This is a genomic window from Pseudomonas sp. HY13-MNA-CIBAN-0226 (genome assembly GCF_040310305.1).
GTDB lineage: Bacteria > Pseudomonadota > Gammaproteobacteria > Pseudomonadales > Pseudomonadaceae > Aquipseudomonas > Aquipseudomonas gregormendelii.
On sequence record NZ_JBEOPS010000003.1, the window covers coordinates 115344 to 173014 of the forward strand.

A 57671-nucleotide genomic window follows, 5' to 3' on the forward strand; every position below is an offset into this window, starting at 1 on the left:
GGTGGTGTCATGGCGATTCCAGCCTTCGAGGCTGGTGGGTTTCGTCGCTACATAGCGTTCGTCGACGCTATTGGCCTGATCATTCATCCGGTCGGATCTCCGCATTCCGGTCACTTGCCACTCGGTCAGGACGCGTCGGAAAAAACCGACAGACATGTCCGGCCGAAACAGGGGCGCGATTCTCCGCGATAACTGAGCAGAAGCAAAGACTTAGCTGAGGAATGGTCGTGCGTGGCAGATCGTCGACTTGTCGTTATCAGCACAAAAGCTGTCGTTATCAGCTGGCTTATCTGTCGCTTTCAGATATGTCGCTGCGTAGCGATGCGCTGGAGTTAATTCGGCTCATCCCCAATCTATGATTTCAAGCCGATTGCACAGGCCGAACACACCAGAGCGCGCGCCGCCCAGTATCCTGGTGGCACACTGGATAGCCGGCGTGCCACCGACCTTGCTTCTTGCGTGAACCCGTCCAGAATCAAAGCACTACTGCGCAAATGACAACGATTGCCAGACTGTCAGGGAATCAGCATTTTTGACCCATTTGCGCTGTCCACCTAGTCGCCGATCACAGGAGTCGCGCAATGCCCGCAACCGTTCTGGTACTGGTCGAAACCATCAATGACTACCTGCCGATTCTCGAACACCAGGGCTTTCACCTGATTCTGGCACCGACCCCCAACGAACGGGCTGCTGCCATCGCCCGTCATGGTGACCGGATCGATGCGGTGCTGACCCGCGGGCCGCTTGGCTTGTACGCCGAAGAGATCAGCGCCCTGCCGGCCCTCAAGATCATCTGCGTGATCGGCGCCGGTTACGAACACGTCGACCTGCACGCTGCCGCTGACCGGGGCATCACCGTCACCAACGGTGCCGGGGTGAATGCGTCGTCGGTGGCCGACCATGCCATGGCAATGCTGCTGTCGCTGGTGCGCGACATTCCCCGCTGCGACGCCGCCGTGCGCCGGGGTGAGTGGCCGAAGATCATGCGCCCGTCGCTGGCGGGCAAACGCCTGGGTATCCTCGGCCTGGGTGCAGTCGGCATGGCCATCGCCAAGCGCGCGTCCAATGGCTTCGACATGACGATCTGCTACCACAACCGGCAGAACCGCAAGGATGTCCCCTACGATTTTTGCTCGACTCCGACCGAGCTGGCCCGGGCCTCGGACTTTCTGATCGTCGCAACGCCCGGTGGGGTGGGTACCCGGCACCTGATCAACCGCCAGGTGCTAGATGCCTTGGGGCCCAGCGGTTTTATCGTCAACATCGCCAGGGCCAGTGTGGTCGTGACTGCCGACCTCATCAGCGCGCTTGAGCAACGCAGGATCGCTGGCGCGGCGCTGGACGTATTCGACGCCGAGCCCCGGGTCCCCGATGCACTCAAGTCCCTGGCCAACGTGATCCTCACCCCGCACGTTGCCGGGCTGTCTCCGGAAGCGACCCAGGGTACCGTGGAGATGGTCGGGCGCAACCTGGTGGCATTCTTTTCCGGTGAACCGGTACTGACGCCCGTCAACCTGCCCAGCGATCTGAGCAGTGCGGTGCTCTGAGATAATTCAAACAGGTGTATCAAAAACAATGATTGGCCGGCAACACGCTCACCTATAAGGGATGTTCGTGGTTGTGGGTGCCAGGAGTGCGCATTAGATTAGCCAATAGTTTCAGGCCTCCAGAATAAGCAGAAGGGATAAGCATGGCGCTTACTGACCAATCCACACCTATTCGCAGCGGCGAAGAACTCGATGCCAGCCTGATCGATCCTTACCTCAAGGCCCACATTCCCGGATTGAGTGGCCTGCCCACCATCAGCCAGTTCCCCGGTGGCGCCTCCAACCTCACTTATCTGCTGGAATACCCTGGGCAGGAGTTCGTCCTGCGGCGCCCGCCGTTCGGTCACAAGGCCAAGTCCGCCCACGACATGGGGCGCGAGTTTCGCATCCTCAATCAACTGCGCGACGGTTTTCCCTATTGCCCCAAGGCCTACGTGCACTGCACCGACGAATCGGTGATAGGCGCCGAGTTCTATGTGATGGAGCGGGTCAAGGGCATTATCCTGCGCTCCGAGCTGCCTGCAGAGCTGGGGCTGGATTCAGCCAGGACCGAGGCCCTGTGCAAGAGCTTCATCGACAAGTTTGTCGAGCTGCACAGGGTCGACTACCAGGCCTGTGGCCTGGGCGACCTGGGCAAACCCGAAGGCTATGTGGCGCGGCAGATTCGCGGCTGGAGCGATCGCTATGAGAAGGCCCTGACCCCGGATGCACCGAAATGGGAAGCGGTGAAGGCCTGGCTCAACGACAAGATGCCCGCCGATCACCCTACCTCAAGCATCGTGCACAACGATTACCGCTTCGACAATGTGATTCTCGACCCCGGCAATCCGATGCAGATCATCGGCGTGCTCGATTGGGAGCTCACCACCCTCGGCGACCCACTGATGGACCTGGGCAACACCCTGGCCTATTGGATAGAAGCCGGCGACCCGCCGCCGGTGCAACTGATGCGCCGCCAGCCGAGCCATGCTCCAGGCATGCTCACTCGCCGTGAATTCGTCGACTACTATGCCGAGCGTGCCGGCCTGCAGATCGACAACTTCGATTTCTACTACACCTACGGCCTGTTCCGCCTGGCCGGGATCGTGCAGCAGATCTACTACCGCTTCTTCCATGGCCAGACCCAGGACAAACGCTTTGCGCAGTTCATTCACATGAACAAACTGCTGGAGCAGATGAGCCTGCAGGTCATTGCCAAATCCAGCCTCTGAATCCGCCCTGGCCCAATAACAAGACTCTTCATTAAGGGAATTCCATGTCCAAGACCCAGTTGTTCGACCTCGACGGCAAAATCGCCTTCGTCTCCGGCGCCAGCCGTGGCATTGGTGAAGCCATTGCCAAACTCCTGGCCCAACAAGGCGCCCATGTCATTGTTTCGAGTCGCAAACTCGAAGGCTGCCAGCACGTTGCCGACGCCATCATCGCTGCGGGTGGCAAAGCCACGGCGATCGCCTGTCACATTGGCGAAATGGAACAGATCAGCCAGGTCTTCGCCGGCATCAAGGAACAGTTCGGCCGTCTCGATATCCTGGTCAACAACGCCGCGACCAACCCGCAGTTCTGCAACGTGCTGGACACCGACCTCGGGGCGTTCCAGAAAACCGTGGACGTGAACATCCGCGGCTACTTCTTCATGTCCGTGGAAGCCGGCAAGCTGATGCGCGAGAACGGCGGTGGCAGCATCATCAACGTGGCATCGATCAACGGTATTTCCCCGGGAGTGTTCCAGGGCATCTACTCGGTGACCAAAGCTGCCGTGATCAACATGACCAAGGTGTTTGCCAAGGAATGCGCGCAGTTCGGCATCCGTTGCAACGCCCTGCTGCCTGGGCTGACGGACACCAAGTTTGCTTCGGCGCTGGTGAAAAACGATGCAATCCTCAAGACTGCACTGCAGCAGATCCCGCTCAAGCGAGTAGCAGACCCCAGTGAAATGGCCGGGGCGGTGCTTTATCTGGCGAGTGACGCGTCCAGCTACACCACGGGTGTGTCGCTGAATGTGGATGGCGGGTTCCTCTCCTGATCTGAGTTGACGCACACCCCTTAGGGGGTATGCGTTAAACCAATATCGATTGAAAAACCTATTGGGTGACGCACCGGGTCAGCTCGGTCACTCGCGTAACTTGCCCGCTCTCCCCACGCACGTCGCCCTGGACATCAGTGCTTTCGATCATTTCGCAGGTACGTTCCAGAGGTGGTGGTGCCGGTGGGGGTGGCGGCGGAGGCGGACTGGCGCAGCCGCCGAGGATCAGTGCGCAAAGGGCAAGCGACAGCGGCGAAAAAACGCGTTTCCCAAGACTTTTCATAGGCTGACCTGCGGTAAGTTATCGACACTTTCGGCAACCTGACGACAACATCGCGAAGCCGCGCGCTGGCTACAGAAAATAATACCTTCGCATTTCTTATAGCCTAGCCTGCCGCCAACGCCAGTAAATGGCCACTCTGGACTATAAAGGGCCTAATTGGCGCAAGTTGTTACTCTCGAGTTCGTAACGCAATTCTTCGACCAGCGCGGCGACCGCATCAGGTGTTCGCAGATTGACGACGCTCAACCCGCTGACCACCAGGTCGACCTGACCTGAAGTCGGATGATAGAGCTTCACCGTGAGCGAGCTGTCGCCCGTCAGGCTGCAGTCACAGGCCAGCGGAGGGAAGCTCTGCTCCAGTTGGGTACGCAATTGCACGAGAGAAATCATAGGGATTCACCTTGGCACTGGCGCAAAATGGATCGATATGTCGATGTTTTCGCTATCAATGTTGCTGTTCCTTGAGATGTACCGTTGGGGCACCACAGGTCTTTCCAGCACCTGTATCGCACCCTCTCAGATTACGAACAGGAAGAGTCGCCAGACACATCCAATTGCACCCCATCACCTAGTGCATTTGCACCCCTAGCGCTGCCCCTTGGTGCGCCATTCCCCCGAGAACAATCCACGCTCCCGTGCCCACACGATGGCCTCGCTGCGGCTGTGGACATCGAGTTTGGAATAGATGGTCGACACATGGTTACGCACCGTGTTGGGTGCCAGCTTCAATCGCGCCGCAATCTCCTTGTCGGCCAGGCCCTCACAGATCAACCCCAGCACATCGCGTTCGCGCGCCGTCAGCTCGGCTAATGACACGCTGGGCAGTTTCGGTGAATTGACGCTCTTCACGTTGGCGAGCTTTTCAATCAGCGTCCGGCTGAACCAGGAAGCGTCCTTCATCACTTCCTCGATCGCCGCCACCAGTTCCAGCTCGGTGCGCTTGCGTTCGGTGATGTCCATCATCACCAGCAGGTAAGACGGATGGTCCTGGATATTCACAGTGTCGGCCGAGATGGCGCAGTCGAGCAATTCAGCCGTTTTCTTGCGCAGGCCGACGTCGATGCGGTCCAGCCTTGCAGTTTTTTCCAGGGCGGCGAACAGACGAGTCTGGGCCCCCTTGTCATGAAAGAAACCGATCTCGGCAACCGTTTTGCCCAGCACTTCTTCACTCGGATAGGCAAAGGTATCGAGGAACGCTTCGTTGACATCCATCACCACCTGATCGGCAGCCCCGCACACCAGGATCGGCACCGGCGACAGGCGAAACGCCTTGGCAAATCGCTCCTCGCTCTGGCGCAACGCAACCTCGGCCTTGTGTCGGGGCTCAATGTCGACGAAGGAAAACAGCATGCAGTCTTCCTCGTTGAACGCCAATGGCTGGCCAGCCACTATCACCTGCTTGCTGCCGCCCTCGGGCAATGTCAGCTCGGCCTGCATTTGCGGAATGGTGGCGTGCTCGCGCAGGCGCTCGATGGCCAGCTCCCTGCGCTCGGCCCCTTCGAGAATGTCCAGCTCGTAGGTCGATGCACCGATCACCTGATCCCGGGTATAGCCGGTCATTTCCAGGAAACCGGCATTGACCTTGATATAGCGCAGATCGCTCAGGCGACAGATCACCGCCGGCGCGGGGTTGGCGTTGAAGGTCCTTTCGAAGCGCTGTTCGGCGCTGGCCCATTCGGTGACATCGTCCATGATCAGCACCAGCGACTCGGGATCGCCGCGACTGTTGGTCAGAACCCGGCTGCGCACGCTGTGCACCCAGGTACGCTCCTCATCATCGGTGCGGGTCACCTCGACCAGCACGTCACTGAAGGTCTCGCCACGGCCCACGCGGCTGATCGGATAATTGTCGAACACTACCGGGTGGTTGTTGCGATAACGCAGGGCGAAGCGCTTGGCGTATTCCTGGGCATTGGCACCCAGGTCACCCAGTTGCTCGACGCCATGCATGGACAGTGCAGCTTCGTTCGCCCAGATGATGGTCTGGTCTAGCTCCAGCAAAATCACCCCGTCGGACAGGCCAGCGATGATCTGCTGGAGATGGCGGCGATTGGTTTCGGTGCTCAGGACGTCCTGGCTCATTGGATCTCCACTGATATATCCGCACCAACCCGTGGTGCTCTGTGAAGATGTCGACCGCAACCATTTGCGTAAGTGCGAATAAGTCTTGTACACGGCCCTGTAGCCGATGCCGAATTTTGTGGGTGCAAGGCTGTGGGAGCGTCTACCGGGGCGCACCTTCGACGACCAACTCGCGCAACGTATCCAGGAACAGCTTGAGCACCGGCGATTCATCATCGGCGCGGTAGGTGGCGTACAGCGGCACCTCCGGCAATGCCGGGCTCAACCGACGGAACACCAGCCCGGCGGGCGCCAGCTGTTCGATCGAGGCTGGCAGCAAGGCCACACCGAATCCTGCGCGGACCAGGCTGAGCAAAGTCTGTACCTCGATCACCTGTTGGCGGATCTGCGGGGTGAATCCAGCCTTGATGCAACACTGGAAGAGAAAATCGGCAAACCTCGATTGCTTGAGTTCCAGTGCCACGAAAGGTTCTGCCGCGAGGTCGGCGGGCGCCAGCACTTCGCGTTGCGCCAATGGATGGTCCACCGGCATGACCACCCGGATCGGTTCATAAATCAGCAGTTCGTTACGCAGGCCCGGATCGTCGTAGCCGACCCGAAACACGCAGGCGTCAATACGCTTTTCCTTCAAGGCCTTGACCTGAGCCGCCGGAGTCATCTCGTGCAACCGCCAGTTGACCTGCGGATAGCGCTCGCGAAACAGGTGCAGGGCCCGCGGCAGCACGCCGACCATCACCGAGCTGATCATGCCAATCTCCAGCTCGCCCAACTGGCCGCGACCGGTCTGGCGGGTCAGGTCCAGCGCGCGGTTCAGTTGTTCGAACACCAGGGGCGCCTGCTCCTTGAGCATCTGCCCCGCCGCCGTCAGTTCGACCCGATGGTGGCTGCGCTCGAACAGCGGCGTACCAAGCTCTTCCTCAAGCAGGCGGATCTGCTGGCTCAGTGGTGGCTGACAGATGTGCAACCGCGACGCGGCCCGACCGAAATGCAGCTCTTCGGCCAAGGCCATGAAGTACCGCAACAAGCGCAGGTCCATGGCGGTTTACCCAAGGGTCAGTGGTGTCGAGCGCTGACGCACGCCCGTCAGGCTGAACAGCGCGTTGGCAATGGCCGGGGCCACCGACGGGCTGCCCAGCTCACCGACGCCCCCTGGTTTACCCGGTTCGCCGTCGAGCACCAGGATGTCTACCTGCGGCATGTCGGACATGCGCGGCACCCGGTAATCATGGAAGTTGCTCTGCACCACCTGTCCCTGCTTGATGTCCATGCGATCGAACAGGGCGTGACCAAGGCCCCACATCAGGCCGCCGTAGATTTGTTCCTCGACGCCGCCAGGCGACACGGCCAGGCCGCAATCCACCACGCACGTGAGCTTCTCCACGCGAATCACTCCGTCCTTTCTGGCCACCCGCGCCACCACGGCGATAAAGCTGGTGTAACCCTGATTGGTGGCAATCCCCAGGGCCGTGCCTTCCGGTAGCGGCTGGCCCCAACCCGCACGCTCGGCGGCACTTTTGAGCACCGCGACATGACGCGGCCGCTCGTGCATGTGGGCCAGTCGGAAGGCCAGGGGATCCTCTGCGGCGCCCTGCGCAAGCTCGTCCATGAAGCTTTCCACGGCGAACACGTTGGGGATGAAGCTCACCGAGCGATACCAGCCGCTCGGCACCTGGCTTTCGTGCTTGACCCAGACCAGGTCCAGGTTTGCCGGGCGATACGCAAAGTCCCACGCGGTGAGCGCTTCGGTGGTGCTGTAGTCCATGCGGTCAGGCCGTTCAAAATAGCCCGGCTCCCACTGCTCCGGCGAGGCCGGCGACACGGCTTCAAGGCGCAAGGCCGTCAGGCGGCCCTGGGCGTCAAGTGCGCCTTTGGCCTTGTGCAACGTGGCCGGGTGCATGAACAGCGAGCGCATTTCATCTTCACGGCTGTTCATCAGCTTCACCGGGACCTTGGCCTGTTGCGCCAGGTACGCCACTTCGAACAGCCAGTACTTGGCCTCCCGTGCGCCGAAACTGCCACCGGAGACCATCTCATTGATGGTGACGTTGTCCTTGGCGATACGGCACACCACGTGCGCCGCCTCCAATGCCGAAGACGGCACCTGTACGCCGCCCCAATAGGTGATGGCGTGGTCCTTGACCTGGGCGGTGATGCAGATCGGTTCCAGAGGGTTCTGGACTTTGTAGGGCATGCGGTAATCAGCTTCCAGCAGCCGCGCCGCGCCCGGCCATTGAGCATCGACATCACCCGCCTGCATCGCTGTGACCCGCAGCGCGGTTTTATCAGCCAGCGCCGCCGCCTGGGCTGTGGCCAGCTGATCGCTGTCGAACCCGGCGAGGTGCGACTCGCTCCATTGCACCACCAGCAGCGCCCGCCCCTGCTGCGCGGCCCAGTAAGTGTCGGCCAATACTGCGACACCTTCCTGATTGCCGCCGAGCACGTCGGGACGGCCCGGTACCGCGATCACCTTGCGCACACCCGGGACCTGCAATGCTGCTGTGCTATCCACCTTCAAGACTTTCGCCCCCACCACCGGGGTGCGCAGGATCACCGCCACCAACAGGTCGGGCAATTGCAAATCGATGCTGTACTTGAAACGTCCGCAGACCTTCGCCGCCGCATCGCGTTTATGGCGCAATTTGCCGATGTACTTGAACTGCGCGGGGTCCTTGAGCTTGACGGCTGTGGGCGCCGGCAAGTGCGCGGCCACACTCACCAGTTCGCCATAACCCAGGCTGCGCTGGCTGGTGCTGTGAACCACCCGGCCCTCCTCGGTGGTGCAGCTGTCAGGGCTGACCTGCCACTGCCTTGCCGCTGCCGCGATCAACAACGCCCGCGCGGTGGCGCCCGCCATGCGCAGGCGATCATATTCCAGCGACACACTGGTGCTGCCCCCGGTGGAGTAGACTTTCCACACCGGGTGGATATAGGTTTCGAAGAAGGGGTTTTCCGGCGAGATGACCTGCACGGTCAACGGGTTGACGTCCAGCTCCTCCGCCACGCACGCGGCCAGTGCGGTGTGGGTGCCGGTGCCGGAATCGTGTTTGTGCACCACCAGTTTGACCGTGCCATCGGGCCATACCCGCACCCAGGCATTCGGCTCAAAGGCAGTGGCAGGTGCCGGCGCTTTCGGGTCGCTGGCGCTGATGCCGGCGGGCAGGTAGAAGGCAACAGCCAAACCCGCAGCAACGGTGGCGCTGTGCTTGAGAAACTGCCGGCGTGGCAGCTCGATCCGGTTGCTCGTCATCACGCCTCCTTCGGCGCATTGGCTGCGCGCTTGATCGCCTTATTGATGCGCCCGTACGTGCCGCAGCGGCACAGGTTGCCGGACATCGCATCGCGGATCGACTCATCGGTGACCGCCGCCCCGGTGATGAGCAGCGCCGCCGCCGACATGATCTGGCCGGATTGACAGTAGCCGCATTGCGGGACATCTTCGGCAACCCAGGCCAGTTGCAGCGGATGCTGCCCGGTGGGCGACAAACCTTCGATGGTTGTGATGCGGTGCCCCGCCACCGCCGCCACCGGTAACTGGCAGGAACGCACTGCGACCCCGTCCAGGTGCACCGTGCAGGCTCCGCACAGCCCCATGCCGCAGCCGAACTTTGTGCCGGTGAGTTTCAAGTGGTCACGCAACACCCATAACAAGGGCATGGAGGGCGCAGTCTCTACCAGCTCGTGTCGTTCGCCGTTTACCGTGAATTCGATCATTGTCAGGCTCCAAAAGAGCGGCCCGTCTTTGTGCGGGCCTGGTGATCGAATAGTGGTAACCGCAGGCCAATCGGGCCAGCGACGATTTCTGCCACCCTGTGTAAGTAGGACTAACAGCATGTACAAACGATACCCGTCGGTACAGTCCATGAGCGCATTCATCCAGGCTGCGCGCAGCGGCAGTTTTTCCAGCGCTGCGCGCAAGCTCGACTTGACCCACAGCGCCATCAGCCAGCAGATCCGTGCCCTGGAAGACTTCATCGGCCAGCCGCTGTTCGTGCGCGAAGGCGGTGGCAGCAAGCTGACCGATGCCGGCCAGTTGTTCGCCAGCGTGCTCTCTGACGGCCTGGCACAAATCGACCGCGCGCTGTCCTCAGTGAAGAACCGCAGCGTGGCGCAGCGGCTGACGCTCGATGTCGACAGCGAACTGGCGCAGAGCTGGCTCAACCCACGCTTGCCCGAGCTTCTGGATTTACTGCCCGGGCATGAAGTCGTGATGCTGTCGGTGCCACGCTCGGATCGCACTTCGTTCGAGCGGGTGGACCTGGCATTGCGTTATGGCTATGGCGACTGGGAAGACTGCGAGATGACGCAGATCTGCGGTGACCGGGTCATGGCGGTGGCCTCCCCCGGACTGCTTGAGCGGCACGGTCTGCAGCTGCCGATGACGCCGGCGCAGGTGTTGCAATTGCCGTTGCTGGGCTACACGCGTCGGTCGTGGATTCCGTGGCTGGATGCCGCAGGATTAACCCCCACCGAGCCGGCCGCGCGGGTTATTTTCGATAATGCGGCGAACCTGATTGCGGCGGCTGAAGCGGGGGTCGGTGCGGGATTGGTGCGTGGGCTGTTGGCAGCAGATGCGTTGCGCGCGGGGCGCTTGGTTGAACTGAACACCGCGCAGATCCCGGCGCATTACAACCTGTATGCGGTGTGGCCGCCGGGGCAAGCCGAGCGCGTGGCGCCGGTGGTTGAGGTGATCAAGCAGCTGGCCTTGCGTACAGAATCCTGACGCCATCGCTGGCAAGCCAGCTCCCACAGGGATCAAAGTGTTGACCCAGTCTTTCTGACAACACAAAAACCTGTGGGAGCTGGCTTGCCAGCGATGAGGCCCGCCCAGTCAATACGAAACGATATCGAACGCATATCACCCCCCCGCCCAATTAATATTGTACGAACCCTGCCCCCCCTTCCAATACTCCTCCCCAAGCAGCCAGCGTCCCGAGCCGGATGCGACCAGGCGAGGGAATGCGCAGCCTGCTGCGCATAGAAATGGCCGATTGCCCGGACGTGGCTGCTAGCGAACCGCAAGGTTCCCTTTCCGCTATCAGGAGATCGACTTCAATGATCATCGATATCAGCTGCTATCCCACCGATCTGGTGGACCTCGCCTGGAGGCATGACGGTGACCCGTTCACCGGCGAGCGTCTGCTGGAGATGATGGATGGCCCGTACATGGTCAACGGCAAACCTCGCCGCATCGACAAAGCCTTCATCCAGCCCCCCCAGGGCAACACCATCTACACCTGGACCGACGGCGACCTGACAGGTCGCGAGTCCATCGACGCCTACATGGCCTACACCCTGAAGATGGTCCAGACCTACCCAGATCGTTTCATTGGCTGCTTTGTCTACAACCCGCGTTGCGGAGTGCAGAACGGCGTCGAGGCGATCGAACGCTACGTCAAGGAACACGGGTTCAAGATGGTGCAAATGCAGGCCAACATGCATGCCTATCGCCCGGACCGCGCCTTGGACTGGGTGCGTCCGGCCTTCGAGAAATGCGCCGAGCTCGGCATCCCGGTCAAGCTGCACACCGGTGATGGCCCCTACAGTATCCCGTCGGAATGGGTGCCGATGATCAAGGAGTTTCCCAACGTCGATTTCATCATGGCGCACTTCGGCGTGCAGACCGGTGGCGTCTACGTGTTCGAACCCATGCAATGGGCCATGGAACTGCCCAACGTCTACTGCGAATCAGGCTGGTGCCTGCAATCGCGGATCGTCGAATTCGCCAAGGTGCTGCCCACCCACAAAATCCTCTTCGGCACCGACACACCCCCCAACGAGCCGGGCATGTGGCTGCGCCTGCTGGAAGTGCTGTGCCACGAGCCGCCGCAGGGCCTGAACCTCGACGAGGACACCCTCGAAGACTACCTGGGCAACAACACCGCACGGATGATCGGCCTCGAGCCGACTGCCCCGCCGCGTTCCGTGTCCGAAGCCGAGGCGCAACTCAAGCGCCCCGTCACCACCCAACTGGCCAGGAGCTGAATCGATGATCATCGACACCCATCTGCACCCCACCAACCTGGTCGACGAGGCCTGGCGCCACACGGGCGAACCCTTCACCGGCGAGCGCATGCTCAAGCTGATGGACGGCCCCTACATGATCAACGGCAAACCTCGCCGCATCGACATGGGTTTCATCCAGCCGCCACCGGGCAACACCGGCTATCGCGACGGTAACCGCCGGGGCCGCGAAGGCGTGCGCGACTACATGTCGTACATTGCCGAACTATGTGTGAAGTACCCGGACCGCTTCATCGGCAACTTCAACTTCAACCCGCGCTGGGGACCGGAAAACGGCGCCGCGGAGCTGGAATTCCACATCAAGGAATACGGCTTCAAGATGCTGAAATTGCACGCCAACATGCACGGCTATCGCCCCGATCGCGCACTGGACTGGCTGCGCCCGGCGATGAAGGTCTGCGCCAAGTACAACATCGTGGTGCTGATCCACACCGGCGACGGCCCGTACACCATCCCGACGATGTTCTACCCGATCATCCGCGAGTTCCCGATGGTCAACTTCATCATCGGTCACTTCGGCATCCAGACCGGCGGCAACTATTCGTTCGAAGCGTTCTGGATGGCGATGGACACACCGAACGTGTACTGCGAATCCGGCTGGTGCTTCCAGTCGCGGATCGTCGAGTTCGCCAAGGACCTGCCGCGCAACAAGATCGTGTTCGGCACTGACTCGCCACCCAACGAACCGGGCATGTGGCTACGCGAACTCGAAGTGTTGTGCTCGCCTGCGCCGCAAGGCCTGGGCATCGATGAGGATCATCTGGAGGACTACCTGGGCAACAACATCGCCCGGCTGTGCGGCATCGAACCGACGCCGCCACCCAAGGACCTGATCGAGGCGGACATCCGCCTGACCACGACTTATTTGTAGATCGGCATCACACAGAACCCTGTGGGAGCCAGCCTGCTGGCGATGGCGGCAGCACACAGAACCCTGTGGGAGCCAGCCTGCTGGCGATGGCGGCAGCACAGTCAAAATCAATGTCGACTGGCCCACCGGTATCGCCAGCAGGCTAGCTCCCACAGGTTCTGCACCAATCCACAACATTGCGGTACAGCGACTTTACAGGCGCGAAGATGAACCGGCGTTCGATCGACCGGCGGGCCAACGGCTTGTCGATCGAACGTCGCCCTCAACCCTGCGCGCCTGCTTTTTTACGAGGTGAAACCATGACCGTTTCGACGCTTGGCGATACCCAGGATTTCCACGTTTTCATCGACGCCTATCGCCGGTTGTACCCGGACGATGTGCTGACCATCCACGAACCCCTGAGTGCCGACCAGGACGTCACCGCCCTGGTCGACGCCCTCGCCAGCCAGGGCCGCGATCCGCTGTTGATCTGCGAACAGGTCGGCAACCTCGGCGTGCCCGTAGCCACCAACCTGTTCGCCTCCCGCAGCCGGATCGCAAGGATCTTCGGCGTCACCGCGGCGCAACTGCACGAGACGTTCCAGGCGCGCGCCAACCAGCCCATCGCACCGCGCTACGTTGAAACCGGCCCGGTGCTGGACGAAATTTTCGAAGGCGAGGCCGTGGACCTGGCCTTGTTGCCGATGCTCAAGCACTTCGACAGCGACCGCGGCCCCTACATTACCAACGCGATCATCATTGCCGAGGATCCGCTGACCGGCATCGCCAACATGAGCTATCACCGCTCCATGCGCCATGCCCGGCAGACCCTCGCCACCAGCCTGCACTCACGGGGTCACCTGTGGCGCATGCTGCAAACCGCCCGGGAACGCGGGGAAGAATTGCGCGTGGCCATGGTCGTTGGCGCCCATCCGCTGTTCATGCTCGCCGCCGCCGCGCGGTTACCTTTCGGCAGTGATGAGCGGGCAGTCGCCGGCGGCCTGTTCGGCGCCCCGCTGGTGCTGGTCAAGACCCCACGCTACGGCATCGGCGTGCCGGCGTTCGCCGAATTCGTGCTCGAAGGTGCGATCGACCCGACGGCCTATGCCGAAGAAGGTCCGTTTGGCGAGTTCAGCGGTTATTCCTCGGACCGTTCGACCAACAACGTGCTGCGCGTCGACACCCTGATGCGCCGCAAGGATGCCTGGCTGGTGGACGTGGTCGGCGGTCGTTATGCCGAACACCTGACACTGGCGCGGCTACCCCGGGAAGCCGAAATGAGCGAAAAGCTCAAGGCGCGCTTTCCCGCCGTCACCGCCGTGCACTACCCCAACTCCGGTACGCATTTTCATTGCTACGTGGCCCTGGACCAGAGCCGCGACGGCGAAGCGCGGCAGATCATGCTGGCGCTGCTGGGCTGGGACCCTTACCTGAAATCGGTGATCGCGGTGGACAGCGACATCGACATCAATGACGACAGCCAGGTGCTCTGGGCCTTGGCCACGCACTTCCAGCCGCATCAGGACATCTTCGTCATCGACGGCTTGCCCGGCAGTCCCCTGGACCCTTCGTCCTCGGTCAACGGCACCACCTCGCGCATGGGCCTGGACGCCACCCGCGGCGCAGGGTTTGACGGCATCAAGGCACAACTCGACCAGGCCGCCCTGGAGCGCGCGCGCAGCCTGCTGCAGGGTTATCGGTCATGAATCGCCAGCGCCTGGTGGTCGGTATCAGCGGCGCGTCCGGGTTTATCTACGGCGTGCGCATCCTGGAGTTGCTGGCCAGGCTCGACATCGAAACGCACCTGGTCATCAGCCGGGCCGCGTTGCTGACCATGGCCCATGAAACCGGCTACAAACTGGCGGACGTGATCGCCCTGGCCAGTCACTACCACCGCGCAGACGACGTCGCGGCGGGCATCGCCAGTGGCTCGTTTCGTTGCCTGGGCATGGTGGTGGCGCCCTGTTCCATGCGCACCCTGGCGGAAATCGCCACCGGCACCTCCGCAGGCCTGATCGGCCGCGCGGCCGATGTGACCTTGAAGGAGCGCCGCACCCTGGTGCTGATGGCCCGGGAAACGCCGTTGACCCTGGCGCACCTGCGCAACATGACCGCCGTCACCGAAATGGGCGGGATCATCGCCCCACCCGTCCCGGCCTTTTACGCCCGCCCGCAAAGCCTTGCGCAAATGGTCGATCACAGCCTGGGTCGGGTCCTCGACCTGTTCGGCCTGGACGCCGGCACCGCGTTGCGCTGGGGCGAACCGGACCTTCATTCATTGAAAAGCAAAACCTGTGGGAGCGAGCCTGTTCGCGATGAGGCCGCAACAGCCAGCATCGGGATCGGCTGATCCAGCGCCATCGCGAGCAGGCTCGCTTACACACTGCAGTACCCCGACCCATTGGTTCCAAAGGAGCATCACATGAACAGCCCATTCAACGCCCCGACCCCGAACCGCAAGATCCCGGTGACCATCCTCACCGGCTTTCTCGGCGCCGGCAAAACCACCCTGCTGAACTACATCCTCAAGGAAAACCACGGACGCAAAATCGCGGTGATCGAGAACGAATTCGGTGAGGTCGGGATCGACGGCGACCTGGTCCTCAGTTCCGAGACCGAGGAAATCTACGAGATGGTCAACGGGTGTGTGTGCTGCACCGCCGAGGTCCGCGAAGACCTGGTGCGCATCGTTCGCGAACTGGTGGCGCGCCCGGTACGCCTCGACCACATCCTGATCGAAACCAGTGGCCTGGCCGATCCGTACCCGGTGGCACAGAGCTTTTTCATCAACGATCCCATCGCCGATGAAGTGGAACTGGATGCGATCGTGACCATGGTTGACGCCAAGCACATCGCCCAGCATCTGGAAGACCTGCAACTCGATGGCGTCGACAACCAGGCGGTGGACCAGATCGTCTGCGCCGACCGGATCGTGATCAACAAAGTCGACTTGGTGAGCAGCGCCGAGGTGCACGCCCTGAGCGAAAAAATTCGTGGCTTGAACGCGACTGCGGACCTGGTGACCTCCAGCTATGCCGAAATCGACCTGACAAAAATCCTCGGCATCGGCGCCTTCGAGTCCACGCAAAAACTCATGGAAATCGGCGCCGAACATGACCATCACGGCCACGAACATCATCACGAGCCGGATCATGACCACGACCCCAGTGTCTCGTCGGTAGGCATTGCCGTGGACGGCGCGGTGAACCTCGGCGCGTTTCACCGCTGGATCAGCGAACTGCGCACCGCTCAGGCCGACAACCTGTACCGCATGAAAGGCGTACTGGCGGTGCAGGACCAGGACCAGCGCTATGTACTGCAAGGCGTTCACAGCCTGGTGGAGTTTCGCGCATCAACCTTGTGGGGCACTGAACCGCGCTCCAGCAAGATCGTGTTCATCGGCCGCGACCTGGACCGCGCGGCGCTGAACCAGGGCTTTGCCGCCTGCCTGGCAGGCTGAAGCAGCGGCATCGGAGCCGGTGGATGGCGGCTCCGGGCATACAGATGCCTGACACCTCTGGTAGCCCACAGGTATCAGGCATCAGCACGAATACCCCTCTCTACAGCATAAAACAGCAAGAGGTGATTCCCATGTCGTCAGCCACTCCCCCTTCAACCATCCACCCGGTCGACCAGGTTCTACCTGTGCGCCAAATGCTCACCCTCGGCCTGCAACACATGGCCGTCTCGTACATCGGCGCCATCGCCGTGCCGTTGATTGTCGCCAGCGCCTTGAAAATGTCCCAGGCCGATACCGTGGTGTTGATCAGCACCACGTTGTTCTGCTCGGGCATCGCCACGCTGTTGCAAACCGTGGGCTTCTGGAAATTCGGCGTACGCCTGCCAATTCTGCAGGGCGTGGCCTTCAGCAGCGTCGGCCCGGTGATCGCCATTGGCAGCAACCCGGAGGTGGGGTTTGCCGGGGTTTGCGGAGCGGTGATCGGCGCAGGGATTTTTACCATGCTGGTCGCGCCCTTCGTCGGCCGACTGCGGCGCTATTTCCCGCCAGTGGTCACCGGCTGCATCGTCACCGTGATCGGCCTGCAGCTGTTCCCGATTGCCTACGAGTGGGTCGGTGGCGGGCGTCACGCCAGCGATTTTGGCGCGCCGGCGTACCTGGCTGTCGCGGCCGTGGTGCTGTTGACCATCCTGCTGGTCAACCGATACGGCAGCCCGATGCTGCGCAACATGGCGGTGCTGGTGGGCATGCTGGTGGGCGCGGGGCTGGCGTACGGGCTGGGTATGGGCAGCTTCAGCAGCGTCGGCGATTCGCCCTGGCTCACGGTGCCCTACCCGTTCTACTTCGGCCTGCCGACCTTCAGCCTGATCCCGATCGCGACCATGGTGGTGGTGATGATTGTGCAGATGGTCGAGTCCATGGGGCTGTTCGTCGCGATTGGCGACATCGTCGACAAGCCGGTGGAAGAAAAACAGGTGATCAACGGCCTGCGGGCCAACGGCCTGGCGAGCACCATTGCCGGCATGTTCGCCGCCTTCCCGTTCATTGCCTTCATGGAGAACGTCGGCCTGGTGATCCTCACGGGCGTGCGCAGTCGCTGGGTAGTGGCGATCAGCGGATTGCTCATGTGCACCGTGGCCCTGGTGCCCAAGGCCGGGGCAATCATCGCCTCAATGCCGACCGCAGCCCTGGGTGGTGCCGGGATCGCAATGTTTGGCGTGGTCGCGGCCGCCGGCATCCAGACCCTGGCCAAGGTCGACTACGAGCGTAATCGCTACAACGTGCTGATCGTCGGTTTCACCATCGCCGCCGCCCTGGTGCCGGTGCTGGCCCCGGCGCTGTTCAAGCAATTGCCCGAGTGGAGCCAGCCGTTCCTGCACAGCAGCGTGGTGATCGCCTGCCTGGTGTCAGTGCTGCTTAACGCCGCCCTCAATGGCGTCAGCGCGCCAGACAGCGCCGCCAGCAAACCCGCCTCCCATAGCCTTTGACCGGAGAAGCCCATGACTCAACTTCAAAACATCCTGATCAAAAACCCGCTGGAGGTGATGACCGGCCTGCGCGGCGAACGCGCCCGGGCCGGCAGCGTCGACATCCGCGTGGTCAACGGGCGCATCGCCGAAATGGCCGCCGGCCTGCAGGCGCAACCCGGGGAGCGGGTGATCGACGCCCGTCATTGCCTGGTGTATCCAGGCTGGATCAACACCCACCATCACCTGTTCCAGAACCTGCTCAAAGCCGTGCCCGAGGGGTTGAACCAGGACCTGCAAGGCTGGCTCGCCAGCGTGCCCTACCCACGCCTCAACCGCTTCACCCCGCAGCTGTCGCGCATTGCCGCGCGGCTGGGCATGGCCGAGTTGCTGCTGTCGGGGGTGACGACCTGCGCCGACCATCACTACCTGTACCACGCCCACGGCACGACCGAGACAGGTGACCTGCTGTTCGACACGGCGGACGAATTCGGCTTGCGCTTCGTGCTGTGCCGAGGGGGTGCCCTGGAGTCGGCAAGTGCACACCCCGGCTTTTCAAAAACCGCGCTGCAGCCGGAGTCGCTGGAGCAAATGGTCGGCGACATCGAGCGCTTGAAATCGCGCTATCACCAGGACATTCCGGACGCCATGCGCCGGGTCGTGGTGGCGCCGACCACGCCCACTTTCTCGCTGCCGCCCACCCTGCTGCGGGAGCTGGCTCACACGGCTCGTGGCCTTGGCCTGCGCCTGCATACGCACCTGTCGGAGACGCAGAACTACGTCAATTTCTGCCGCGAGAAATACAATTGCCTGCCGGTTGAATTCGTCGCTGAGCACGAGTGGCTCGGCCCGGATGTCTGGTTCGCCCATGCGGTGCACCTGCAACCTGGCGAAATCCGCATGCTCGCGCAGACGGGCACCGGCGTTTCCCATTGCCCGGTGAGCAACGCTCGACTGGGTAGCGGTATCGCGCCAGTGCCACAGATGGCCGAGGCCGGCGTGCCGATATCCCTGGGCGTCGATGGCGTGGCGTCGAACGAGTCCGGAAGCATGGTCGGTGAAGCACACACCGCGTGGCTGATTCACCGGGCGGAACAAGGCGCGGGCGCCACCACCGCCGAAGACGTGATTCACTGGGGCACGGCCGGCGGCGCTCAGGTATTGGGCCTCGGTGCGGTGGGCACACTGGAGATCGGACAGGCAGCGGACCTGGTGATCTACGGCCTGGATCACCCGCGCTTTTTCGGCTTCCACGACCTGGCGGTAGCACCGGTGGTCGCGGGCGAACCGATCACCGTGCGCTACAGCCTGGTGGGTGGCCGGGTGGTGGTCAATGACGGCGTGATCCCGGGGCTCGACCTGGAGCGCATGCGCGCCGAAGCCTGGGAAGGCGTGCAGCAACTGATGCACGTCGACGACTAGCCCCCGGTAGGAGCTGCCGCAGGCTGCGATCTTTTGATCTCGCGCCGCTTTCGACGCAGCCAAAAGATCGCAGCCTGCGGCAGCTCCTACGGGGACCTCATCATTCAAGCCGCCAGTTGCCCCCCTGCAATCGCCGCCGAAGCCGCCAGCATTGCCCGCAACAACACCGCACACCCCGCCGCCAGGTCATCCGGCGCCGCATTTTCGATCTCGTTGTGGCTAATACCGCCTTCGCACGGCACGAAGATCATCCCCGCCGGCCCCAGTTCGGCGAGGAAGATCGCGTCATGCCCCGCGCCACTGACGATGTCCATGTGCGACAGACCCAGCCCCTGCGCCGCATTGCGCACCGCGTCGACACAACCTTGCTCGAAATACAGCGGCGGGAAATCCGCCGTGGGCGTCAGTTCGTAGCTCAGGCCATGTTGCTCGCAGGTGGCTTCAATCACCTGGCGAACTTCGGCAATCATCGAATCCAGGCGAGCCGGTTCCAGGTGCCGGAAGTCCAGGGTCATGCGCACTTCGCCGGGAATGACATTGCGCGAGCCGGGATAGGCTTGCAGGCACCCGACCGTGCCGCAGGCGTGAGGTTGATGACCCAGGGCGGCACGATTGACCGCACCCACGATGATGGAGGCGCCGACCAGGGCGTCCTTGCGCAAGTGCATTGGCGTCGGGCCGGCATGGGCTTCGACTCCGCGCAGTTTCAGGTCGAACCACTTCTGCCCGAGAGCCCCCATGACCACGCCGATAGTCTTGCGCTCATCCTCAAGAATCGGGCCTTGCTCGATGTGCGCTTCAAAATAGGCACCGACCGCATGGCCGCTGACCTTGCGAGTGCCGGCGTAGCCGATGGCATTGAGTGCCTCGCCCACGGTGACGCCGTCGGCATCGACTTTGGCCAGGGTTTCCTCCAGCGTGAATTTTTCCGCGAAGACCCCCGAGCCCATCATGCACGGCGCAAAACGCGAGCCCTCTTCGTTGGTCCAGACCACCACCTCCAGCGGGGCCTCGGTTTCCACGCCCAGATCGTTGAGCGTGCGCAGCACCTCAACGCCGGCCAGCACACCAAAGCAGCCATCGAACTTGCCACCGGTGGGCTGGGTGTCGATGTGGCTGCCGGTCATCACGGGAGGCAGGTCCGGATTGCGCCCGGGACGGCGGGCGAAAATATTGCCGACCGCGTCGATGCTGACGGTGCAGCCCGCCTCTTCGCACCACCTGACAAAGATATCCCGAGCATGACGATCGAGGTCGGTCAGGGCCAGGCGACAGACACCGCCTTTGACCGTGGCGCCAAGCTTGGCCAGTTCCATGAGCGACTGCCACAGGCGATCGCGGTTGATGTGCTGATGGGTGGACTGCAGAACGTCTACAGCAGCGTTCATGTTGATCTCCTCAGGCGACTTGTTATTGGATTATTCAGATTTTTTCCGGTGCTCTCACTGCCGTCATCGCGGGCAAGCCCGGCTCCCAAAGGATTGTGGTGTCCCCGTTAGTTGCGTCTGACAACACTCCTGTGGGAGCCGGGCTGCCCGCGATGAGGCCGGCACTTACACCGCAGATTTCGCAACAGACGGGTCAGGTCGCAGTGAACACAACCCGTAATAAATCAACCCGCCCAAGGCCGAACCGGTAAACCAGCCATAACTGTAAAACCAGCTGAACGCATCGCTGCCCAACGACAGCAAGGTCAGCGCCACCGGCACGCCGAAGGCGATAAAACCGAACCAGTTCCAGGCCGGGTACACGTCATCGCGGTACAGCCCAGCGAGGTCGAGTTGCTGTTTCCTGATCAGGAAATAATCCACCACCATGATCCCGGCAATCGGCCCCAGCAAACTCGAATAACCGAGCAACCAGTTGGAATACACCGTCTCCAGGCTGACGTCGGAAACGATCAAGCCAAGCTTCTTCAACAATTCATGGGCCATCAGCACCAGCCCGACCACCCCGGTCAGCAACACCGCCTTGGTGCGGTTGATGACCTTTGGCGCAATGTTCTGGAAATCGTTGGTCGGCGACACGATATTCGCCGCAGTGTTGGTCGACAGCGTCGCGATAATGATCAGTGCCATGGCCAGGGCGACCCACACCGGGCTCTGGATATGACCAATCAACGTTACCGGATCGGACACGGTCACCCCCACCAGCTTGACCGAGGCGGCGGTCATCACCACACCCAGGGCGGCAAACAGGAACATGGTCAGTGGCAGGCCGATAATCTGCCCGACTATCTGGTCCTTCTGGCTCTTGGCATAACGGCTGAAATCCGGAATGTTCAGGGACAAGGTCGCCCAGAAACCGACCATTGCGGTGAGCCCGGCGGCGAAGTAACTGACAACGCTCGCCCCTTCCGGACGCTTGGCCGGGATCGCCATCAGCTCGGTCATCGACACGTTGGGCATCGCCCACACCAGCAGTCCCACCCCCACCAGCACCAGCAAGGGTGCAGACAGTGTCTCCAGCCACTTGATCGACTCGGCACCGCGGATCACTACCCACAGGTTCAGGGCCCAGAACACCATGAAACCGATCACCTCCCCGGTGCCGCCCAGGGACTTCCAGCCCTCGAACACCGAACCGAGGAACAGGTGAATCGCCAACCCGCCGAACATGGTCTGGATACCGAACCAGCCACAGGCCACCAGCGCCCGAATCAGGCAGGGAATGTTGGAGCCGAGAATGCCAAAAGAGGAACGCAGCAACACTGGAAAAGGGATGCCGTACTTGGTGCCGGGAAACGCGTTCAACGTCAGCGGGATCAGCACAATGATGTTGGCAAACAGAATCGCCAGCAGCGCCTCGCCGACACTCAGGCCGAAATAGGCAGTGAGCACGCCACCGAGGGTGTAGGTCGGCACGCAGATCGACATGCCGACCCACAATGCCGTGATATGCCACTTGTTCCAGGTTCGTTCGCGCACCTTGGTCGGTGCCATGTCGTGGTTGTAACGGGGACTGTCGAGGACGTCGGTGCCGGCTTCCAGCTCATACAAGCCGTTGCGCTCGGTCACTTGCGATCTGATCTGTTGCATGGCCGCTCCACTGTTATTTTTGATTATCTTGCTCATCAGGGGCTGGCGACATCAATAAACATGCCGATTGCCCCGCTTGCGCATCGGGCAGATCCATTAAAAAGCGTTAACTCTCTGAAACTCATCATGTTTATTCATATAAACAAACGGTCCTCGGGACACTGCCCGGCGCTCAGGGCGACGACCAGGCAAAGTTGTCCGAACCGTCAGGACTCAAACTGGTGCATCAAACTTTTTTCCTCGCTTTGCGCGTTAACCATAGACGCTTCTCAAGCAGCTGATTTCACATAAGAAATCTCGTCTATTTTGGCATCCTGTCAAGTGCGTCAAAATGGTGAAAGCTTGAACCAAATTGGTGATTTCAATATTTAATCGTTATTTATCAATAGGTTATTAATGGCATTAGCTTATAAAAAATAATCTTGCTCATTCCTCAAACTCGGACTAGTTTCTATTCCTGACAGCGCTGACAGGAATACACCGGTTTGCGTCTGGTTCATATAAAACATTTAGAACCGGCACCAGTCGGTCATTGCCTGCGAGGAACTCGGAATGTCTCTGTTGATCCGTGGCGCCACCGTTGTAACTCACGATGAAAGTTATCGCGCCGACGTCTATTGCGCCGACGGCGTGATCAAAGCCATCGGCGATCAACTGGATGTTCCGGCGGGTGCCGAAGTGCTCGACGGCAGCGGCCAGTACCTGATGCCCGGTGGTATCGATCCGCACACTCACATGCAACTGCCCTTCATGGGCACGGTGGCCAGCGAAGATTTTTTCAGCGGCACGGCGGCAGGGCTTGCCGGTGGCACCACCTCGATCATCGACTTCGTGATTCCCAACCCGCAGCAATCGCTGATGGAAGCCTTTCATCAATGGCGCGGCTGGGCAGAAAAATCGGCAGCGGACTACGGCTTCCATGTCGCCATCACTTGGTGGAGCGAGCAGGTTCGCGAAGAAATGGCCGAGCTGGTCAGCCAGCACGGGGTCAATAGCTTCAAGCATTTCATGGCCTACAAGAACGCGATCATGGCGGCGGACGATACCCTGGTGGCGAGTTTCGAACGCTGCCTGGAGCTGGGCGCCGTGCCGACCGTACACGCGGAAAATGGCGAGCTGGTGTATCACCTGCAACGCAAGCTGATGGCCCAGGGCATCACCGGGCCGGAAGCGCACCCGCTGTCGCGGCCTTCACAGGTGGAAGGTGAAGCGGCCAGCCGGGCGATCCGCATTGCCGAAACCCTGGGCACGCCGCTGTACCTGGTGCATGTCTCGACCAAGGAAGCCCTGGACGAAATCACCTATGCCCGCAGCAAGGGCCAGCAGGTCTACGGCGAGGTCCTCGCCGGGCACTTGCTGCTTGACGACAGCGTCTACCAGCACCCGGACTGGAGCACTGCCGCCGGCTACGTCATGAGCCCGCCCTTCCGCCCGCGCGGGCATCAGGAGGCACTCTGGCACGGGCTGCAATCGGGCAACCTGCACACTACCGCCACCGACCATTGCTGCTTCTGCGCCGAGCAGAAAGCGGCCGGGCGCGATGACTTCAGCAAGATCCCCAACGGCACCGCCGGTATCGAAGACCGCATGGCCGTGCTGTGGGATGAGGGGGTTAACACCGGGCGTTTCTCGATGCAGCAGTTCGTGGCGCTGACCTCGACCAACACCGCGAAAATTTTCAACCTCTACCCGCGCAAAGGCGCCATCCGCGTCGGTGCCGATGCCGACCTGGTGCTGTGGGATCCGCAAGGTACCCGGACCATTTCCGCGGCCACCCATCACCAGCAGGTCGACTTCAATATCTTTGAAGGCAAGACCGTACGCGGTGTGCCCAGCCACACGATCAGCCAGGGCCGGGTGGTCTGGGCCGATGGTGACCTGCGGGCCGAACGCGGTGCAGGGCGGTATGTCGAGCGGCCGGCATATCCGGCGGTATTTGATCTGCTGAGCAAGCGGGCTGAGTTGAATCAGCCAGTTGCTGTGAAGCGCTGAAATCCAGGCCTTCGGCCATCGCGGGCAAGCCTTGCTCCCACAGGATGTTGTGACCACCCCAGATGTCATGAACAACCGAGATCCCTGTGGGAGCGAGGCTTGCCCGCGATGAGGCCAGCCCAGACGCAACAAAAACCCACTGCCCACCAGAGGCAGCACCTCAATAACCGTGAGGCCAACACCGTGATCAAGAGCTTGAACCACCTCCCGCATCCCCATGAAAGTGCGGTCGCCCTCGCCGGTCACTTTACCGACTTGGCGCCACCACTCAACGACCGGCAGGCGCACTTGGAGGCTTCGCGCTGCCTCTACTGCTACGACGCGCCCTGTGTGAATGCTTGCCCAAGTGAAATCGATATCCCCTCGTTCATCCGCAATATCCATGCGGACAACGTACAAGGTGCCGCCCATAAAATCCTCTCCGCGAACATACTGGGCGGCAGTTGTGCGCGGGTCTGTCCCACGGAAATTCTTTGCCAGCAGGCCTGCGTGCGCAACAACGATCATGAGTGCGCACCGGTACTGATCGGCCTGCTGCAACGCTACGCAGTCGACAACGCGCACTTCAGCACGCATCCATTCTCCCGTGCGGCGGCTACCGGCAAACGCATCGCAGTGGTGGGTGCCGGTCCCGCCGGGCTGTCCTGCGCCCACCGCAGTGCCATGCACGGCCACGACGTGGTGATCTTCGAGGCACGGGAAAAGGCCGGCGGCCTCAACGAGTACGGCATCGCCAAGTACAAACTGGTGGACGACTACGCCCAGAAAGAGCTGGATTTCCTCCTGCAAATCGGCGGCATCGAAATCCGTCACGGGCAAAAACTCGGCGAAAACCTGACCCTCAGTGAACTGCACCAGCAATTCGACTCTGTATTCCTCGGCATTGGCCTGAACGCCAGCAAGCAGCTGGGCCTGGCCCACGAAGATGCGCCGGGACTGCTCGCCGCCACCGACTACATCCGCGAACTGCGCCAGGCCGACGACCTGACCCAATTGCCCCTGGCTGATCGCTGTATCGTCCTCGGCGCCGGCAACACGGCCATCGACATGGCCGTGCAAATGGCCCGCCTCGGCGCCCGCGACGTCAACCTGGTGTACCGCCGGGGCGTCGAGGAAATGGGCGCCACGGGCCACGAGCAGGACATCGCCAAAGCCAATCAGGTGCGCCTGCTGACCTGGGCCCAACCGGAGCAAGTGTTGCTCGATGACCTGGGTAACGTGCGTGGCATGCGCTTCGCCCGCACCGTGCTGGTAGAAGATCGGCTGCAAACCACCGGTGAAACCTTCGAACTGGCAGCCGACGCGATTTTTAAAGCCATCGGCCAAGCCTTCGATACCGCTGCACTCGCCGACCCACTGGCCCGGGAATTGAAGCGCCAGGGCGAGCGCATCCAGGTCGATGAACAGCTGCGCACCAGCATTCCTGGCGTGTACGCGGGCGGCGATTGCACCAGCCTCGATCAGGACCTCACCGTGCAAGCGGTGCAACACGGCAAACTGGCCGCCGAGGCCATCCACACCCAACTCATGCTCAATGTGGAGGCTGCGTAAATGGCCGATCTCTCGATCAACTTCGCCGGTATCAAAGCCCCCAACCCCTTCTGGCTGGCTTCCGCACCGCCCACCGACAAGGCTTATAACGTAGTCCGCGCCTTCGAGGCTGGCTGGGGTGGCGTGGTCTGGAAAACCCTGGGCGAGGACCCGGCAGCAGTCAACGTGTCATCACGCTACTCGGCGCTGTTTGGCGCCAACCGGGAAGTCATGGGTTTCAATAACATCGAGCTGATTACCGACCGCTCCCTGGAAATCAACCTGCGGGAAATCACCCAGGTCAAAAAGGACTGGCCGGACCGCGCGCTGATCGTCTCGCTGATGGTGCCTTGCGTGGAAGAGTCGTGGAAATTCATTCTGCCGCTGGTGGAAGCGACCGGTGCTGACGGCATCGAACTCAACTTCGGCTGCCCCCATGGCATGCCCGAGCGCGGCATGGGCGCAGCGGTCGGCCAGGTGCCGGAGTACGTCGAACAGGTCACGCGCTGGTGCAAGACCTACTGCTCGCTGCCGGTGATCGTCAAGCTCACGCCCAACATCACCGACATTCGCGTCGCCGCCCGCGCCGCCCATCGCGGTGGTGCCGATGCGGTATCGCTGATCAATACCATCAACTCCATCACCAGCGTCAACCTCGAACGCATGGTCGCCAACCCGGTGGTCGGTAGCCAGAGTACCCACGGTGGTTACTGCGGTTCGGCAGTCAAGCCCATCGCCCTGAACATGGTCGCCGAAATCGCCCGCGACCCGCTGACACAGCGGCTACCCATCTCCGGCATTGGCGGCATTGGCACATGGCGCGATGCGGCGGAGTTCATCGCGCTCGGCAGCGGCACGGTGCAGGTGTGCACGGCAGCGATGCTGCATGGTTTCAGGATCGTCGAGGAGATGAAAGACGGCCTGTCACGCTGGATGGACAGTCAGGGCTACGCCAGCATCGCGGACTTTTCCGGGCGTGCGGTGGCTAATACAACGGACTGGAAGTACCTCGACATCAACTACCAGGTCATCGCCAAGATCGACCAGGAGGCCTGCATCGGCTGCGGCCGCTGCCACATCGCCTGCGAGGACACCTCGCACCAGGCGGTGGCCAGCCTCAAGCAGGCCGATGGCACGCACAAGTATCAAGTGATCGACGATGAATGTGTGGGCTGCAACTTGTGCCAGATCACCTGCCCGGTGCAGGACTGCATCGAGATGGTGCCGATCGACAGCGGCAAGCCGTTCCTGGACTGGAACCACGATCCGCGTAACCCCTACCATGTCGCGGTCTGACCTTTAAACAGTAGAAGATCGCAGCCTCGTTGCACTCGACAGCTCCTACCCGGCTCCAGCGCCACCACGCCCTGTAGGAGCCGGCGAATGCAACGAGGCCGCCGGCCCCAGCGCCACCCCACCCCGGTAGGAGCTGTCGAGTGCAACGAGGCTGCGATCTTTTCAAGCGCACCACCGACTGACGACTCCCTGACCAACACCCACTGATGTATGGGACATCTAGGGCTGCAACCCAATCCCGCGCAAAATCACACTCGTCACCGTCTGCACCGCCCGCTCAAACTGCATATCGGACAATGGCTGGTGATCATTGAGGATATTCACCTGATGATCAAAGTCGGCGTAGTGCTGGGTCGACGCCCAGATCATGTAGAGCAGGCTGGAGGGCTCCACCGGCAGGATGCGTTTGTCTTCCACCCACTGACGGATTTTCGCTTCCTTCATCTTGGCCCAGTCGTACAGGCTGGCGTCCAGTGCCTCACCCAGCGTCGGCGCGCCATGGATGATTTCGTTGGCCCAGACCTTGGAGCCGTACGGACGGCTGCGCGAATGTTGCATCTTGGCGCGGATGTAGCTGCTGAGGACCACGCGCGGGTCGTCGAACATTTCGAAGCACAGGGCGTCCTGTTTCCACACTTCCAGCAGGTCGAACAGCACTGCACTGTAGAGTTCGCCCTTGGTGCTGAAGTAGTAATGCAGGTTGGAGCGCGGCAGTTGCACTTCGGCGGCAATGTCGGCCATGGCGGTACTGCCGAAGCCTTTCTCGGCGAAGACCTTTTCAGCCCCCAGCAGAATTTTCTCGACGTTACTGCGACGGATCTCGATCTTGTGATTGCCCATGAGGGCTCCCTGACGACAGCGTTGGTCAAGACTAGCATCCGCTCTACTTCGCGGCGACAGGGCAAAACGAAACTTCGTCCCGGCGCGCCCTGGAAGGTAAACTGCACCTCTCTTCCAACCTGCCCAGAGGTATTCCATGATGACGCTCAAGAAAACCCTGACCACCGTCACCCTCCTCGGCTCGCTGTTCGCCGCCTCGTCGGTGTTCGCTCATGCCCACCTGAAAAGCCAGAGCCCGGCCGCCGACAGCACGGTCAGCGCACCGGCAGAGCTGCGCCTGGTATTTTCCGAAGGGGTGGAAGCGACCTTTACCAAGGTGACGCTGAGCAAGGACGGCAGCAACGTACCGGTAAAAAGCCTGGCCACCGAAGGCAGTGACAAGAAAACCCTGGTGGTGACGCCGCAAGCGCCTTTGACTGCAGGTGCGTACAAGGTCGAATGGCACGCGGTGTCGGTCGATACTCATAAAAGTGAAGGCGCCTACAGCTTCAAGGTCGGTCAGTAATTCATGACGAGCGCGATGGTGCTGTGCCGCTTTCTGCATTTCACCGTGGTGCTGATGCTGGTCGGGGCCTGGGTGTTCAGGCCCCTGCTGTTGGGGCGTGGCATTACCACGCTGGATCAGCCGCTGGCGCGGGTGAGCCGATGGCTGGCGGCGGTGGCGTTAGTGAGCGGCGTCTGCTGGTTGTTGTTGATCACTGCCAGCATGGCCGGGGACTGGGCGGCCGCCCTTGAACTGCCGACCCTGCAACTGGTCATGGGCAACACGTTTTTCGGCCAGGTATGGCGCTGGCATCTGTTACTCAACGGGCTGGTGCTGGCGTTGCTGTTCACACGCTGGCAGGCCTCCCTGCTGCCGCGCCTGGTATTGGGTGGCTTATTGCTGGCGACGCTTGCACCCGTGGGCCATGGCGCGATGCTCGATGGCTTGAACGGCCAACTGCTGATCCTCAATCAGATCGTGCACCTGATGTGCGTTGGCATCTGGCTGGGCGGCTTGATGCTGCTGGTGATGATCTTGCGCCAGGCATCAGTCCACCCGATCGGCGTCATTCTCCAGCGGTTCAGTGGTGTGGGTTACGCGCTGGTGGCGGGACTGGTGTTGACGGGGCTGATCAACGTGCGAGTACTGACGGGCCAGCTGTGGCCGACGCCATTGTGGTCGGGATTTGCCTTGATTCTGTTGATCAAGGTCGGGTTGGTGGCGGCGATGCTGGGCCTGGCGTTGTTCAATCGGCTGCGGGTCAATGATTGCGACCAGCGCATGGGGGCGCTGAAAACCAGCGTGATCATGGAGTGGCTATTAGGGATTGGCGCGGTGGCGGCAGTGTCGTTGCTGGGCACCATGCCACCGCTGGTGGCCGCCTGAACGAGATATCTGTGGGAGCAAAGCTTGCTCGCCACTGCGATGTTATGGGGCTGCGGGGTCGCCTGAAGCCGCCGTATCAATGCTCACCACTACCGACATCCCCGGCCGCAGCCGCTCGCTCTCGGCCTGATCTTCGTCCACGGTAATCCGCACCGGCACCCGCTGGGCGATCTTGACGAAGTTGCCGGTGGCGTTGTCGGCTTGCAGCAGCGCAAATTCAGAACCGGTACCGGGTGAGATCCGCTGCACCCGGCCCTTGAACTTGCGGTGGTCCAGTGCATCCACCGTGAACGTCACCGGCTGGCCGACCCGCACGTTGTTCATCTGGGTTTCCTTCATGTTGGCAATCACCCACAGCTGATGCGGTACCAGGGCCATCAGCTGCGCGCCGGAGTTGACATAGGCCCCCAGACGTACACCGATCTGCCCCAGCTGGCCGTCCCGGGGCGCAACGATTCGGGTATTGGAAAGGTCGATGCGCGCCAGTTGCACCGCGGCATCCGCGCTCGCCACTGCCGCTTCCAGTGAGCCTCGATTGACGATCACTGACTGCAGATCCTGGCGGGCGATCTCCAGATTGGCCTGGGCCTGGGCGACCGCGGCAATCGACTGCGCGTTCGCCGCCAGGCTCACATCCAGCTCGCGCCTGGACACCGAACCATCGCGAACCAACTCGTTATTACGGCGCAGGTCGGCGGCACTTTTGCGCGCCTGCGCCTGGCTGTCGGCGACTGCTGCCTGGCGCAGCTTGATGGTGGCCTCGGCGCTGTTGCGTTGCTGCACCACGTTGGCCAAGCCGGCTTTTTGCACCGCCAATTGTGCCAGGGCTTGGTCCAGGCGCTGCTGGTAGATCCGGTCATCCAGGCGCACCAGCAAGTCGCCGGTCTTGACGAACTGGAAGTCCGACACCGGCACTTCATAAACGTAGCCGCTGAGCTGCGGACCGATGATGGTCACCTGGCCGCGCACCAATGCATTTTCCGTGGTCTCGATCGCGCTGCTGAACGGTGGCAACTGCCAGGCGTACAACACGATCAGCACACCCACCAGGGCGATCGCCGCAAAGCCCATCGATGAAAGCACTCGAACCCGTAGCGAGCGCGGCTCGGTGGCGGGCGTGGACGGTGGCGCAACGCCCTCGGGGGTGGCGGCAATGGCGTTGGTGGTCGTCGTGGTCGGTTCGGTCATGAAGGTGTGGCACCGCTGGTGGAGTCGGAAGGCGTTGGAGTGACGTTCTTTGTAGTGCTCATCAGCCACAGGGCGCGAATGGAGATCCAGATCATCGTCAGCACGGCGATCACTGCGATGAGCATGAACACGTCGTTATAGGCCAGCACATTGGCCTCGCGCGTAGCGGCCGTCGCCAGGCTGCGTATGCCCTGCAGATTGCGCAAGGCTGGATCGGCGATCACCGAACCCAGGGCATTGCTACCGCTCTGGACCCGGGCAGCCACCAGCGGATCGGTCAACACCAGGTGTTCGACAATGTTACTGGAGTGAAATTTCTCGCGAACAATCTGAAAAGTGCCCAGCAACGCTGCACCGATCAAGCCGCCGAGGTTCTGGCAGATACCAAACAGCACCGAGAAGCTCACCAGGTTGCGCGGGTTGGTCAATACATTGCGCGTGCCCAGCACCATGGTCGGCCCGAGAAAAAACGTACTGCCGAATGCCAGCAGGAACTGGCTGAAATACAGGTTTTCCGGACGGGTCAGGTTATTCGAATGGCTGTCGATCACCGAACCGACAGCCATCAATGCCAGCGACACGATCAACGGGCTGAACAGGTGCTTGGGGTTGATGGTCAGCGCGCTGGTGACCAGCCCGGCAATGCTGCCGATCATCATCACCACATACAGGCTGTGCAGCTGCTGGGTGCTCATGTTCAGGGCTTGCATGAAGCCGACGGCGCCGGTGGACTGCTCCGAGGCCACCATGCGAATCAGCACCACCGCCAGGGCCAGGCGAATCATCACCCCGCTGCCCAGCCAGCGAGTCATCAGCATCGGGTTGCTGCGGTTATGCTCGATGGCAAGGCCGGTCATGATCAGCGCGATGGAACCCGCCGACGCTACGCCAATCCAGGGTGCTTCCAGCCACCAGTCGATACGCCCCAGCGAGAGCACCGCGCAGAGCAGTGCGACGCCGCTGGCCAGAATGGCGAACGTCAGGAAGTCGAGTTTTTCGAAAGTCTTGAAACGGTCCCCGGGGGGCAGTTTGAGCAGGAACACGCACCCCAGGGACAACAGCGCCATGCCCAGTTCGAACAGGTACAGGCCGCGCCATTCGGCGATCTGCAGCAAGTCTTCGGAAAACAGCCGGGCCAGGGGCAGAGCCAGCTGCGAAGTCCCAAGCCCGAGCACCAGCGCCTTCATGCGCCACTTCGCGGGGAACGCCTGGATCATGTAGTACAGCCCCAACGAACTCAACGCCGCCCCGACCATGCCGTGCGCCGCCCGTACTGCAATCGCCGAGTTCAGGTCGTTGACGAACAAGTGGCCGAAGGTCACCAACGCGTAGAGCACCAGGAACACTTCGGTGAACGCGCGCAAGCCGAACTGCTGGCGAAACTTCACCAGCAGCAGGTTCATCGACACATTGGTCATCACGTACGCGGCGGGCAGCCAGGCCATCTCGGCGGTGGTCGCACCCAGCGCGCCCTGCAGATAAGGCAGGTTGGCAATCACCAGGGAGTTTCCCAACCCCCCGGTCAACGCCACCAGCAATCCGACCAGCGCATAGGCCAGGCGTTTGGGCGTGGAGTGCAGCGGCGTGGAAGGCGAACCGGGCAAGCTGGGCCGCTCGTGGGGCTGCCAGTTGCGCGGGGCGTAATGATCCATTCAGTGGCCTTGTGTCGGAGGTCGTGCCAGTTTGCCGTAAAACCTTGTTAGCCAACACCCATATCCTGTTGGTCTATCGCCCTCCCGGCCCTCAGAGGTCACGGCGCCCTCAAGCATGAAGTCATCGTATAACTTCCGATTGACAACCCGCTGACACCTCGCAAATAATCACCCCTATGTTGTACGACGACGTATAACAACCATAAAAACAAAAATACAAAGGGAGCGTCACTGTGAGTCAACTCGTCCGCCATTCCTTCGCCTGCACCCCTCGCCCGACTTTTGCCCGCCGTCATACCCTCAGCCTGCTCAGCCTCGGCGGGATCGTTCTGGCCCTGCCCCTCGCCAGCCAGGCAGAAGGGTTTGTCGATGACAGCAAGGCGACGCTGAACCTGCGCAATGCGTACTTCAACCGCAACTACACCAACCCGGCCTATCCCCAGGGCAAGGCTGAGGAGTGGACGCAGAGCTTCATCCTCGACGCCAAGTCCGGATTTACCCAAGGCCCGGTCGGCTTTGGTGTGGATGTGCTCGGCATGTACTCGCAAAAGCTCGACGGAGGCAAAGGCACGGGTGGTACACAGTTGCTGCCGATTCACGATGACGGGCGCCCTGCCGACAATTTCGGGCGCATGGGCGTAGCGGTCAAGGGCAAGATTTCCAAGACCGAACTCAAGGTCGGCGAATGGATGCCGGTATTGCCCGTGCTGCGCTCGGACGATGGGCGCTCACTGCCGCAGACCTTCCGCGGTGGCCAGGTCACCTCCACCGAGATCAGCGGTTTGACGCTCTACGGCGGCCAGTTCCGCCAGAACAGCCCGCGCAACGATGCAAGCATGGAAGACATGTCCATGAATGGCCGCGCGGCGTTCACCTCGGACCGCTTCAACTTCGCAGGGGGTGAATACACCTTCAACGACAAGCGCACCCTGGTCGGCGTCTGGTATTCGGAACTCAGCGACATCTACCAGCAGCAGTACTTCAACCTCAGTCACAGCCAGCCGTTGGGCGACTGGACCCTGGGTGCCAACCTCGGCTTTTTCAACGGCAAGGAAGATGGCAGCGCCCTGGCCGGCGACATGGAAAACAAGACCACCTTTGCAATGCTCTCGGCCAAATATGGCGGCAACACCTTTTACGTCGGCCTGCAAAAGCTGACGGGCGACAGCGCCTGGATGCGTGTCAACGGCACCAGCGGCGGCACCCTGGCCAACGACAGCTACAACTCCAGCTATGACAACGCCAAGGAAAAATCCTGGCAGCTGCGTCATGACTACAACTTCGTCGCCCTGGGCATTCCTGGCCTGACCATGATGAACCGCTACATCAGCGGCGATAACGTGCACACCGGTGCCATCACCGACGGCAAGGAATGGGGCCGCGAGTCGGAACTGGCCTACACCGTGCAAAGCGGCGCGCTGAAAAATCTCAACGTGAAGTGGCGCAATGCGTCGATCCGCAAGGATTTCAGCACCAACGAATTTGACGAAAACCGGATTTTCATCAGCTACCCGCTTTCGTTGTTGTAATCCGCCCAGCAGCGAAGTGGTTTGAATACCTTGCATCGACTTTCAACCTAAGTCGCATTGACATGAGCGGAAAACTCTACGGATACTTCTCAGCGTCGTACGACAACCTACAACAAATTAAATAATAACTGCTTGTCCAGGGACTCTCATGACTACTCACCCTACAGCTCCATTCAATCGCCTGCTGCTCACCGGCGCTGCGGGCGGCCTTGGCAAAGTGCTGCGCGAAAGCATGCGACCCTATGCCCATGTCATTCGTCTTTCGGATATCGCCGATATCAGCCCGGCGGTGGATGATCGCGAGGAGGTCGTCATCTGTGACCTCGCGGACAAGCAGGCCGTGGATAAGCTCGTCGAAGGCGTGGACGCCATCCTGCACTTCGGCGGGGTGTCGGTGGAGCGTCCGTTCGAAGAGATCCTCGGCGCCAATATCTGCGGCGTGTTTCACATCTACGAAGCGGCGCGCAAGCATGGCGTCAAGCGCGTGATTTTCGCCAGTTCCAACCACGTCATCGGCTTCTACCAGCAGGGCGAGATCCTCGATGCCCACTCCCCGCGCCGTCCGGACAGCTACTACGGCCTGTCCAAATCCTATGGCGAGGACATGGCGACGTTCTACTTCGATCGCTACGGCATCGAGACCGTCAGCATCCGGATCGGCTCTTCGTTCCCGGTCCCGCAAAACCGCCGGATGATGAGCACCTGGCTGAGCTTCGGTGACCTGACCCAGCTGCTCGAACGCGCACTCCATGCACCCAACGTGGGCCATACCGTGGTGTACGGCATGTCCGACAACAAGCAAGTCTGGTGGGACAACCGCTTGGCTGCGGGCCTTGGTTATGTGGCGCAAGACAGCTCCGAAGTGTTCCGCGACCAGGTCGAGGCCCAACCGATGCCTGCTGCCGATGATCCGGCGCGGGTCTACCAGGGTGGGGCATTCTGTGCCGCCGGCCCGTTCGGCGACTGAGCCGCGCAACAGTCCCCACAAAAATAACCAAGGGAATGAGTGGCCATGCACGCAGAACTGATTGTCGATGCCCGCAATGCGGTTGGAGAAAGCCCGGTATGGGTCGCCGTGGAAAATGCCCTGTACTGGGTGGATATTCCCAACGGCGGCCTGCAACGCTGGAACGCTGATACTGGCCACGTACACGCCTGGAAAACCCCGCAGATGCTGGCTTGCATCGCTCGTCAAAGCGATGGCAGCTGGGTCGCCGGGATGGAAAGCGGGTTCTTCCGGCTGCAACCGCACAGCGATGGCAGCCTGGACAGTGAGCTGCTGGCGCATGTCGACCACGCGCGAGCAGACATGCGCCTCAACGACGGGCGCTGTGATCGTCAGGGCCGCTTCTGGGCGGGCAGCATGGTGCTGAACATGGGCGCCAATGCCGCCAACGGCAGCCTTTACCGCTACAGCGCCGGGCAGGCGGGGCCACTTGAAGCCAGGCTGGGAGGTTTCATCGTGCCCAATGGCCTGGGCTTCAGCCCGGATGGCCGCACCCTGTATCTCTCCGATTCACACCCACTGGTCCGGCAGATCTGGGCCTTCGACTATGACATCGACACGGGTACCCCAACCAACCGCCGACTGTTCGTCGACATGAACCAGTACGAAGGTCGTCCCGACGGTGCCGCGGTGGACGCCGAGGGTTGCTACTGGATCTGCGCCAATGACGCCGGGCTGATTCATCGCTTTACCCCCGATGGCCGCCTCGACCGATCGCTGGCGGTACCTGTGAAAAAACCGACGATGTGCGCCTTCGGTGGCAGTCGGCTCGACACGCTATTCGTGACGTCGATCCGCCCCGGTGACGACCAGGATCCACAGTCACTGGCCGGTGGCGTGTTCGCCCTCAACCCTGGCGTCCAGGGTTTGCCGGAACCGCTGTTCAATCACTCGCTGTAAACGCCCTTGCTGAATTTGCTGTGCCTTGAATAAAAAAAACAACAAGACTGGAGAATTGCCCCATGGACTTCAAACGCACCTTGCTCGCCGCTGCACTCCCCCTGGCCTTCACCCTCAGCAGTGCCGCCCAGGCACTGGAAATCAAATTCGCCGACATCCATCCGGCCGGTTACCCCACCGTCGTGGCCGAAGAGCAGCTGGGTAAAACCCTGGTGGCCGACAGTGACGGCAAGCTGACTTTCAAGATGTTTGCCGGCGGCGTACTCGGCTCGGAAAAGGAAGTGGTCGAACAGGCCCAGGTAGGCGCCATCCAGATGGCCCGGGTCAGCCTTGGCATCGTCGGTCCCGTGGTACCGGACGTGAACGTGTTCAACATGCCGTTCGTGTTCCGCGACCAGGCGCACATGCGCAAGGTCATCGACGGTGAGGTGGGCGACGAAATCCTCGCCAAGATCACCGATTCCGAATTCGGCCTGGTCGCCCTGGCCTGGATGGACGGCGGCACGCGCAACATCTACACCAAAAAACCGGTGCGCAGCCTTGAAGACCTCAAGGGCATGAAGATCCGCGTACAAGGCAACCCGATGTTCATCGAAACCATCAACGCCATGGGCGGCAACGGCATTGCGATGGACACCGGGGAGATCTTCAGCGCCCTGCAGACCGGGGTGATCGACGGCGCGGAAAACAACCCGCCCACCCTGCTCGAACACAACCACTACCAGAATGCTAAGTTCTACAGCCTCACCGGCCACCTGATCCTGCCGGAACCCATCGTGATGTCGAAAATCACCTGGGACAAGCTCACCCCCGACCAGCAAGTCCTGGTGAAGAAAACCGCCAAGGCCGCGCAGGCCCAGGAGCGCACCCTATGGGACGCGAAGTCCGCCAGCAGTGAGGAAAAACTCAAGGCGGCCGGCGTCGAGTTCATCACCGTCGACAAAAAACCTTTCTACGAGGCCACCGCGTCGATCCGCGAAAAATACGGCGCGCCTTATGCCGATCTGATCAAGCGTATCGAAGCGGTCCAATAACCCCTCCCAGGCACTCATGAAAGGCCGGCGCCGCTGACGTCTGTGTAGCCCAGCGCGCGCCCGGTTACGGTGAAACCCGATGAAGAATCTACTGCTGCGCATCAATGACAAGATTTACATGACCTGCATCTGGGTCGCCGGACTGTCGGTGCTGGCCATTGCCCTGATCATTCCCTGGGGCGTTTTCGCTCGTTATGTCCTCGGCACCGGCTCCAGTTGGCCGGAGCCCACCGCCATTTTGCTGATGATGGTCTTCACATTCATCGGCGCGGCGGCCAGTTATCGCGCCGGTGCGCACATGGCGGTGGCCATGGTGACCGACCGGATGACGCCCGAAGTACGCAGAGTCGTGGGGATCTTCTCGCAACTGCTGATGGCCACGGTCTGCCTGTTCATGACTGTCTGGGGTACCAAACTGTGCATGTCCACCTGGAACCAGTTCATGAGCGCGCTGCCGACGCTGCGCGTGGGCATTACCTATATGCCGATCCCCGTGGGCGGTCTGCTCACGCTGATTTTTGTCCTGGAAAAACTCCTGCTCGGTGATCAGAGCAACCGTCGGGTCGTGCGTTTCGACCTGGTTGAAGAAAGCGAAGGTGCCGTATAAATGGACGCTCTGATTCTGCTGGGCAGTTTTCTCGCTCTGATCATGATCGGCATGCCGGTCGCCTATGCCTTGGGGCTCTCTGCGCTGATCGGCGCATGGTGGATCGACATTCCGTTTCAGGCGCTGATGATTCAAGTCGCCGGTGGTGTGAACAAATTCTCCCTGCTGGCGATTCCGTTCTTCGTGCTCGCGGGCGCGATCATGGCCGAGGGTGGCATGTCCCGCCGGTTGGTCGCCTTTGCCGGGGTGCTGGTGGGCTTCGTGCGCGGCGGCCTGTCGCTGGTCAACATCATGGCCTCGACATTCTTCGGGGCGATTTCCGGCTCCTCGGTGGCGGATACCGCGTCAGTGGGCTCGGTACTGATTCCGGAAATGGAGCGCAAGGGTTATCCACGGGAATTCGCCACGGCCGTGACCATCAGCGGGTCGGTCCAGGCCCTGTTGACGCCTCCCAGCCACAACTCGGTGATTTACTCACTGGCTGCCGGCGGCACGGTGTCGATTGCTTCGCTGTTCATGGCGGGTATCGTACCGGGGCTGTTGATGAGCGCCTGCCTGATGGTGCTCTGCCTGATCTTCGCGAAAAAACGCAACTACCCCAAGGGCGAGGTCATTCCCCTCAAGCAGGCGCTGAAAATATGCGGCGAAGCGATGTGGGGTTTGATGGCGATGGTCATCATCCTCGGCGGCATTCTGTCCGGTATTTTCACCGCCACGGAGTCTGCGGCCATCGCCGTGCTCTGGGCGTTTTTCGTGACCATGTTCATCTATCGCGACTACAAATGGAGTGAGCTGCCGAAACTGATGCACCGCACGGTCCGGACCATTTCCATCGTGATGATCCTGATCGGTTTCGCCGCCAGCTTCGGCTATATCATGACGCTGATGCAGATTCCGGCAAAGATCACCACCATGTTCCTGACCCTGTCAGACAACCGCTACGTGATCCTGATGTGCATCAACGTCATGCTGCTGATTCTCGGCGCGGTGATGGACATGGCGCCCTTGATCCTGATCCTGACACCCATCCTGCTGCCGGTGATTCTTGGCATAGGCGTCGACCCGGTGCACTTCGGCATGATCATGCTGGTGAACCTGGGCATAGGATTGATCACGCCGCCCGTAGGCGCGGTACTGTTTGTGGGGTCTGCCGTGGGTAAAGTCACTATCGAAAAAACCGTGATCGCACTGCTGCCTTTTTATGCCGTGCTGTTCCTGGTGCTGATCGCGGTGACTTACGTTCCTGCACTGTCGCTGTGGTTGCCGCATCTGGTGTTGTAAAAGGCCAATGCAGCCCCTGCAGGAGCTGCCTACGGGGATCTCGGTGTTTTTCAGATAGGTTAACGGCTATGGCGCCAACACTGCTCGAACTCGAAGACGAACTCACCCACCTGACCCTCGCCCCCGCACTCGGCGGCAGCATCGTCAACTGGACCGTACGCAGTACCGGCCAGCCATTGCTGCGGTACAACGATGCGCAGGCATTGAACACAGGCCTGCCGGGCAAGCTCGGCTGCTTCCCGCTGGTGCCCTGGTCCAACCGGATCGCCGAAGGCGGTTTCGACTGCCCCGATGGCTGGCTTGCCCTGGCGCCCAACAGCCTCACCGACCCGCTACCCATCCACGGCAGTGCCTGGCAACAGCCGTGGCAGGTCGTTTCCCACACGCAGGATGAAGTGGTGCTGCAACTGGACTGCAGCATCCCCTTCGCCTATCGCGCCCGGCAACGCTTTCACTTGAGCGAGGGCCGCTTGAGTATCGAGGTGCAGGTTACGCATCTGGCCGAGCATGCCGCGTGGCATGGGCTGGGACTGCATCCTTATCTGCCGCGCACCGCCGGCACCCGTCTGCAGGCAACTGCCCAACAGGTCTGGATGTGCGACGCGTCCAGACTGCCTACCCGACTTGATTCGATCCCCGACCGATGGGATTTTCAGCAACTGCAAGCGCTGCCGGACACCCTGGTCGACAACGGTTTCTGCCAATGGGACGGCCACTGCCTGATCCAGCAACCGGACCTGGGCTACGAACTGCAGTGCGAGGCCAGCGGCAGCGATTACTACCTGCTGTATTGCCCGGTTGACTTGGGATTCTTCTGTATCGAACCGGTAAGCCATCCGGTCAATGCCCATCACCTGCCCGGGCGGCCGGGCTTGCGCCTGCTGGCACAAGGTCAGTCTGCCGAGCTGGGTTTCAGCCTGCAATATCGCGCGCTGCCCTACCCCAGCAACTGACTGAGCACCGCGCGCAACTTGCCAGGCTTCACCGGTTTGTTCAGCAGCGGTGCATCCAGGCGCCGCAATGAGCGACGGCATTGATCGGTGCGATCGGCGGTGATGATGACAGCAGGAATTGCCTGGGCAAAATGCTCGCGCAAGTGCCTGACCACTTCACAGCCCACCACCCCGTGGTCCAGGTGATAGTCGGCCAGGATCAGCTCCGGCGCCCGCCCGGCCAGTGCGCTCAACGCCGAGGCCTGGTCGGTGGCCGTCACCACCTCGCAGCCCCACTGCCCAAGCAGCGCCCGCATGCTGTCAAGGATGCTGACTTCATTGTCCAGCACCAGCAAACGACGCCCCGGCAACGGATTACCGGTGCCCGGCTGCGGCGCCGCGAGGCTGATCGGCAGCGGCACTTCCCGGGACATGGGCACCTCGATGCTGAATCTGGAACCACGCCCCGGCAGCGAATGAACCTGCACGCGGTACTCGAGAATCTTGGCGATGCGCTCGACAATCGCCAGCCCCAACCCGACGCCCTTGCGATCGGCAGCACGGCCGACATCCAGCTGGTTGAACTCGAGGAAAATCGAATCCAGGCGGTCCGGGTCAATCCCGCGCCCGGTGTCCCACACCTCCAGGCGCAGCATCTCGCCCCGGCGTCGGGCCGCCAGCAGGATGCTGCCCTGGTCGGTATAGCGGCAGGCATTGCTGAGAAAATTGCGCAGGATGCGCGTCATCAGGCGCAAGTCGGTGCTGATCGCGTAGTCGCCCATGTGCACGCGCAGGTGCAGGCCGTCGGCCTCGGCGACGGACTGGAACTCGGATACCAGGGGCCCAAGCAACTCGTCGAGGCGATACAGCGCGATGTCCGGTTTGACGGCGGCCTGGTCGAGCCGTGAAATGTCCAGCAGGTCCGTGAGCAGGTCTTCGGCGCCTTCCAGTGCCTGATGGGTACGCTCCACCAGGACCTGCTCGATGTCGGGCAACTTGCGCTCGCGCAAGGTCGAGATAAGCAGGCGCGCGGCGTTGAGCGGTTGCAGCAGGTCATGGCTGGCGGCGGCGAGGTACTTGTCCTTGCTGCGATTGGCGGCCTCGGCGGCGTCCCGGGCCTCGAGCAGTTCGTCGGTGCGCGCGTTGACCCGCTGCTCCAGTTCGTCGTTGAGCTGTTGCAGGCGCTCCTGGGCCAGTTTGCGCTCGGTGATGTCGGTCACAAAACCTTCCACCAGGCCTTCCTGATCAGGCTTGAGCAACAGGTTCATCAACACATCGAGGCTGCTGCCGTCCTTGCGCCGCAATTGGGTTTCGTAGCCGTGCAAGCTGCCCTGGTGCCTGAGGATCTCGCCGATATTGGCCAGCTCCTGCGCACCGCCGACGAACAGGTTGCTCGCCAGGTCCGCCAGGGAAAACAACACGTCCTGCGGGTCCTGGTAGCCGAGCATCCGCGCCAGCGCCGGATTGGCCGCACGCATGCCTTCGAGCAGGCTGGCCTGGAAGATCCCCTGCACGGCATTTTCAAAGAGCCATTTGTAGCGATTGCGTTCGGCTTCCAGCTCTTCCAGGCGCGCGGCCAGCTCCGGGTAGTGGCTTTTGCGCGCCGAGTGGCTGCCTAATCCCAGCAGCCCGGCGAGCGCCCGTTGCTGCTCGTCAGAGGGCTTCGCCATAGACGACCTCGACATCACGCTGACTGGACTCGCGAGGGTTGGTGAGGATGCACGGGTCGTCCATGGCGTGCTGCGAGAGAAACGGAATGTCCGCGGTGCGCACGCCGTGCAGGCCGAGGGTTTCATGGAAGCCGATCGCGTGTTTGAGCGCGATCAGATGTTCCACCAGGCGCCCGCAGATCTGCCGGTGATTGAGGCCACGGCAGTCGATGCCAAAGGTCTCGGCGATGACCTTGAAACGCTCCGGCGCCGAGTTGTAGTTGAACGCCACCACGTGTTCCACCAGTACCGCATTGCACAGGCCATGGGGCAAGTCGAGGAAACCGCCAAGGCTGTGGGACATCGCATGCACCGCACCGAGGATCGCGTTGGAAAACGCCAGCCCGGCCTGCATGCTGCCGAGCATGATTTTCTCGCGCAGGGCAATGTCCGTGGGGTTGGCGATCATCTGTACCAGGTTGCCGTTGATCAGGCGCATGGCTTCCAGCGCATGGGGATCGGTCAAGGGCCCGTGACCGGTCGACACGAAAGCCTCAATCGCGTGCACCAAGGCATCGATTCCGGTACAGGCCGACAGGAACGGGTCCATGCTCAAGGTGGTTTCCGGGTCGATCAGCGACACGTCCGGCACCACCGCCTTGCTGACGATGGAGAACTTCATGCGCTCCTGCTGGTTGGAGATGATCACGAATTGCGAAACATCCGCCGAGGTGCCGGCGGTCGTGGGGATCAGGATCAGCGGTGGGCTCGGCACGCGAATGGTGTCCACCCCTTCGAACTCGAGGATGTTGCGGCCATGGGCGACGACGATGCCGATGCCCTTGCCGCAATCCATCGGGCTGCCGCCGCCCACGGCGACGATCACATCGCAGTGGTTTTCCCGGTACAGCTCGGCACCGAGCATGACTTCTTCGACCCGGGGATTGGGCGACACGTCGCTGTAGAGAAAGTAGTCGATGCCCTGGGCCTGCAGGCTGGCCTCGACATCGGCCACCCACCCGGCGGCAATCACCCCGGGGTCACTGACCACCAGGACCTTGCGCGCACCAAAAGTCTTGGCATAGTTGCCGACGTTATGCCGGCAACCGGCACCGAAGATGATTTCAGGTGAAACGAATTTACGCAGCTGGCTGAGACTTTGGCTCATTGGAAAGCCTGTGTTTTTATTGTTTTGGAAGGTAAAGCCACACTACCCCATCCGGCGGTGAATGCAATCAGACCAATGGGTACCTAAAGGCTGAAATGACAACAGATTCCTCGTGGGAGCCGGCTTGCCGGCGATGAGGCCCTGAAGCCTTGCGTAGATTGTGCGCACGCCATCGTCGGCAAGCCGGCTCCTACGGGGGCGTGTGCATGGTTGTTATCCGCGGTAGATCAGGCGCGAGGCTTTTTCGTTGCGCAGCGTCAGGTGCTCCATGCCCAGCCCGGGCGCATCGGCCTCGTCCCGGGCCTTGAGGATGACGCCGTGGTGCGCCGACTTGCTGCACACCGGGTCGGCATTCTCGGCATCGCCGGTCAGCATGAACGCCTGGCACCGACACCCCCCCAGGTCCTTGTGCTTTTCATCGCAGGAGCGGCAAGGCTCCTTCATCCAGTCGTCGCCACGAAAACGGTTGAAGCCGAACGAGTCGGTCCAGATGTGCTCGATGCTGTGCTCGCGCACATTGGGGAAGGCTACCGGGAGCTGCCTGGCGCTGTGGCATGGCAGTGCGGTGCCGTCCGGAGTGATGTCGAGAAACAGGTTGGCCCAGCCGTTCATGCAGGTCTTGGGGCGTTCTTCATAGTAATCCGGGGTGACGAAGATCAGCTTGCAGGGATGCCCTTCGGCCTCGAGACGCTCGCGGTACTGATTGGTAATGCGCTCGGCGCGCTGCAACTGCTCACGGGTGGGCAACAGGCCGACCCGGTTGAGCTCGGCCCAGCCGTAGAACTGGCAGGTCGCCAACTCGACGAAATCCGCTTCCAGCTCCAGGCACAGCTCGATGATGCGGTCGATCTGGTCGATGTTGTGCCGATGGGTGACAAAATTCAGCACCATCGGATAACCCTGGGCCTTCACCGCCCGGGCCATGGCCAGCTTCTGCGCGAAGGCCTTGCGGGAGCCGGCGAGCATGTTGTTGACCGCCTCGTCGGCCGCTTGAAAACTGATCTGGATGTGGTCCAGCCCGGCAACCTTGAAGTCGCGCACCTTCTGCTCGGTCAGGCCGATGCCCGAGGTGATCAGGTTGGTGTAATAACCCATGTCCCGCGCGGCCTTGATCAACTCGGCCAGGTCTTGCCTCACCAGCGGCTCGCCTCCGGAAAAGCCGAGCTGCGCCGCGCCCATCTCCCGCGCTTCGCGAAATACGCGAATCCATTCCTCGGTGCTCAGCTCCGCCCCGTGCTGGGCAAAATCCAGCGGATTGGAGCAATAGGGGCACTGCAGCGGACAACGATAGGTCAGCTCCGCCAGCAGCCACAGCGGTGGACCGGGTTGCGGTTTGCTCCCGTTCACAGGTCAATCCCCCGATGCCAGACGTTCTGCGTGGTCACGCTATGGTAAGGCGGGCGCTGCAGTTCATAGGCCATGCTCATGGCGTCGAGCATGCTCCACAATACATCAAGCTTGAATTGCAGGATTTCCAGCATGCGTTGCTGGCCCTCCAGGGTGACGTAGTGCGCCAGGGTAATGCGCAGGCCGTGCTCGACATCCCGACGCGCCTGGCCCAGGCGGGTGCGAAAGTAGTCGTAGCCGGCGCTGTCGATCCATGGGTAATGGCTCGGCCAGGCCTCGATACGTGATTGGTGGATCTGCGGCGCGAACAGCTCGGTCAGGGAGCTGCTGGCTGCTTCCTGCCAGCAGGCACGCCGGGCAAAATTGACGTAGGCGTCCACGGCAAAACGTACGCCGGGCAGCACCAGTTTCTGGGAGAGAATCTGTTCGCGATCGAGCCCTACGGCTTCACCCAGACGCAGCCAGGCTTCGATGCCGCCTTCGCTGCCAGGCACGCCGTCGTGGTCGAGGATGCGTTGCAGCCATTCACGCCGCACTTCGCGATCGGGGCAGTTGGCGAGGATCGCAGCGTCTTTCAGGGGGATGTTCACCTGATAGTAGAACCGATTGGCGACCCAGCCCTGGATCTGTTCGCGGGTAGCTCGACCGGCATACATGGCTTGGTGGAAGGGGTGGTGGATGTGGTAATAGGCGCCTTTGGCTTGCAGGGCGGCGGTGAATTCGGTGGGGGTCATCGGGGTGTCGGTCATTGGGATCATCCTGGAAGCTGTGTGGTATCTGGCTTGCCCGCGATGGGGCCATTGGCTACAGCACAATGTCCATGCCATCAAAAGCCACCTCAATCCCCCGCCGCTCCAGCAACGCCCGTTCCGCCGAGTCCTCATCGAGGATCGGGTTGGTGTTGTTGATATGGATCAGCACCTTGCGCTGGCGGGGAAAGCCTTCCAGCACTTCCAGCATGCCGCCAGGCCCGCTCTGGGCCAGGTGGCCCATGTCGCTGCCCAGGCTCTGGCCGACCTCACACACGCGCATTTCGTCGTCGCGCCACAACGTGCCATCGAGCAACAGGCAATCGGCGCGTTGCATCCAGCCCAGCACCTCAGCGTCGACCTGCCCGAGCCCCGGAGCGTAGAACAGCGACGCGCCGCTTTGCAGGTCTTCGATAAACAGGCCGATGGTGTCGCCGGGCTGCGGATTGCCGCGGTTGGGCGAGTACGGTGGTGCGTTACTGACCAGCGGGATCGCCCGCAGCCGCAGGTGTTTGCAGGCCGGGATCTGAAAGGGTTCGCGGTCCAGGCCGAGCGTTCGCCACTGCAGGCCGCCGTTCCAGTGCTTGAGCATGCCGAACAGCGGGAAGCCGCTGCTGAGGTCTTCGTGGACCCGGCCGGTGCAATACACGGAATGCGGGCAGCCTTCGCGCAGGCTCAACAGGCCGGTGCAGTGGTCGATCTGGCTGTCCATCAGCACCACGGCGGTAATCGCCGTGTCGCGCAATTGTCGAGCCGGTTGCAGCGGCGCGAAGCTTTCCAGCTGCGCGCGGATATCCGGTGAAGCATTGCACAGCACCCAGTCCACCCCGTTGTCGCTCAGGGCAATCGAGGACTGCGTTCGCCGCTGCGCCCGCAGGGTGCCGTTGCGCACTCCGGCGCATTGCCGGCAGTTGCAGTTCCACTGCGGAAAACCGCCACCAGCAGCCGAACCAAGAACACGGATGTGCATGAGCAATGCTCCAGAAGGCAGGCCCGGCCAACACGACGGCTGGCCGGGTGAACAATCAACGGTTGGCGAAATACATCGTCACTTCGAAGCCAATGCGCAGATCGGTAAACGCGGGTTTATGCCACATGGGTCAATCCTCTTCTTGTGCCGGGCAATTCCGGTAAAGCCATTAATGCACGGGGCGGGAGGTGACCGAATGCTACTTTCGAAGGAGTTGGCGGGGTGCGTTGGTAGGGGGTGTTGCGCGGCGGTTCGATTGCAAAAACCTGCAGGAGCGAGCTTGCTCGCGATTGACGCAAGAACAACGCTGGGTATCAGGTTCCCAGCGTTATCGTTGGCGACCATCGCGAGCACGCTCGCTCCTACAGGTGGGCGCGGTGTTTTTGGGGGTTAGAAGAACCCCAGCGGATTGATGTCGTAGCTCACCAGCAGGTTCTTGGTCTGCTGGTAGTGGTCGAGCATCATCTTGTGATTTTCGCGGCCCACCCCGGACTTCTTGTAACCGCCGAACGCGGCATGCGCCGGGTACAGGTGGTAGCAGTTGGTCCACACACGGCCGGCCTTGATCGCCCGGCCCATGCGGTAGGCACGGTTGATGTCGCGGGTCCACAGGCCGGCACCGAGGCCGAATTCGCTGTCGTTGGCGATCGCCAGCGCTTCGGCTTCGTCCTTGAAGGTGGTGATACCCACCACCGGACCGAAGATTTCTTCCTGGAACACCCGCATCTTGTTGTGGCCCTTGAGCAGGGTCGGCTGGATGTAGTAACCCGTCGACAGGTCGCCTTCAAGGCGCTCGGCGGCGCCGCCGGTGAGCAGCTCCGCGCCCTCCTCCTGGGCAATTTTGAGGTACGAGAGAATCTTGTCGTACTGCTGCTCGGACGCCTGGGCGCCGACCATGGTCTCGGTGTCCAGCGGATTGCCGCGCTTGATCTTGACGATCTTCTTCATCACCTCGGCCATGAACGGCTCGTAGATCGATTCCTGGACCAGCGCCCGGGATGGGCAGGTGCAGACTTCGCCCTGGTTGAAGAACGCCAGCACCAGGCCTTCGGCGGCTTTTTCGATGAACTGCGGCTCCGCGTTCATGATGTCTTCGAAGAAGATGTTCGGCGACTTGCCGCCCAGTTCCACGGTGCTTGGAATGATGTTCTCGGCGGCGCAGTGCATGATGTGTGCGCCCACCGGAGTGGACCCGGTAAACGCGATCTTGGCGATGCGCTTGCTGGTGGCCAGGGCCTCACCGGCTTCGCGGCCGAAACCCTGGACGATGTTCAGCACACCCGCTGGCAGCAGATCGGCGATCAGTTCGGCGAACACCATGATCGACAGTGGCGTTTGCTCGGCCGGCTTGAGCACCACGCAGTTGCCGGCAGCCAGGGCCGGAGCGAGTTTCCAGGCGGCCATCAGCAATGGAAAATTCCACGGGATGATCTGTCCGACCACGCCCAAAGGCTCGTGGAAATGATAAGCGGTGGTCAGTTCGTTGATCTCGGCGGCGCCGCCTTCCTGCGCACGGATGCACCCGGCGAAATAGCGAAAGTGGTCGGCGGCCAGCGGTACGTCGGCATTGAGGGTTTCACGCACGGCCTTGCCGTTGTCCCAGGTTTCGGTAACGGCGAGGATTTCCAGATTCTGCTCGATGCGGTCGGCGATTTTCAGCAGGACCAGCGAACGGTCCTGCGCCGAGGTCTTGCCCCAGGCATCCGCCGCAGCGTGCGCCGCGTCGAGGGCCTTGTCGATATCGGCGGCGCTGGAGCGCGGAAATTCGGCGATCACTTCACCGGTGACCGGCGAGGTGTTGGTGAAGTACTCGCCATTGACCGGGGCAACGAACTCGCCGCCAATGAAATTGCCGTAGCGCGGCTTGAAGGAAACGACGGCGCCGGGTGTTCCGGGTTGTGCGTAGATCATGGTGGGCCTCTGTCTGGGTCGATGCCTGTCGTGCAAACAGGCGATGAACCGATAGTAGAGAGCCCCAGGTGCCAGACGAATGCGCCGTTGGCAGGGGGGCTCTCGTTATTTGGTAGTAGGTTTGCCCACAAATCCCAATGGGGTGGAAATCTCTGTGGGATGTGGTGAACCTGGATTAGTGCTTAGCCACCAGGTCCTTCGGCAATTTGAAGGTCCAGAGCATGCCGCCCTGGTTAAAGTCCTTGATGCGCTTGGCCACTTCGCCGCCCCACAACGGCACCGCGCCACCCCAGCCGGACAGCACCGAGACGTACTGCTCGCCGTCCATTTCCCAGGTCACAGGTGAGCCGAGCACACCGGAGCCGGTCTGGAATTCCCAGACCTTCTCGCCGGTCCTGGCATTGAATGCCTGCAGGAACCCCTCCGGCGTGCCGGTGAATACCAGATTGCCTTTGGTGGTCAGCACCCCGCCCCACAGTGGCGCGAAGTTCTTGTGACGCCAGACTTCCTTGCCGGTTTTCGGGTCGATGGCGCGCAGCACGCCGATGTAGTCTTCGTTCAGTGGCTTGATGGTGAAACCGGCACCGAGGAAGGCAGCGCCTTTTTTGTAGGCAATGCCTTCGTTCCAGATGTCCATGCCCCACTCGTTGGACGGCACGTAGAACAGACCGGTGTCCTTGCTGTAGGCCATCGGCATCCAGTTTTTCGCGCCGAGGAACGCCGGGGCGACGAACACCGAACTGCCTTTGGTTTCGGTGCCCGGTGCACCCGGTCGGCTGGCTTCGTTGTAGATCGGCCGACCGTCCTTATCCAGCCCGGTGGCCCAGGTGATCTTGTCCACGAACGGGAAACCGCGGATGAATTTGCCGTTGGTGCGGTCCAGCACGTAAAAGAAACCGTTGCGGTCAGCGGTGGCGGCAGCCTTGATTTCCTTGCCGCCCTCGGTGTAATTGAACGAAATCAGCTCGTTCACGCCATCGTAGTCCCAGCCATCGTGGGGCGTGCTCTGGAAATGCCATTTGATGGTGCCGTCGTCCGGGTTGAGCGCCAGGCGCGAGGACGAGTACAGGTTGTCGCCAGGACGCAGGTGCGAGTTCCACGGTGCCGGGTTACCTGTACCGAACAGAAGCAGGTTGGTTTCCGGGTCGTAGTAGCCACCCAGCCACGGCGCTGCGCCACCGGTCTTCCACAGGTCGCCCGGCCAGGTTTTGCCCGCCTCGCCGCCGGAAATGCCGTTTTCTACGGCCTTGCCATCCTTGTAGACGTAACCCATATGACCTTCGACCGTAGGGCGAGTCCACAGCAGATCACCGTTCTTCGGGTCGTAGGCTTCGATCTTGCCGACCACGCCGAATTCGCCACCGGCCACTCCGGTGATCAGTTTGCCGTTGATGACCATGGGCGCGGCGCTGATCGAGTAGCCTTCCTTGTGATCGGCGACCTTCTTGCTCCAGACCACTTTGCCGGTGTCCTTATTCAGCGCCACCAGCTTGGCGTCCAGGGTGCCAAAGAACACCAGGTCGCCATACAGCGCGACGCCGCGGTTGATCACGTCGCAGCAGGGCCGGATATCGTCGGGCAGGCGTGCGTCGTACTGCCAGAGTTTCTTGCCGGTGCGCGCATCCACCGCGAACACCCGCGAGTAGGAACCGGTCATGTACATCACGCCGTCCTTGATCATCGGCTGCGCTTGCTGGCCACGCTGTTTCTCGCCACCGAAGGAGAAGGCCCACACTGGCCGCAAATCCTTGATGTTGTCGACGTTGAGCGTATCGAGCGGGCTGTAGCGTTGACCCTGCACGCCCAGACCGTTGGTGACGATCTGCCCCGGGTTCGTGGGGTCCTGGAGAATTTCCTGGTCGGTGACGGCCGCCAGCGCCTGGCCGGACAGCAGCATGGCGCTGAGCAACAGGCTCAAGACGAAGGGTTGGCGACGTGCGGGTTGGGTCATGACGGCTGCCTCTGCGGTTTTTTGTTATACCCGGGAAAATTTCCCGGTCTGGTGCAGATTCTTGGTCGCCGGGGCCCTGGCAACAATTGCCCGCAGTGTGGAGATTTGTAGTTCCTTAGTACGGGGTCGTAGCGCGTAACCCATGTGGGAGCGAGCCTGCTCGCGATGGACGGGAGAACGCCGCTGGGTGTCAGGTTCCAGGGTTATCGTTGGCGACCATCGCGAGCAGGCTCGCTGCCACAGAAGGTCAGGTGGTGAGTGGTATTCAGTTGTCGGGGGTGGAATCCACTCGGGTCATTTGGGCGCGCTCGTAGCGGGGAAACAGATGACTGACGCTGCGAATCAGTTCATATCGACTCAGGTTGATTGTGGCGAATCGCTCGGGAATGGGACTGCGGATCATCTCCGCCATGTCGCTGCCATTGGCCGCGCCGTCGCGCATCAGCTGGTCGAGCCACCCCAGGTAGTCGCGCATCTGTTCGAAGGGCCTGGCGTCAGTTGCCAGCGGGCCATGGCCGGGCACGATCAGCGTCCAGGGCAGGCCTTCAAGCGTGGCGATGTCGGCCAGCCACACCGCCAGCCCAGGGCTGTTGGGCGTGGTCAGTGCCCGTTGATAAAACACCAGGTCCCCGGCAAACAACACGCCGGTTTTCTGGTCGAGAATAGCCAGATCCGCGCCGGTGTGCCCACCCAGGCTCAGCACGCGTAAATCGTGATTCCCAAAACTGTGCACACCCGGCTCCAGTGTCCGGGTTGGCAATATGACTTCGGTGCCACGCATCCAGTCGCCCACCAGCCGGTACATATTCTCGGCCATGGCATCACCCTGCTGACGCAACAACTGCGTAGTCCCCGCCAGCGCGGCAATCGGCACGTCGGCAAAGGCCTGGTTGCCGAGCACATGGTCGGGATGGTGATGAGTCAACAGCACTTCGATCACCGGCTTGTCGGTCGTCGCCGCAATCGCCTGGCGCATCGCTTCGCCATAACGCTTCGAGGGCCCGGTATCGATCACCACCACGCCGCGCTCGGTGACGATGAAGGCGGTGTTGACGATGTTGCCGCCGTTGCCCTTGGCGAAGTTGTCGGTGCTGCCTTCCAGCAACCAGGTGTCCTGGGCAATGAGCCTGGGCTTGAGCGAGTACTCGAGGTCGGCCAGGGCCGGCAGGCTCATGCCGATCAACAACAACAGCATCCAGCGCATCAGGCGCTCCTTGGGGTCAGGGAATGGCCGCATCGAACTCATTGCCGCTGTTGTCGCGCAGTAACAGGCGCGTCTGCCCTGCCCCTTCGATATCGAACGTCAGGTTGGGGTTTTCGCTGACGGCGGGAAACAGCTCAAGGCGCGCCAGGACCTGATCATTACCATCACGCAATTCGGCATGATTGATGAAGAATTCCGGGATGCCACTGACCATGCCGTTGTCCATCGGATGCGCGACCTGCAGGCGCAGGCGACTGAACTCGCCCCGCGGGTATCGACCGCCCAGCACTTCGCCGATGTGCTCCTCCCACCCCGGCTGGGTGCGCACTACGCTGGGTGCGGTGCAGCCGCCACCCGCCGCGTCGATCAGCGTCGAACCGACATGCCACAGGCCGTCGCGGGTCAACACGGCGGCGCGCAACGGGGTCGCCTGTTCGATGCGGATACGGATCGACAGCCAGGGCAAGACCCCGCTCACCGGCTGGAAATCGACGATCTTCGGCAACGGGTTCAACTCGGCCCAGGCGAGGATTTTCACCACTTCGCCCTTGAACGCCCGGGCGTCGATCTCCAGCGGTACCTGCCGGGCATCTTCGGCGAATGGCGGGGCCAGCAGTTTTACCCGGTCATCGAACACGAACGGCGCGTCACCGAGCATTTGCGTGTGATAAAAAGCCCACATCACCGACGGCACCGGGTCTTTGCCGGGGTCGATGGCCGCTGCATGGGCAGCGATGGGCAGCCAGCAGGCCAGCAGGCAGCTCGCTTGCCAGTTCACTGCTGATACAGCTCGGGCACGTCATAGCGCAGGCCGTACCTGGCATACAGCGCCTTGACCGAACCATCGCTAATCATCCCTTCCAGCGCCTCCTCGACCGCATACGCCAGCTGTCGATTGCTTTCGTGCACAGCCATGCCGATCTCCCAGAGTTGCTTGCCCATATTCGGGTAGGCGTTTTCCGCCAGCGCAACCTGGGGGTCGGCCGCTTCGTGCACTTGCCAGTCGATCTCGCCGCGCATCGCCATCACCGCATCGACTTCACCCGCCTTCATCGCGGCAAATGCCTGGTGCACGCCGGGATAATGGTGGGTCTTGCCGGCGAGCATGCCGTTGAACACCGAGGTCAGGTAGAACGACGGAACGCTGTCCACCTCGACGCCGATCGGATGATGCTCGAACACTGCCACGCTGGCGACCTTGTCCAGGCGGCGACGGTCGTACGCCACCTGCCACTGTTCGTTCTGATAGGGCCCGAACATCACCACGTGGCTGTTCTCCAGTTCGCCCAGCTCGTTGCGCTTGCGCGCGTAGTCCTGGTCGTAGGGTACGCGCATCATCAGGTCAGCCAATTGCAGGTCGTGCAATTGGCTGGGACGCCAGATGTAGTCGCGCAGGTCGTCGTCGAGTTTTTCTCCCGCCGGCGCCCACATCAGGGTCAGGCGCACACCGAGTGCCTTGGCCAGTGCTGCGGCCAAGTCCACATCGACGCCCCGGGGCTGACCGGCGTCTTCGAAACTGTAAGGGGCGAAGTCCTTGTAGACCGCCACTTTCAGCTCTCCGGCGGCGATCATTTCGTCATAGGTCCGCACCTGCGCCTGTACCACCTGGCAGCACAGCAACAACGCACTGATCAACAGCGTGAACAGGCGCATGCCTTACTCCTCGACGTGGACCGTATCCAGGTAAGTGCGCACCGCCCACAAGGCTTCCTGGCTCAGGTAATCGGCCATCTTGGGCATGTAAACGCGGCCGTCGCGTACGGCGCCATGGCGCACTCGCTCGACGAACCATTCATCACCGGCGTCACCGACATCGAGCATGCGCAGATCCGGGGCAATACCTCCGGACTTGGCTTCCAGACCATGACAGGCCGCACAATTCTGGTTGTAGGCCGAAGAGCCGATTTCCACCGCCTTGTCGTGCTGCGGCGAGGTTCGATAAGGGTTCACTGCGGCCCAGCCATCGGCATCGAGCGGCACGCCAGCGTCCTTGATCGGGGTCAGCCCCGGGGTTTCGACGGCTTGGGGGACGACGTTGCCATGAGCCCAGGCGGAACCGGTACTGATAAAACCGGCCAGCAGTCCGGCAACAAGCAAGGCGTTGCGTTTTGTTGTCATTGTTATGCCCTCAGGATTGCACGCAAAACCTCTTTAAAGAGGCTATGGCAACCATCTTAGGAAGCACCTGGCGCCAGCCCCATGCTGCTTTAGTGGCCGCCTTCTAGTCCCTTGGTAGTAGGGCTTGTGGCGCACACCCAAATCAGGTGCCCCTTGGGAAGTTTTCCCGGCCACAGCGGGATATTTTCCGTATCCGCCAACCCACCGGGCGCACCACCCTGTGCAGGCCAAAACCTCCACTGGGAACTGCAACCATGACAATAAGATCGCTACCCGCCCTTTCCCCCTTGACCCTTGCCGTACAGGCCTTCGTGCTGGTGAGCAGCCTGTCGCTCGGCACTGCCAGCCATGCCGCCACTGCAGCCGCGGCCCCTACCCGCAACGTTTCGTGGGAGGACATTGCCAATGATCACCTGACCACCAAGGACGTGCTGCAGTACGGCATGGGCACCAACGCCCAGCGCTGGAGCCCGCTGGCCCAGGTCAACGACAAAAACGTGTTCAAGCTGACGCCGGCCTGGTCCTATTCGTTCGGGGACGAGAAGCAGCGCGGCCAGGAATCCCAGGCCATCGTCAGTGACGGCGTGGTTTACGTCACCGGGTCTTATTCGCGGGTCTTCGCGCTGGACGCCAAGACCGGCAAACGCCTTTGGACCTACAACCATCGTCTGCCGGACAACATTCGTCCGTGCTGTGACGTGGTCAACCGCGGTGCCGCAATCTTCGGCGACAAGATCTACTTTGGCACCCTGGATGCGCGCCTGATCGCCCTGGACAAGAACACCGGCAAAGTGGTCTGGAACAAGAAGTTCGGTGACCATGCCGCCGGCTACACCATGACCGGCGCACCGGTGCTGATCAAGGACAAGACCAGCGGCAAGGTGCTGCTGATCCATGGCAGCTCCGGCGATGAGTTCGGCGTGGTCGGGCAACTGTTTGCCCGCGATCCGGACACCGGAGAGGAAGTCTGGATGCGGCCTTTCGTCGAAGGTCACGTGGGCCGCCTGAACGGCAAGGACAGCACCCCCACCGGCGACGTCAAGGCGCCGTCCTGGCCGAATGACCCAACCACCGAAACCGGCAAGGTCGAGGCCTGGAGCCATGGGGGCGGCGCACCGTGGCAGAGTGCGAGCTTCGATCCGGAAACCAACACCATCATCGTCGGCGCCGGTAACCCCGGCCCGTGGAATACCTGGGCGCGCACGCCCAAGGATGGCAATCCCCACGATTACGACAGCCTCTACACCTCGGGCCAGGTCGGCGTCGATCCAAGCACCGGCGAAGTGAAATGGTTCTACCAGCACACCCCGAACGACGCCTGGGATTTCTCCGGCAACAACGAGCTGGTGCTGTTCGACTACAAGGACAAAGACGGCAAGACGGTCAAGGCCACCGGCCACGCTGACCGCAACGGGTTCTTCTATGTGGTCGATCGCAACAACGGCAAATTGCAGAACGCCTTCCCCTTCGTCGATAACATCACCTGGGCCAGTCACATCGACCTCAAGACCGGGCGGCCGGTGGAAAACGAAGGCCAGCGTCCAGCCAAGCCACTACCGGGCGAGACCAAGGGCAAGCCGGTGGAGGTTTCGCCGCCGTTCCTCGGAGGCAAGAACTGGAACCCCATGGCTTACAGCCAGGACACCGGGCTGTTCTATATCCCCGGCAACCAGTGGAAGGAGGAGTACTGGACCGAGGAGGTCAGCTACAAGAAAGGCTCGGCTTATCTGGGCATGGGTTTCCGTATCAAGCGCATGTACGACGATCACGTCGGCAGCCTGCGCGCGATGAACCCGACCACCGGCAAGGTGGTGTGGGAACACAAGGAGGCATTGCCGTTGTGGGCCGGTGTGCTGGCGACAAAGGGCAACCTGGTGTTTACCGGTACCGGTGATGGTTTCTTCAAGGCCTTCGATGCGAAAACCGGCAAGGAGTTGTGGAAGTTCCAGACCGGCAGCGGCATCGTCTCGCCGCCAATCACCTGGGAGCAGGATGGCGAGCAGTACATCGGCGTGACCGTTGGCTATGGCGGCGCGGTGCCGTTGTGGGGCGGCGACATGGCCGAGCTGACCAAACCAGTGGCTCAGGGCGGGTCGTTCTGGGTATTCAAGATTCCGAGCTGGGATAGCCAGGTAGTCCAAAAGTAAACCACGAACCCCTTCCCTGTAGGAGCGAGCTTGCTCGCGATGAACCCGAAACCAACACGGGGCACCAGACACCCCGCGTCATCGTTCACGACCATCGCGAGCAAGCTCGCTCCTACAGACCTCCCTCAGCCAGAGATCTCTTCATGAAATATCTGCCTCTAGTACTGCTACTGAGCGTTACGACGGTCCACGCCGCCGCCGACGTTCCGCTCATCATCAACGGCTGCACCATCGCCGATCACAGCCAGTGCCCCGGTGCCGACCTCAAGGGCGCGAACCTGAGTAACCAGGACCTGCGCAACATGAACCTCAGCGGCGCCGACTTGCGCGGGGCCGACCTGCGCCATGCGCGCCTGGACCTGGCAAACCTGGAAAAAGCCCGGCTGCAAGGCGCCAACCTGACCCGCGCCAGCCTGCAACAGAGCAACCTGCGCCTGGCGAATCTCACCGGGGCAAAATTGCTGGCGATCCAGGGCTGGGGCATGTTTGCCCAGGGCGCACAATTCCAGGATGCCGACCTCAGTGGTGCCTACCTGCAATTCGCCCGGCTTTCCGGGGCCAAGATGCACAGTGCCAACCTGCGTGCGGCAGATCTGGAGATGACCTGGCTGAGCAAGGCGGACCTCAAGGGCGCGAATCTCGCAGACGCGAATCTGCAGGAATCCAAGTTTGGTGAAAGTAATCTTGAGCAGGCGAACCTGAGTGGGTCGCGCCAGCATTATGCGAACTTTCAAGATGCCAATATGGAGGGGTGTTCGGGGTGTCCAACAACGTGGAATAAATGAGCCGACCATATCCTCCTACGGAATGGTTTGCCTCCCCAAAGTCATGATTGATATCCAACATTTTGTGGGCAGACCAAGCTCGCTTCTACCGTGGGAATGGGTGTGTTCTTTCACCCCGCCTTGCGCACCACTCCCATATCGATGCCCAGATGCACCAGCTCGGCGTGGGAGCTGACTTGCAGTTTGCTCTTGAGCAAGGTCAGGTGATTGGAGACGGTCTTGGCGCTGATGCTCAATTGCTCGGCAATCATCCGGGCCGGGGTGCCCTTGGCGAGCATCACGAAAATCTCCAGCTCGCGCTGGGTCATGCTCTTCAGGCGCGGGTCGCTGGCGTCGTGTTGCGGATGGCAGGCCAGTTGCGTGGCAAGGGGTTGTTCGATATAGGCGTGCCCGGCCAGGATGCGCCGCACGGCTTCGATCAGCACCTCAGGTGCCGAGCTTTTCGTCAGGTAACCCGAAGCCCCCGCTTCCAGTGCCTGGCGCACTAGCGGTAATTCATCGTGCATGCTGAAAAACAGCACACGCAATTGCGGCAGGCGCTGACGCAGGCGGCGGGTGGTCTCCAGGCCGCTGATGCCTGGCAGGCCAAAATCCATGATCACCAGGTTCGGTACTGCTTCCTGGACGCGGATCAAAGCCTCTTCGCCAGTGGCCGCTTCACGCACCTCCAGGGCGGGCAGCAGCGCGCGCAGCAAACTGGCGTAGCCCTGGCGGACCACGGCATGGTCATCAACCAGCAGAATATTCATCACACCTCCAATGGCATGTTCAAGGCCAGCGCCCAACCGGCACCGGGATGGCTGATAATCCGCAGCACGCCGCCCAGGCTGCGGGCGCGCTCGCACATCGAGTACAGGCCGACGCCCGGTTGCTGCGGTTGCCGGGCGCCTCGGCCGTTGTCGCGCACCAGCAAACGCAAGCGCCCACCCTGATGCTGCAGGCGGATCCGCACCTGGCTAGCATCGGCATGGCGCACGATGTTGGTCAAGGCCTCCTGCAGCAGTCGATAAAGATGGGTTTTACTGCTGCTGGACAACGCTGGCATCTGCACGCTGACCCGCAGCTGGCATTCGATGCCCTGGCGCACCTGCCATTGCTCCACCAGCAAAGCCACTGCCTGCTCCAGGGGCAGATGCTGCAGTACTACCGGGTAAAGGTCCTGCACCAGGGCGCGAAATCCTTGCTGCAGATGCTCGCAGTTGTGTTCCAGTTCGCGCACTGTGCGTTCCACTGCTTGCGGCTGGTCCGCGACCCAGCGCAGCAGACAGGCCTGGGCGCGAATACCCGCCAGGTACTGGCCGAGGTCGTCGTGCAGGGTCTGCGCCAGATGAGTGCGCTCCTGCTCCTGCACTGCCAGCAAGGTCCGGGTCAAATGCGCGTTATCGGCGCAAGCCTGCTCCAGCGCCTGGGCCATCTGATTAAAATGCGTCGCCAGCTGCCGTGCTTCAGGAACCCCTTCGGTGGGCAGGCGCACCTTGAGCTGGCCGTCGGAAACTTGCTGCAGTGCTCGGAGTAATTCATCGAGCAGGCCCATGCCGCGGCCAACCGCCCAGCGAATGGTCAGCAGGCTTACCAGCAGCGCAAGGCCGCACAATGCCAACAGTTGCTGGAGGGAATCCCAGACCTCGTCGATCTCGTCACGCGGATCGACCGCAATCTGCACCCGACGGCCATCCTGCAGCTCCAGCACCCGCTCGTGGTGCCGCGCCTGGGCAAACAGCACGCTGGCAAGCCACGCGTCCGGGCCATGTTGGGTGCCCGCCCGAGGCGCTTCGCCGGGTTCCAGCCAGCGCACCCGCACATGCCGCAAGCTGCGGGTGAGCCCGGGTTGCAAACTGGCCGGGTCGCGCCCGGCCGTTTCACTCAGGTACTCGACCACGGCCTGGGCCGATTGCAGTTCTCGCTCCACATCCGCCAGCGCCTGATGCAACAGCAAGCCCGTGCACGCCAGCGTCACCAGGGTGAAAAACCCGCACACCCAGAGGTTGATTCGCCATAGCGCCGACATGCCTAGCGCCCCGGCGTCGCGGAGAACACCGCCAGCGGCGCGGGGCGCGAGCCATGCAGTTTATCCACGCCGATCAGGCTGAGGATCAGCAGGAACGGCAGCAGTAGCGCTTTGAAAATCCGCATGGCCCAGCGCCTCCAGAGGTCGTGGCTGTTACAACCCATGCTAAAACCGCGCCGCGCAGGTGGAGTTACTACCTTGGTACTGGCTGACTGGTACTTTCTGCATATTTCTTATCGCCCTTCGGGTTCCTATGCTGGCGCTACCTGGAACGGAGTGCACCATGCGCCAGCTAGCCCCCTACGCCCTGACCTGC

52 protein-coding genes (2 of these 52 cut by a window edge) are annotated in these 57671 nt (G+C 61.7%); 26 read left to right on the top strand and 26 right to left on the bottom strand.

Annotated elements, in window-relative coordinates; genetic code table 11:
• Positions 1 to 87: the 5' portion of a serine/threonine transporter gene (locus AAEZ05_RS04360; RefSeq protein ID WP_045061627.1), read on the bottom strand. It extends 1194 nt beyond the left edge of the window; 87 of the gene's 1281 nt are visible here — the first part of the coding sequence; its start codon is at positions 85 to 87; its stop codon lies beyond the left edge, outside the window.
• A gap of 494 nt (positions 88 to 581) precedes the next feature.
• On the opposite strand from AAEZ05_RS04360, the gene AAEZ05_RS04365 reads away from it, so the two are divergent.
• The 3 genes from AAEZ05_RS04365 (at position 582) to AAEZ05_RS04375 (ending at position 3570) form a co-directional block, all read left to right on the top strand.
• Positions 582 to 1547, top strand: coding sequence for a 2-hydroxyacid dehydrogenase (locus AAEZ05_RS04365; protein ID WP_045061628.1), 966 nt, complete (start codon positions 582 to 584; stop codon positions 1545 to 1547).
• A gap of 143 nt (positions 1548 to 1690) precedes the next feature.
• Entirely contained in the window at positions 1691 to 2758 is a 1068-nt protein-coding gene (locus AAEZ05_RS04370) for a phosphotransferase family protein (protein WP_045061629.1), read from the top strand.
• 44 nt (positions 2759 to 2802) lie between these two features.
• On the top strand, positions 2803 to 3570 hold the full coding sequence (locus tag AAEZ05_RS04375; protein ID WP_045061630.1) for an SDR family oxidoreductase: 768 nt from the start codon (positions 2803 to 2805) through the stop codon (positions 3568 to 3570).
• A 424-nt stretch (positions 3571 to 3994) separates the two neighbouring features.
• On the opposite strand, the gene AAEZ05_RS04380 is transcribed toward AAEZ05_RS04375, so the two are convergent.
• From AAEZ05_RS04380 to AAEZ05_RS04400, 5 genes are all read right to left on the bottom strand, one after another.
• Complete coding sequence (locus tag AAEZ05_RS04380; protein WP_045061631.1) at positions 3995 to 4243, bottom strand: DUF1652 domain-containing protein; 249 nt, start codon at positions 4241 to 4243, stop codon at positions 3995 to 3997.
• Positions 4244 to 4438: 195 nt separating this feature from the next.
• Positions 4439 to 5935: a helix-turn-helix transcriptional regulator gene (locus AAEZ05_RS04385; protein WP_350646693.1), complete on the bottom strand. Its 1497-nt coding sequence runs from the start codon at positions 5933 to 5935 to the stop codon at positions 4439 to 4441.
• A 142-nt stretch (positions 5936 to 6077) separates the two neighbouring features.
• Positions 6078 to 6971, bottom strand: coding sequence for a LysR substrate-binding domain-containing protein (locus tag AAEZ05_RS04390; RefSeq protein WP_045061633.1), 894 nt, complete (start codon positions 6969 to 6971; stop codon positions 6078 to 6080).
• Between the two features lie 6 nt (positions 6972 to 6977).
• On the bottom strand, positions 6978 to 9182 hold the full coding sequence (locus tag AAEZ05_RS04395) for a xanthine dehydrogenase family protein molybdopterin-binding subunit (protein ID WP_350646694.1): 2205 nt from the start codon (positions 9180 to 9182) through the stop codon (positions 6978 to 6980).
• Positions 9182 to 9646 carry a (2Fe-2S)-binding protein gene (locus AAEZ05_RS04400; RefSeq protein WP_350646695.1) on the bottom strand — a complete coding sequence of 155 codons (465 nt, stop codon included), beginning with the start codon at positions 9644 to 9646 and terminating at the stop codon, positions 9182 to 9184. The genes AAEZ05_RS04395 and AAEZ05_RS04400 overlap by 1 nt, the downstream gene beginning before the upstream one ends.
• A 118-nt stretch (positions 9647 to 9764) precedes the next feature.
• Here AAEZ05_RS04400 and AAEZ05_RS04405 point away from each other — a divergent pair, with 118 nt between their 5' ends.
• From AAEZ05_RS04405 to AAEZ05_RS04440, 8 genes are all read left to right on the top strand, one after another.
• Positions 9765 to 10655, top strand: a complete 891-nt coding sequence (locus AAEZ05_RS04405; RefSeq protein WP_205892728.1) for a LysR substrate-binding domain-containing protein — start codon at positions 9765 to 9767, stop codon at positions 10653 to 10655.
• A gap of 332 nt (positions 10656 to 10987) precedes the next feature.
• Positions 10988 to 11917: an amidohydrolase family protein gene (locus AAEZ05_RS04410; RefSeq protein WP_045060516.1), complete on the top strand. Its 930-nt coding sequence runs from the start codon at positions 10988 to 10990 to the stop codon at positions 11915 to 11917.
• 4 nt (positions 11918 to 11921) lie between these two features.
• Positions 11922 to 12827, top strand: a complete 906-nt coding sequence (locus AAEZ05_RS04415) for an amidohydrolase family protein (RefSeq protein WP_045060517.1) — start codon at positions 11922 to 11924, stop codon at positions 12825 to 12827.
• A 299-nt stretch (positions 12828 to 13126) separates the two neighbouring features.
• The gene (locus AAEZ05_RS04420) at positions 13127 to 14512 is read left to right on the top strand and encodes a UbiD family decarboxylase (protein ID WP_350646696.1); all 1386 of its coding nucleotides are present in this window, start codon (positions 13127 to 13129) and stop codon (positions 14510 to 14512) included.
• The gene (locus AAEZ05_RS04425; RefSeq protein ID WP_350646697.1) at positions 14509 to 15156 is read left to right on the top strand and encodes a UbiX family flavin prenyltransferase; all 648 of its coding nucleotides are present in this window, start codon (positions 14509 to 14511) and stop codon (positions 15154 to 15156) included. The genes AAEZ05_RS04420 and AAEZ05_RS04425 overlap by 4 nt, the downstream gene beginning before the upstream one ends.
• A 72-nt stretch (positions 15157 to 15228) precedes the next feature.
• Entirely contained in the window at positions 15229 to 16266 is a 1038-nt protein-coding gene (locus AAEZ05_RS04430; protein WP_045060519.1) for a CobW family GTP-binding protein, read from the top strand.
• A 131-nt stretch (positions 16267 to 16397) separates the two neighbouring features.
• Positions 16398 to 17753, top strand: coding sequence for a nucleobase:cation symporter-2 family protein (locus tag AAEZ05_RS04435; RefSeq protein WP_045060520.1), 1356 nt, complete (start codon positions 16398 to 16400; stop codon positions 17751 to 17753).
• A 12-nt stretch (positions 17754 to 17765) separates the two neighbouring features.
• Positions 17766 to 19154 (top strand): amidohydrolase family protein, encoded by a 1389-nt coding sequence (locus AAEZ05_RS04440; RefSeq protein WP_350646698.1) that lies wholly within the window; start codon positions 17766 to 17768, stop codon positions 19152 to 19154.
• A 104-nt stretch (positions 19155 to 19258) separates the two neighbouring features.
• Here the strand turns inward: AAEZ05_RS04440 and AAEZ05_RS04445 are convergent, their stop codons facing one another.
• Entirely contained in the window at positions 19259 to 20542 is a 1284-nt protein-coding gene (locus AAEZ05_RS04445) for a Zn-dependent hydrolase (protein ID WP_045060522.1), read from the bottom strand.
• Between the two features lie 165 nt (positions 20543 to 20707).
• Positions 20708 to 22192: an NCS1 family nucleobase:cation symporter-1 gene (locus AAEZ05_RS04450; protein WP_045060523.1), complete on the bottom strand. Its 1485-nt coding sequence runs from the start codon at positions 22190 to 22192 to the stop codon at positions 20708 to 20710.
• A 552-nt stretch (positions 22193 to 22744) separates the two neighbouring features.
• Here AAEZ05_RS04450 and hydA point away from each other — a divergent pair.
• The 3 genes from hydA to preA all read left to right on the top strand — a co-directional run bounded on the left by hydA (position 22745) and on the right by preA (position 27010).
• Positions 22745 to 24184, top strand: coding sequence for a dihydropyrimidinase (gene hydA, locus AAEZ05_RS04455; RefSeq protein WP_350646699.1), 1440 nt, complete (start codon positions 22745 to 22747; stop codon positions 24182 to 24184).
• Positions 24185 to 24367: 183 nt separating this feature from the next.
• Complete coding sequence (locus tag AAEZ05_RS04460) at positions 24368 to 25735, top strand: NAD(P)-dependent oxidoreductase (protein WP_045060527.1); 1368 nt, start codon at positions 24368 to 24370, stop codon at positions 25733 to 25735.
• Entirely contained in the window at positions 25736 to 27010 is a 1275-nt protein-coding gene (preA, locus tag AAEZ05_RS04465) for an NAD-dependent dihydropyrimidine dehydrogenase subunit PreA (RefSeq protein ID WP_350597424.1), read from the top strand. It abuts the gene before it with no gap.
• 219 nt (positions 27011 to 27229) lie between these two features.
• On the opposite strand, the gene AAEZ05_RS04470 is transcribed toward preA, so the two are convergent.
• Positions 27230 to 27850 (bottom strand): TetR/AcrR family transcriptional regulator, encoded by a 621-nt coding sequence (locus AAEZ05_RS04470; RefSeq protein WP_350646700.1) that lies wholly within the window; start codon positions 27848 to 27850, stop codon positions 27230 to 27232.
• Between the two features lie 139 nt (positions 27851 to 27989).
• Between AAEZ05_RS04470 and copC the strand changes: the two genes are divergently transcribed.
• Positions 27990 to 28355 carry a copper homeostasis periplasmic binding protein CopC gene (gene copC / locus AAEZ05_RS04475; RefSeq protein ID WP_045060466.1) on the top strand — a complete coding sequence of 122 codons (366 nt, stop codon included), beginning with the start codon at positions 27990 to 27992 and terminating at the stop codon, positions 28353 to 28355.
• 3 nt (positions 28356 to 28358) lie between these two features.
• Positions 28359 to 29219, top strand: a complete 861-nt coding sequence (gene copD, locus AAEZ05_RS04480) for a copper homeostasis membrane protein CopD (RefSeq protein WP_350646701.1) — start codon at positions 28359 to 28361, stop codon at positions 29217 to 29219.
• A gap of 42 nt (positions 29220 to 29261) precedes the next feature.
• On the opposite strand, the gene AAEZ05_RS04485 is transcribed toward copD, so the two are convergent.
• Positions 29262 to 30407, bottom strand: a complete 1146-nt coding sequence (locus AAEZ05_RS04485) for an HlyD family secretion protein (protein ID WP_045060463.1) — start codon at positions 30405 to 30407, stop codon at positions 29262 to 29264.
• Complete coding sequence (locus tag AAEZ05_RS04490; RefSeq protein ID WP_045060462.1) at positions 30404 to 32059, bottom strand: MFS transporter; 1656 nt, start codon at positions 32057 to 32059, stop codon at positions 30404 to 30406. Before AAEZ05_RS04490 ends, AAEZ05_RS04485 begins: the two co-directional genes overlap by 4 nt.
• A gap of 233 nt (positions 32060 to 32292) precedes the next feature.
• Here AAEZ05_RS04490 and AAEZ05_RS04495 point away from each other — a divergent pair, with 233 nt between their 5' ends.
• The 7 genes from AAEZ05_RS04495 to AAEZ05_RS04525 all read left to right on the top strand — a co-directional run bounded on the left by AAEZ05_RS04495 (position 32293) and on the right by AAEZ05_RS04525 (position 39369).
• Positions 32293 to 33588 carry an OprD family porin gene (locus tag AAEZ05_RS04495; RefSeq protein WP_045060461.1) on the top strand — a complete coding sequence of 432 codons (1296 nt, stop codon included), beginning with the start codon at positions 32293 to 32295 and terminating at the stop codon, positions 33586 to 33588.
• 148 nt (positions 33589 to 33736) lie between these two features.
• Positions 33737 to 34555, top strand: coding sequence for an NAD-dependent epimerase/dehydratase family protein (locus AAEZ05_RS04500; RefSeq protein WP_350597419.1), 819 nt, complete (start codon positions 33737 to 33739; stop codon positions 34553 to 34555).
• 45 nt (positions 34556 to 34600) lie between these two features.
• On the top strand, positions 34601 to 35494 hold the full coding sequence (locus AAEZ05_RS04505; protein ID WP_045060459.1) for an SMP-30/gluconolactonase/LRE family protein: 894 nt from the start codon (positions 34601 to 34603) through the stop codon (positions 35492 to 35494).
• Between the two features lie 62 nt (positions 35495 to 35556).
• Entirely contained in the window at positions 35557 to 36528 is a 972-nt protein-coding gene (locus AAEZ05_RS04510; protein WP_045060458.1) for a TRAP transporter substrate-binding protein, read from the top strand.
• A 79-nt stretch (positions 36529 to 36607) separates the two neighbouring features.
• Positions 36608 to 37135, top strand: coding sequence for a TRAP transporter small permease (locus AAEZ05_RS04515; protein ID WP_045060457.1), 528 nt, complete (start codon positions 36608 to 36610; stop codon positions 37133 to 37135).
• Positions 37136 to 38416: a TRAP transporter large permease gene (locus AAEZ05_RS04520; protein WP_045060456.1), complete on the top strand. Its 1281-nt coding sequence runs from the start codon at positions 37136 to 37138 to the stop codon at positions 38414 to 38416.
• A gap of 68 nt (positions 38417 to 38484) precedes the next feature.
• Entirely contained in the window at positions 38485 to 39369 is an 885-nt protein-coding gene (locus AAEZ05_RS04525) for an aldose 1-epimerase (protein ID WP_045060455.1), read from the top strand.
• On the opposite strand, the gene AAEZ05_RS04530 is transcribed toward AAEZ05_RS04525, so the two are convergent.
• The 12 genes from AAEZ05_RS04530 to pedF form a co-directional block, all read right to left on the bottom strand.
• A complete protein-coding gene (locus AAEZ05_RS04530) occupies positions 39354 to 41018 on the bottom strand; it encodes a PAS domain-containing hybrid sensor histidine kinase/response regulator (RefSeq protein WP_045060454.1) in 1665 nt (554 codons plus the stop codon). The genes AAEZ05_RS04525 and AAEZ05_RS04530 overlap by 16 nt on opposite strands.
• A complete protein-coding gene (gene ercA / locus AAEZ05_RS04535; RefSeq protein ID WP_045060453.1) occupies positions 41002 to 42165 on the bottom strand; it encodes an alcohol dehydrogenase-like regulatory protein ErcA in 1164 nt (387 codons plus the stop codon). The genes AAEZ05_RS04530 and ercA overlap by 17 nt, the downstream gene beginning before the upstream one ends.
• 213 nt (positions 42166 to 42378) lie before the next feature.
• A complete protein-coding gene (pqqE, locus tag AAEZ05_RS04540; protein ID WP_350646702.1) occupies positions 42379 to 43512 on the bottom strand; it encodes a pyrroloquinoline quinone biosynthesis protein PqqE in 1134 nt (377 codons plus the stop codon).
• Positions 43509 to 44261 (bottom strand): pyrroloquinoline-quinone synthase PqqC, encoded by a 753-nt coding sequence (pqqC, locus tag AAEZ05_RS04545; RefSeq protein ID WP_350646703.1) that lies wholly within the window; start codon positions 44259 to 44261, stop codon positions 43509 to 43511. The genes pqqE and pqqC overlap by 4 nt, the downstream gene beginning before the upstream one ends.
• Positions 44262 to 44316: 55 nt before the next feature.
• On the bottom strand, positions 44317 to 45231 hold the full coding sequence (gene pqqB / locus AAEZ05_RS04550) for a pyrroloquinoline quinone biosynthesis protein PqqB (protein ID WP_045060450.1): 915 nt from the start codon (positions 45229 to 45231) through the stop codon (positions 44317 to 44319).
• Between the two features lie 55 nt (positions 45232 to 45286).
• Positions 45287 to 45358 carry a pyrroloquinoline quinone precursor peptide PqqA gene (pqqA, locus tag AAEZ05_RS04555; protein ID WP_081499480.1) on the bottom strand — a complete coding sequence of 24 codons (72 nt, stop codon included), beginning with the start codon at positions 45356 to 45358 and terminating at the stop codon, positions 45287 to 45289.
• Between the two features lie 263 nt (positions 45359 to 45621).
• On the bottom strand, positions 45622 to 47142 hold the full coding sequence (gene exaC / locus AAEZ05_RS04560; RefSeq protein ID WP_045060449.1) for an acetaldehyde dehydrogenase ExaC: 1521 nt from the start codon (positions 47140 to 47142) through the stop codon (positions 45622 to 45624).
• A gap of 175 nt (positions 47143 to 47317) precedes the next feature.
• Positions 47318 to 49093: a PQQ-dependent methanol/ethanol family dehydrogenase gene (locus tag AAEZ05_RS04565; protein WP_350597406.1), complete on the bottom strand. Its 1776-nt coding sequence runs from the start codon at positions 49091 to 49093 to the stop codon at positions 47318 to 47320.
• A gap of 265 nt (positions 49094 to 49358) precedes the next feature.
• Complete coding sequence (locus tag AAEZ05_RS04570) at positions 49359 to 50297, bottom strand: quinoprotein relay system zinc metallohydrolase 1 (RefSeq protein ID WP_350646754.1); 939 nt, start codon at positions 50295 to 50297, stop codon at positions 49359 to 49361.
• Between the two features lie 16 nt (positions 50298 to 50313).
• Entirely contained in the window at positions 50314 to 51075 is a 762-nt protein-coding gene (locus AAEZ05_RS04575) for a quinoprotein dehydrogenase-associated SoxYZ-like carrier (RefSeq protein ID WP_045060446.1), read from the bottom strand.
• Positions 51072 to 51950, bottom strand: a complete 879-nt coding sequence (locus tag AAEZ05_RS04580) for a substrate-binding periplasmic protein (RefSeq protein ID WP_045060445.1) — start codon at positions 51948 to 51950, stop codon at positions 51072 to 51074. The genes AAEZ05_RS04575 and AAEZ05_RS04580 overlap by 4 nt, the downstream gene beginning before the upstream one ends.
• A gap of 3 nt (positions 51951 to 51953) precedes the next feature.
• A complete protein-coding gene (gene pedF / locus AAEZ05_RS04585; RefSeq protein ID WP_045060444.1) occupies positions 51954 to 52415 on the bottom strand; it encodes a cytochrome c-550 PedF in 462 nt (153 codons plus the stop codon).
• A 254-nt stretch (positions 52416 to 52669) separates the two neighbouring features.
• Between pedF and exaA the strand changes: the two genes are divergently transcribed.
• Together exaA and AAEZ05_RS04595 are read left to right on the top strand one after the other, a co-directional pair.
• On the top strand, positions 52670 to 54562 hold the full coding sequence (exaA, locus tag AAEZ05_RS04590; RefSeq protein WP_045060443.1) for a quinoprotein ethanol dehydrogenase: 1893 nt from the start codon (positions 52670 to 52672) through the stop codon (positions 54560 to 54562).
• A 143-nt stretch (positions 54563 to 54705) separates the two neighbouring features.
• Positions 54706 to 55347, top strand: a complete 642-nt coding sequence (locus AAEZ05_RS04595; protein ID WP_045060442.1) for a pentapeptide repeat-containing protein — start codon at positions 54706 to 54708, stop codon at positions 55345 to 55347.
• A 110-nt stretch (positions 55348 to 55457) separates the two neighbouring features.
• Here AAEZ05_RS04595 and AAEZ05_RS04600 read toward each other — a convergent pair whose 3' ends face one another.
• Genes AAEZ05_RS04600 through AAEZ05_RS04610 form a run of 3 tightly spaced genes read right to left on the bottom strand, consistent with a single transcriptional unit; the run spans position 55458 to position 57480 of the window.
• A complete protein-coding gene (locus AAEZ05_RS04600) occupies positions 55458 to 56096 on the bottom strand; it encodes a response regulator (RefSeq protein ID WP_045060441.1) in 639 nt (212 codons plus the stop codon).
• Entirely contained in the window at positions 56096 to 57355 is a 1260-nt protein-coding gene (locus AAEZ05_RS04605; RefSeq protein WP_045060440.1) for a HAMP domain-containing sensor histidine kinase, read from the bottom strand. The genes AAEZ05_RS04600 and AAEZ05_RS04605 overlap by 1 nt, the downstream gene beginning before the upstream one ends.
• 2 nt (positions 57356 to 57357) lie before the next feature.
• A complete protein-coding gene (locus AAEZ05_RS04610) occupies positions 57358 to 57480 on the bottom strand; it encodes a hypothetical protein (protein WP_269082902.1) in 123 nt (40 codons plus the stop codon).
• 158 nt (positions 57481 to 57638) lie between these two features.
• On the opposite strand from AAEZ05_RS04610, the gene AAEZ05_RS04615 reads away from it, so the two are divergent.
• Positions 57639 to 57671, top strand: the 5' end (the start) of a protein-coding gene (locus AAEZ05_RS04615) for a lanthanide ABC transporter ABC transporter substrate-binding protein PedA1 (RefSeq protein ID WP_045060439.1). Its footprint extends 1152 nt past the window's final position; only the first 33 of its 1185 coding nucleotides appear in the window; it begins with the start codon at positions 57639 to 57641; the stop codon falls past the right edge of the window.

Excerpts from the sequence above, each read along its gene's own strand:
- copD (WP_350646701.1), top strand. The coding sequence starts at position 28,359 with ATGACGAGCGCGATGGTGCTGTGCCGCTTTCTGCATTTCACCGTGGTG.
- AAEZ05_RS04595 (WP_045060442.1), top strand. The coding sequence starts at position 54,706 with ATGAAATATCTGCCTCTAGTACTGCTACTGAGCGTTACGACGGTCCAC.
- AAEZ05_RS04425 (WP_350646697.1), top strand. The coding sequence starts at position 14,509 with ATGAATCGCCAGCGCCTGGTGGTCGGTATCAGCGGCGCGTCCGGGTTT.
- AAEZ05_RS04530 (WP_045060454.1), bottom strand. The coding sequence starts at position 41,018 with ATGGCGAAGCCCTCTGACGAGCAGCAACGGGCGCTCGCCGGGCTGCTG.
- AAEZ05_RS04505 (WP_045060459.1), top strand. The coding sequence starts at position 34,601 with ATGCACGCAGAACTGATTGTCGATGCCCGCAATGCGGTTGGAGAAAGC.
- hydA (WP_350646699.1), top strand. The coding sequence starts at position 22,745 with ATGTCTCTGTTGATCCGTGGCGCCACCGTTGTAACTCACGATGAAAGT.
- exaC (WP_045060449.1), bottom strand. The coding sequence starts at position 47,142 with ATGATCTACGCACAACCCGGAACACCCGGCGCCGTCGTTTCCTTCAAG.
- AAEZ05_RS04485 (WP_045060463.1), bottom strand. The coding sequence starts at position 30,407 with ATGACCGAACCGACCACGACGACCACCAACGCCATTGCCGCCACCCCC.
- AAEZ05_RS04385 (WP_350646693.1), bottom strand. The coding sequence starts at position 5,935 with ATGAGCCAGGACGTCCTGAGCACCGAAACCAATCGCCGCCATCTCCAG.
- AAEZ05_RS04600 (WP_045060441.1), bottom strand. The coding sequence starts at position 56,096 with ATGAATATTCTGCTGGTTGATGACCATGCCGTGGTCCGCCAGGGCTAC.
- AAEZ05_RS04565 (WP_350597406.1), bottom strand. The coding sequence starts at position 49,093 with ATGACCCAACCCGCACGTCGCCAACCCTTCGTCTTGAGCCTGTTGCTC.
- AAEZ05_RS04435 (WP_045060520.1), top strand. The coding sequence starts at position 16,398 with ATGTCGTCAGCCACTCCCCCTTCAACCATCCACCCGGTCGACCAGGTT.
- AAEZ05_RS04525 (WP_045060455.1), top strand. The coding sequence starts at position 38,485 with ATGGCGCCAACACTGCTCGAACTCGAAGACGAACTCACCCACCTGACC.
- copC (WP_045060466.1), top strand. The coding sequence starts at position 27,990 with ATGACGCTCAAGAAAACCCTGACCACCGTCACCCTCCTCGGCTCGCTG.
- preA (WP_350597424.1), top strand. The coding sequence starts at position 25,736 with ATGGCCGATCTCTCGATCAACTTCGCCGGTATCAAAGCCCCCAACCCC.
- AAEZ05_RS04610 (WP_269082902.1), bottom strand. The coding sequence starts at position 57,480 with ATGCGGATTTTCAAAGCGCTACTGCTGCCGTTCCTGCTGATCCTCAGC.
- AAEZ05_RS04515 (WP_045060457.1), top strand. The coding sequence starts at position 36,608 with ATGAAGAATCTACTGCTGCGCATCAATGACAAGATTTACATGACCTGC.
- AAEZ05_RS04450 (WP_045060523.1), bottom strand. The coding sequence starts at position 22,192 with ATGCAACAGATCAGATCGCAAGTGACCGAGCGCAACGGCTTGTATGAG.
- pqqC (WP_350646703.1), bottom strand. The coding sequence starts at position 44,261 with ATGACCGACACCCCGATGACCCCCACCGAATTCACCGCCGCCCTGCAA.
- AAEZ05_RS04470 (WP_350646700.1), bottom strand. The coding sequence starts at position 27,850 with ATGGGCAATCACAAGATCGAGATCCGTCGCAGTAACGTCGAGAAAATT.
- pqqB (WP_045060450.1), bottom strand. The coding sequence starts at position 45,231 with ATGCACATCCGTGTTCTTGGTTCGGCTGCTGGTGGCGGTTTTCCGCAG.
- AAEZ05_RS04445 (WP_045060522.1), bottom strand. The coding sequence starts at position 20,542 with ATGAACGCTGCTGTAGACGTTCTGCAGTCCACCCATCAGCACATCAAC.
- AAEZ05_RS04430 (WP_045060519.1), top strand. The coding sequence starts at position 15,229 with ATGAACAGCCCATTCAACGCCCCGACCCCGAACCGCAAGATCCCGGTG.
- AAEZ05_RS04440 (WP_350646698.1), top strand. The coding sequence starts at position 17,766 with ATGACTCAACTTCAAAACATCCTGATCAAAAACCCGCTGGAGGTGATG.
- exaA (WP_045060443.1), top strand. The coding sequence starts at position 52,670 with ATGACAATAAGATCGCTACCCGCCCTTTCCCCCTTGACCCTTGCCGTA.
- AAEZ05_RS04490 (WP_045060462.1), bottom strand. The coding sequence starts at position 32,059 with ATGGATCATTACGCCCCGCGCAACTGGCAGCCCCACGAGCGGCCCAGC.
- AAEZ05_RS04380 (WP_045061631.1), bottom strand. The coding sequence starts at position 4,243 with ATGATTTCTCTCGTGCAATTGCGTACCCAACTGGAGCAGAGCTTCCCT.
- AAEZ05_RS04370 (WP_045061629.1), top strand. The coding sequence starts at position 1,691 with ATGGCGCTTACTGACCAATCCACACCTATTCGCAGCGGCGAAGAACTC.
- AAEZ05_RS04570 (WP_350646754.1), bottom strand. The coding sequence starts at position 50,297 with ATGCGCTGGATGCTGTTGTTGTTGATCGGCATGAGCCTGCCGGCCCTG.
- AAEZ05_RS04405 (WP_205892728.1), top strand. The coding sequence starts at position 9,765 with ATGTACAAACGATACCCGTCGGTACAGTCCATGAGCGCATTCATCCAG.
- AAEZ05_RS04395 (WP_350646694.1), bottom strand. The coding sequence starts at position 9,182 with ATGACGAGCAACCGGATCGAGCTGCCACGCCGGCAGTTTCTCAAGCAC.
- AAEZ05_RS04415 (WP_045060517.1), top strand. The coding sequence starts at position 11,922 with ATGATCATCGACACCCATCTGCACCCCACCAACCTGGTCGACGAGGCC.
- AAEZ05_RS04520 (WP_045060456.1), top strand. The coding sequence starts at position 37,136 with ATGGACGCTCTGATTCTGCTGGGCAGTTTTCTCGCTCTGATCATGATC.
- AAEZ05_RS04500 (WP_350597419.1), top strand. The coding sequence starts at position 33,737 with ATGACTACTCACCCTACAGCTCCATTCAATCGCCTGCTGCTCACCGGC.
- AAEZ05_RS04365 (WP_045061628.1), top strand. The coding sequence starts at position 582 with ATGCCCGCAACCGTTCTGGTACTGGTCGAAACCATCAATGACTACCTG.
- AAEZ05_RS04400 (WP_350646695.1), bottom strand. The coding sequence starts at position 9,646 with ATGATCGAATTCACGGTAAACGGCGAACGACACGAGCTGGTAGAGACT.
- AAEZ05_RS04420 (WP_350646696.1), top strand. The coding sequence starts at position 13,127 with ATGACCGTTTCGACGCTTGGCGATACCCAGGATTTCCACGTTTTCATC.
- AAEZ05_RS04390 (WP_045061633.1), bottom strand. The coding sequence starts at position 6,971 with ATGGACCTGCGCTTGTTGCGGTACTTCATGGCCTTGGCCGAAGAGCTG.
- AAEZ05_RS04410 (WP_045060516.1), top strand. The coding sequence starts at position 10,988 with ATGATCATCGATATCAGCTGCTATCCCACCGATCTGGTGGACCTCGCC.
- AAEZ05_RS04605 (WP_045060440.1), bottom strand. The coding sequence starts at position 57,355 with ATGTCGGCGCTATGGCGAATCAACCTCTGGGTGTGCGGGTTTTTCACC.
- AAEZ05_RS04375 (WP_045061630.1), top strand. The coding sequence starts at position 2,803 with ATGTCCAAGACCCAGTTGTTCGACCTCGACGGCAAAATCGCCTTCGTC.
- pedF (WP_045060444.1), bottom strand. The coding sequence starts at position 52,415 with ATGACAACAAAACGCAACGCCTTGCTTGTTGCCGGACTGCTGGCCGGT.
- ercA (WP_045060453.1), bottom strand. The coding sequence starts at position 42,165 with ATGAGCCAAAGTCTCAGCCAGCTGCGTAAATTCGTTTCACCTGAAATC.
- AAEZ05_RS04580 (WP_045060445.1), bottom strand. The coding sequence starts at position 51,950 with ATGCGCCTGTTCACGCTGTTGATCAGTGCGTTGTTGCTGTGCTGCCAG.
- AAEZ05_RS04510 (WP_045060458.1), top strand. The coding sequence starts at position 35,557 with ATGGACTTCAAACGCACCTTGCTCGCCGCTGCACTCCCCCTGGCCTTC.